This is a genomic window from Ensifer sp. GW821-FHT05G01 (assembly GCF_059419585.1).
Window position 1 is genome coordinate 226,796 of record NZ_JBWKSC010000009.1, and the last position, 56,278, is coordinate 283,073.

The 56,278-nt window shown below is 62.5% G+C and carries 53 protein-coding genes (2 of these 53 cut by a window edge); 30 read left to right on the plus strand and 23 right to left on the minus strand.

What is annotated here, in order from left to right:
- Both AC07UR_RS22095 and AC07UR_RS22100 read left to right on the plus strand, forming a co-directional pair.
- Positions 1-1,130 carry the 3' portion of an aminotransferase-like domain-containing protein gene (locus AC07UR_RS22095; protein WP_209790122.1) on the plus strand. Its footprint begins 268 nt before the window's first position, so the window shows 1,130 of its 1,398 coding nt (coding positions 269-1,398); its start codon lies off the left edge, out of view; the stop codon is at positions 1,128-1,130.
- A 388-nt stretch (positions 1,131-1,518) separates the two neighbouring features.
- A complete protein-coding gene (locus AC07UR_RS22100) occupies positions 1,519-2,562 on the plus strand; it encodes a glutamine synthetase beta-grasp domain-containing protein (RefSeq protein WP_173423221.1) in 1,044 nt (347 codons plus the stop codon).
- A gap of 384 nt (positions 2,563-2,946) precedes the next feature.
- Here AC07UR_RS22100 and AC07UR_RS22105 read toward each other — a convergent pair whose 3' ends face one another.
- From AC07UR_RS22105 to AC07UR_RS22135, 7 genes are all read right to left on the minus strand, one after another.
- Complete coding sequence (locus AC07UR_RS22105) at positions 2,947-3,846, minus strand: ABC transporter ATP-binding protein (protein ID WP_209790287.1); 900 nt, start codon at positions 3,844-3,846, stop codon at positions 2,947-2,949.
- A 5-nt stretch (positions 3,847-3,851) separates the two neighbouring features.
- On the minus strand, positions 3,852-4,655 hold the full coding sequence (locus AC07UR_RS22110; protein ID WP_209790121.1) for an ABC transporter ATP-binding protein: 804 nt from the start codon (positions 4,653-4,655) through the stop codon (positions 3,852-3,854).
- Complete coding sequence (locus AC07UR_RS22115) at positions 4,652-5,542, minus strand: ABC transporter permease (protein WP_209790120.1); 891 nt, start codon at positions 5,540-5,542, stop codon at positions 4,652-4,654. Before AC07UR_RS22115 ends, AC07UR_RS22110 begins: the two co-directional genes overlap by 4 nt.
- A gap of 1 nt (position 5,543) precedes the next feature.
- Positions 5,544-6,521: an ABC transporter permease gene (locus AC07UR_RS22120; protein WP_209790119.1), complete on the minus strand. Its 978-nt coding sequence runs from the start codon at positions 6,519-6,521 to the stop codon at positions 5,544-5,546.
- A 160-nt stretch (positions 6,522-6,681) separates the two neighbouring features.
- Positions 6,682-8,331: an ABC transporter substrate-binding protein gene (locus AC07UR_RS22125; RefSeq protein ID WP_209790118.1), complete on the minus strand. Its 1,650-nt coding sequence runs from the start codon at positions 8,329-8,331 to the stop codon at positions 6,682-6,684.
- Between the two features lie 36 nt (positions 8,332-8,367).
- Positions 8,368-9,390, minus strand: a complete 1,023-nt coding sequence (locus AC07UR_RS22130; RefSeq protein ID WP_209790117.1) for a glycoside hydrolase family 3 protein — start codon at positions 9,388-9,390, stop codon at positions 8,368-8,370.
- Between the two features lie 24 nt (positions 9,391-9,414).
- Positions 9,415-9,894, minus strand: coding sequence for a GNAT family N-acetyltransferase (locus AC07UR_RS22135; RefSeq protein WP_173423201.1), 480 nt, complete (start codon positions 9,892-9,894; stop codon positions 9,415-9,417).
- Positions 9,895-10,098: 204 nt separating this feature from the next.
- On the opposite strand from AC07UR_RS22135, the gene AC07UR_RS22140 reads away from it, so the two are divergent.
- The 7 genes from AC07UR_RS22140 (at position 10,099) to AC07UR_RS22170 (ending at position 15,039) form a co-directional block, all read left to right on the plus strand.
- On the plus strand, positions 10,099-10,248 hold the full coding sequence (locus tag AC07UR_RS22140) for a hypothetical protein (RefSeq protein ID WP_173423200.1): 150 nt from the start codon (positions 10,099-10,101) through the stop codon (positions 10,246-10,248).
- 191 nt (positions 10,249-10,439) lie between these two features.
- Positions 10,440-10,607, plus strand: coding sequence for a periplasmic nitrate reductase, NapE protein (gene napE, locus AC07UR_RS22145; protein ID WP_412728353.1), 168 nt, complete (start codon positions 10,440-10,442; stop codon positions 10,605-10,607).
- A gap of 8 nt (positions 10,608-10,615) precedes the next feature.
- Positions 10,616-11,110: a ferredoxin-type protein NapF gene (locus AC07UR_RS22150; protein ID WP_209790116.1), complete on the plus strand. Its 495-nt coding sequence runs from the start codon at positions 10,616-10,618 to the stop codon at positions 11,108-11,110.
- Positions 11,103-11,390 carry a chaperone NapD gene (locus AC07UR_RS22155; protein WP_173423197.1) on the plus strand — a complete coding sequence of 96 codons (288 nt, stop codon included), beginning with the start codon at positions 11,103-11,105 and terminating at the stop codon, positions 11,388-11,390. Before AC07UR_RS22150 ends, AC07UR_RS22155 begins: the two co-directional genes overlap by 8 nt.
- Complete coding sequence (gene napA / locus AC07UR_RS22160) at positions 11,365-13,869, plus strand: periplasmic nitrate reductase subunit alpha (protein ID WP_209790115.1); 2,505 nt, start codon at positions 11,365-11,367, stop codon at positions 13,867-13,869. Before AC07UR_RS22155 ends, napA begins: the two co-directional genes overlap by 26 nt.
- Entirely contained in the window at positions 13,839-14,339 is a 501-nt protein-coding gene (locus AC07UR_RS22165) for a nitrate reductase cytochrome c-type subunit (protein WP_209790114.1), read from the plus strand. Before napA ends, AC07UR_RS22165 begins: the two co-directional genes overlap by 31 nt.
- Before the next feature lie 4 nt (positions 14,340-14,343).
- On the plus strand, positions 14,344-15,039 hold the full coding sequence (locus AC07UR_RS22170; RefSeq protein ID WP_209790113.1) for a NapC/NirT family cytochrome c: 696 nt from the start codon (positions 14,344-14,346) through the stop codon (positions 15,037-15,039).
- Positions 15,040-15,181: 142 nt separating this feature from the next.
- Here the strand turns inward: AC07UR_RS22170 and AC07UR_RS22175 are convergent, their stop codons facing one another.
- Both AC07UR_RS22175 and AC07UR_RS22180 read right to left on the minus strand, forming a co-directional pair.
- Entirely contained in the window at positions 15,182-15,550 is a 369-nt protein-coding gene (locus tag AC07UR_RS22175; RefSeq protein WP_209790112.1) for a YbaN family protein, read from the minus strand.
- Between the two features lie 19 nt (positions 15,551-15,569).
- Entirely contained in the window at positions 15,570-16,271 is a 702-nt protein-coding gene (locus AC07UR_RS22180; RefSeq protein ID WP_209790111.1) for a DUF2161 domain-containing phosphodiesterase, read from the minus strand.
- 244 nt (positions 16,272-16,515) lie between these two features.
- Between AC07UR_RS22180 and AC07UR_RS22185 the strand changes: the two genes are divergently transcribed.
- Together AC07UR_RS22185 and AC07UR_RS22190 are read left to right on the plus strand one after the other, a co-directional pair.
- Positions 16,516-17,874: an NfeD family protein gene (locus tag AC07UR_RS22185; protein WP_209790110.1), complete on the plus strand. Its 1,359-nt coding sequence runs from the start codon at positions 16,516-16,518 to the stop codon at positions 17,872-17,874.
- Between the two features lie 26 nt (positions 17,875-17,900).
- Positions 17,901-18,665 (plus strand): slipin family protein, encoded by a 765-nt coding sequence (locus AC07UR_RS22190; protein ID WP_173423190.1) that lies wholly within the window; start codon positions 17,901-17,903, stop codon positions 18,663-18,665.
- A gap of 30 nt (positions 18,666-18,695) precedes the next feature.
- Here AC07UR_RS22190 and AC07UR_RS22195 read toward each other — a convergent pair whose 3' ends face one another.
- From AC07UR_RS22195 to AC07UR_RS22210, 4 genes are all read right to left on the minus strand, one after another.
- Positions 18,696-19,508: an inositol monophosphatase family protein gene (locus AC07UR_RS22195; protein ID WP_173423189.1), complete on the minus strand. Its 813-nt coding sequence runs from the start codon at positions 19,506-19,508 to the stop codon at positions 18,696-18,698.
- 32 nt (positions 19,509-19,540) lie between these two features.
- Entirely contained in the window at positions 19,541-20,602 is a 1,062-nt protein-coding gene (locus AC07UR_RS22200) for an ABC transporter ATP-binding protein (RefSeq protein WP_209790109.1), read from the minus strand.
- Entirely contained in the window at positions 20,599-22,836 is a 2,238-nt protein-coding gene (locus AC07UR_RS22205; protein ID WP_209790108.1) for an ABC transporter permease, read from the minus strand. Before AC07UR_RS22205 ends, AC07UR_RS22200 begins: the two co-directional genes overlap by 4 nt.
- 137 nt (positions 22,837-22,973) lie before the next feature.
- The gene (locus AC07UR_RS22210) at positions 22,974-24,002 is read right to left on the minus strand and encodes an ABC transporter substrate-binding protein (protein ID WP_209790107.1); all 1,029 of its coding nucleotides are present in this window, start codon (positions 24,000-24,002) and stop codon (positions 22,974-22,976) included.
- Positions 24,003-24,194: 192 nt separating this feature from the next.
- Here AC07UR_RS22210 and AC07UR_RS22215 point away from each other — a divergent pair, with 192 nt between their 5' ends.
- The gene (locus AC07UR_RS22215; RefSeq protein ID WP_209790106.1) at positions 24,195-25,196 is read left to right on the plus strand and encodes a LacI family DNA-binding transcriptional regulator; all 1,002 of its coding nucleotides are present in this window, start codon (positions 24,195-24,197) and stop codon (positions 25,194-25,196) included.
- 39 nt (positions 25,197-25,235) lie between these two features.
- Here AC07UR_RS22215 and AC07UR_RS22220 read toward each other — a convergent pair whose 3' ends face one another.
- Together AC07UR_RS22220 and fabZ are read right to left on the minus strand one after the other, a co-directional pair.
- Positions 25,236-26,036 carry a phosphatase PAP2 family protein gene (locus tag AC07UR_RS22220; protein ID WP_209790105.1) on the minus strand — a complete coding sequence of 267 codons (801 nt, stop codon included), beginning with the start codon at positions 26,034-26,036 and terminating at the stop codon, positions 25,236-25,238.
- 254 nt (positions 26,037-26,290) lie between these two features.
- A complete protein-coding gene (gene fabZ, locus AC07UR_RS22225; protein WP_209790104.1) occupies positions 26,291-26,779 on the minus strand; it encodes a 3-hydroxyacyl-ACP dehydratase FabZ in 489 nt (162 codons plus the stop codon).
- Between the two features lie 358 nt (positions 26,780-27,137).
- Between fabZ and AC07UR_RS22230 the strand changes: the two genes are divergently transcribed.
- The 4 genes from AC07UR_RS22230 to AC07UR_RS22245 all read left to right on the plus strand — a co-directional run bounded on the left by AC07UR_RS22230 (position 27,138) and on the right by AC07UR_RS22245 (position 30,804).
- On the plus strand, positions 27,138-27,833 hold the full coding sequence (locus tag AC07UR_RS22230; RefSeq protein ID WP_173423182.1) for a response regulator: 696 nt from the start codon (positions 27,138-27,140) through the stop codon (positions 27,831-27,833).
- Positions 27,830-29,002 (plus strand): ATP-binding protein, encoded by a 1,173-nt coding sequence (locus AC07UR_RS22235; RefSeq protein ID WP_234941770.1) that lies wholly within the window; start codon positions 27,830-27,832, stop codon positions 29,000-29,002. Before AC07UR_RS22230 ends, AC07UR_RS22235 begins: the two co-directional genes overlap by 4 nt.
- Before the next feature lie 215 nt (positions 29,003-29,217).
- Positions 29,218-30,222 (plus strand): DUF535 family protein, encoded by a 1,005-nt coding sequence (locus AC07UR_RS22240; protein WP_173423181.1) that lies wholly within the window; start codon positions 29,218-29,220, stop codon positions 30,220-30,222.
- A 165-nt stretch (positions 30,223-30,387) separates the two neighbouring features.
- Positions 30,388-30,804 (plus strand): GFA family protein, encoded by a 417-nt coding sequence (locus AC07UR_RS22245; protein ID WP_209790103.1) that lies wholly within the window; start codon positions 30,388-30,390, stop codon positions 30,802-30,804.
- A 33-nt stretch (positions 30,805-30,837) separates the two neighbouring features.
- Here the strand turns inward: AC07UR_RS22245 and AC07UR_RS22250 are convergent, their stop codons facing one another.
- The 3 genes from AC07UR_RS22250 to AC07UR_RS22260 form a co-directional block, all read right to left on the minus strand.
- Entirely contained in the window at positions 30,838-31,461 is a 624-nt protein-coding gene (locus tag AC07UR_RS22250) for a LysE family translocator (RefSeq protein WP_209790102.1), read from the minus strand.
- Positions 31,462-31,464: 3 nt separating this feature from the next.
- The gene (locus AC07UR_RS22255) at positions 31,465-31,914 is read right to left on the minus strand and encodes an Lrp/AsnC family transcriptional regulator (RefSeq protein WP_209790101.1); all 450 of its coding nucleotides are present in this window, start codon (positions 31,912-31,914) and stop codon (positions 31,465-31,467) included.
- Positions 31,915-32,001: 87 nt separating this feature from the next.
- Positions 32,002-33,060 carry a LacI family DNA-binding transcriptional regulator gene (locus AC07UR_RS22260; RefSeq protein WP_173423177.1) on the minus strand — a complete coding sequence of 353 codons (1,059 nt, stop codon included), beginning with the start codon at positions 33,058-33,060 and terminating at the stop codon, positions 32,002-32,004.
- Between the two features lie 242 nt (positions 33,061-33,302).
- Between AC07UR_RS22260 and AC07UR_RS22265 the strand changes: the two genes are divergently transcribed.
- The 8 genes from AC07UR_RS22265 (at position 33,303) to AC07UR_RS22300 (ending at position 41,809) form a co-directional block, all read left to right on the plus strand.
- Complete coding sequence (locus AC07UR_RS22265; protein WP_209790100.1) at positions 33,303-34,295, plus strand: autoinducer 2 ABC transporter substrate-binding protein; 993 nt, start codon at positions 33,303-33,305, stop codon at positions 34,293-34,295.
- A 181-nt stretch (positions 34,296-34,476) separates the two neighbouring features.
- Positions 34,477-35,991 carry a sugar ABC transporter ATP-binding protein gene (locus AC07UR_RS22270; RefSeq protein ID WP_209790099.1) on the plus strand — a complete coding sequence of 505 codons (1,515 nt, stop codon included), beginning with the start codon at positions 34,477-34,479 and terminating at the stop codon, positions 35,989-35,991.
- Positions 35,984-36,985 carry an ABC transporter permease gene (locus tag AC07UR_RS22275; protein ID WP_173423174.1) on the plus strand — a complete coding sequence of 334 codons (1,002 nt, stop codon included), beginning with the start codon at positions 35,984-35,986 and terminating at the stop codon, positions 36,983-36,985. Before AC07UR_RS22270 ends, AC07UR_RS22275 begins: the two co-directional genes overlap by 8 nt.
- On the plus strand, positions 36,982-37,980 hold the full coding sequence (locus AC07UR_RS22280; RefSeq protein WP_209790098.1) for an ABC transporter permease: 999 nt from the start codon (positions 36,982-36,984) through the stop codon (positions 37,978-37,980). Before AC07UR_RS22275 ends, AC07UR_RS22280 begins: the two co-directional genes overlap by 4 nt.
- A gap of 2 nt (positions 37,981-37,982) precedes the next feature.
- Positions 37,983-38,831, plus strand: coding sequence for a sugar phosphate isomerase/epimerase family protein (locus AC07UR_RS22285; RefSeq protein WP_209790097.1), 849 nt, complete (start codon positions 37,983-37,985; stop codon positions 38,829-38,831).
- Positions 38,832-38,880: 49 nt separating this feature from the next.
- Positions 38,881-40,326 (plus strand): FGGY-family carbohydrate kinase, encoded by a 1,446-nt coding sequence (locus tag AC07UR_RS22290; RefSeq protein ID WP_209790096.1) that lies wholly within the window; start codon positions 38,881-38,883, stop codon positions 40,324-40,326.
- Positions 40,327-40,346: 20 nt separating this feature from the next.
- On the plus strand, positions 40,347-41,042 hold the full coding sequence (locus AC07UR_RS22295; RefSeq protein ID WP_176355482.1) for a class II aldolase/adducin family protein: 696 nt from the start codon (positions 40,347-40,349) through the stop codon (positions 41,040-41,042).
- Between the two features lie 215 nt (positions 41,043-41,257).
- Positions 41,258-41,809 carry a gluconokinase gene (locus AC07UR_RS22300; RefSeq protein WP_209790285.1) on the plus strand — a complete coding sequence of 184 codons (552 nt, stop codon included), beginning with the start codon at positions 41,258-41,260 and terminating at the stop codon, positions 41,807-41,809.
- 32 nt (positions 41,810-41,841) lie between these two features.
- On the opposite strand, the gene AC07UR_RS22305 is transcribed toward AC07UR_RS22300, so the two are convergent.
- From AC07UR_RS22305 to AC07UR_RS22315, 3 genes are read right to left on the minus strand one after another with little or no spacing between them, the layout of a single operon-like run.
- Positions 41,842-42,525: a beta/alpha barrel domain-containing protein gene (locus AC07UR_RS22305; protein ID WP_173423169.1), complete on the minus strand. Its 684-nt coding sequence runs from the start codon at positions 42,523-42,525 to the stop codon at positions 41,842-41,844.
- A gap of 4 nt (positions 42,526-42,529) precedes the next feature.
- A complete protein-coding gene (pdxA, locus tag AC07UR_RS22310; RefSeq protein ID WP_209790095.1) occupies positions 42,530-43,531 on the minus strand; it encodes a 4-hydroxythreonine-4-phosphate dehydrogenase PdxA in 1,002 nt (333 codons plus the stop codon).
- The gene (locus tag AC07UR_RS22315) at positions 43,524-44,702 is read right to left on the minus strand and encodes a four-carbon acid sugar kinase family protein (protein WP_209790094.1); all 1,179 of its coding nucleotides are present in this window, start codon (positions 44,700-44,702) and stop codon (positions 43,524-43,526) included. Before AC07UR_RS22315 ends, pdxA begins: the two co-directional genes overlap by 8 nt.
- Before the next feature lie 75 nt (positions 44,703-44,777).
- On the opposite strand from AC07UR_RS22315, the gene AC07UR_RS22320 reads away from it, so the two are divergent.
- Positions 44,778-45,641, plus strand: a complete 864-nt coding sequence (locus AC07UR_RS22320) for a LysR family transcriptional regulator (protein ID WP_209790093.1) — start codon at positions 44,778-44,780, stop codon at positions 45,639-45,641.
- Positions 45,642-45,714: 73 nt separating this feature from the next.
- Here AC07UR_RS22320 and AC07UR_RS22325 read toward each other — a convergent pair whose 3' ends face one another.
- Both AC07UR_RS22325 and AC07UR_RS22330 read right to left on the minus strand, forming a co-directional pair.
- Positions 45,715-45,837, minus strand: a complete 123-nt coding sequence (locus AC07UR_RS22325; RefSeq protein WP_268833724.1) for a hypothetical protein — start codon at positions 45,835-45,837, stop codon at positions 45,715-45,717.
- Positions 45,838-46,548: 711 nt separating this feature from the next.
- Positions 46,549-47,718 (minus strand): methyltransferase, encoded by a 1,170-nt coding sequence (locus AC07UR_RS22330; protein WP_209790092.1) that lies wholly within the window; start codon positions 47,716-47,718, stop codon positions 46,549-46,551.
- Positions 47,719-48,021: 303 nt separating this feature from the next.
- Here AC07UR_RS22330 and bcsN point away from each other — a divergent pair, with 303 nt between their 5' ends.
- The 5 genes from bcsN to AC07UR_RS22355 form a co-directional block, all read left to right on the plus strand.
- A complete protein-coding gene (gene bcsN / locus AC07UR_RS22335) occupies positions 48,022-48,999 on the plus strand; it encodes a cellulose biosynthesis protein BcsN (protein WP_173423164.1) in 978 nt (325 codons plus the stop codon).
- 112 nt (positions 49,000-49,111) lie between these two features.
- A complete protein-coding gene (gene bcsA, locus AC07UR_RS22340; RefSeq protein ID WP_077502468.1) occupies positions 49,112-51,289 on the plus strand; it encodes a UDP-forming cellulose synthase catalytic subunit in 2,178 nt (725 codons plus the stop codon).
- Positions 51,286-53,631: a cellulose biosynthesis cyclic di-GMP-binding regulatory protein BcsB gene (locus tag AC07UR_RS22345; protein WP_494700200.1), complete on the plus strand. Its 2,346-nt coding sequence runs from the start codon at positions 51,286-51,288 to the stop codon at positions 53,629-53,631. The genes bcsA and AC07UR_RS22345 overlap by 4 nt, the downstream gene beginning before the upstream one ends.
- Before the next feature lie 2 nt (positions 53,632-53,633).
- Positions 53,634-54,683, plus strand: coding sequence for a family 8 glycosyl hydrolase (locus AC07UR_RS22350; protein ID WP_234941804.1), 1,050 nt, complete (start codon positions 53,634-53,636; stop codon positions 54,681-54,683).
- Positions 54,680-56,278, plus strand: partial view of a cellulose synthase gene (locus AC07UR_RS22355; protein ID WP_209790089.1) — the 5' portion only. It continues 612 nt past the right edge of the window; only the first 1,599 of its 2,211 coding nucleotides appear in the window; it begins with the start codon at positions 54,680-54,682; the stop codon falls past the right edge of the window. Before AC07UR_RS22350 ends, AC07UR_RS22355 begins: the two co-directional genes overlap by 4 nt.

Consider the following 56,278-nt stretch of genomic DNA (forward strand, 5'->3'; position numbering starts at 1 on the left):
CGCGGCTCGACCGCGCGGTCGACCCCCTCTGGGTTTCGCGACAAGCCCTTGAAACCGATGCCGAGGTGCTGAAACCCGGCTGCGGCTGGCTGCCGGCGTCGTGGATGCCGGAGGCAGCACTCAGGCGGGCGCTGCGCTCGATCGCACGCGCGGAGACGGCGAGCCTCACGGAATACGGTACGCCGCTCGGCCTGCGGCCCTTGCGGCAGTTGCTAGCGCGACGGCTGGCAGAGCATGGTGTCGAGGCATCGCCCGATCAGATCATCCTGACCGAGTCAGGCACCCAGGCGATCGATCTGCTTTGTCGCTTCCTGCTCGAAGCCGGCGACACCGTCATGGTCGACGATCCCTGCTACTTCAATTTCCAGGCGCTGTTGCGGGCGCACCGCGTCAATGTCGTCAGCGTGCCCTACACGCCCGTCGGTCCCGATCTCGATCGGTTCGCCGAGGTGCTGGAAGCCCATCGCCCCCGCCTCTACATCACCAACTCCGCCGTGCACAATCCGACCGGCGCGACGCTGTCTCCCGTGGTTGCGCATCGCCTGCTGCGGCTGGCCGAGCAGGCGGGCTTGACCATCGTCGAGGACGATATCTTTGCCGATTTCGAGCATGAGCCGGCGCCGCGGTTGGCCGCCTTCGACGGTCTCGACCGTGTCGTGCAGATCGGCAGCTTTTCCAAGACGTTGTCTGCATCGATGCGCTGCGGCTACATCGCCGCTCCCAGGAGTTGGATCGAGGGGCTGATCGACCTCAAGATCGCCACCACATTCGGCGGCCCGAACCTCGCCGCCGAGTTGGTGTTGACCCTGCTTCGCGACGGCAGCTACCGAAAACATATGGAGGCGCTGCGGCTGCGCCTGACCCGAACGATGACCGAAACCACCGCGCGGCTTGCTGCCGTCGGGATTGCACCCTGGATCGAGCCGCGGGCGGGCATGTTCCTCTGGTGCCGGCTGCCGGAGGGGCTCGATGCGTCGGAGCTGGCGCAGAAGGCGCTGGCGCATGATATCGTTCTGGCGCCCGGCAATGCCTTCAGCCATTCCGGCGCGGCTTCGGGATTTCTGCGCTTCAACGTCGCCCAATCGACCGATGAACGGCTCTATCGCGTACTGGCGATGATTACCCGGTAGTCACGCGTCTGGCAGTGTCGTTTCGGGCTGGTGACTGCCTGCATGTTTTTCGAGCAGCCTTTGTGATGGCCCTTGTTGACCGGGCTGCGACGACGCGGCGGCCGCCTTGCCGCTCGACGCCTTCTTTGGCAGCGGATTGCGCGTGGCCGTGCCTCAAAGCGCGGCTGATGGTGCCTATTTTCTGTGCAGTCCGCTTCATCCTTAGTCTTGTGCTACCGCTTGCACTGGACAGCGGATGCCGCGGGCGTTGATTTTTTCGTGTTTTGGCCAGGAAAAGCGAACTGGCACGATTAATGCTTTCTTATGTCTAACGGTCGTCGGGCAACCGATCTGGATTGCCCAACCGCTTCGGAACCAAGCCATTCCTGGCGTCACGTGAGAGAAAGAAATGACAAAGTTTAAGCTCGAATACATCTGGCTCGACGGTTACAAGCCGACCCCCAACCTGCGCGGCAAGACCCTGGTCAAGGAATTCGACGCTTTTCCGCAGCTTGAACAGCTTCCGCTCTGGGGCTTCGACGGTTCCTCCACGATGCAGGCCGAAGGCAGCAGTTCCGACTGCGTGTTGAAGCCGGTTGCCGTCTATCCGGACCCGGAGCGCAAGAACGGCGTGCTCGTTCTCTGCGAAGTCATGATGCCCGATGCCAAGACGCCGCATGCGTCCAACACCCGCGCTTCGATCGCCGACGACGACGGCGCCTGGTTCGGCTTCGAGCAGGAGTATTTCTTCTATCAGAACGGTCGCCCGCTCGGGTTCCCGGAAGCTGGCTTCCCCGCGCCGCAGGGCCCTTACTACTGTGGCGTTGGCTTCGGCAATGTCGGCGACATCGCCCGCAAGATCGTCGAAGAGCATCTGGACATCTGCCTGGCCGCCGGCATCAACCATGAAGGCATCAACGCCGAAGTCGCCAAGGGCCAGTGGGAATTCCAGGTCTTCGGCAAGGGCTCGCGCAAGGCCGCCGATGAAATCTGGCTTGCCCGCTACCTCCTGCAGCGCCTGACCGAAAAATACGGCATCGACGTCGAATACCACTGCAAGCCGCTCGGCGACACCGACTGGAACGGTTCGGGCATGCATGCCAACTTCTCGACCACCTACATGCGCGAAGTCGGCGGCAAGGAATACTTCGAAAACCTGATGGCGGCCTTCGCCGAAGCTCGCGCCGACCACATCGCCGTCTACGGTCCTGACAACCACATGCGCCTGACCGGCAAGCACGAAACCGCCTCGATTCACCAGTTCAGCTACGGCGTTGCTGACCGCGGTGCCTCGATCCGCGTTCCGCACAGCTTCGTCAACAACGACTACAAGGGCTATCTTGAAGACCGCCGCCCGAACTCCAAGGGTGACCCCTACCAGATCGCTGCGCAGATCCTGAAGACGATCTCCACGGTTCCGACCGATGTCGAAAGCCAGATGAAGGCGGCCTGAGCATGGCTTGTGGCGTGCCCTAGCGGCACGCCACAAACGGCTCTGCCTCCAAGGATAGGCGATCGGCGACGGTCGCCAAAACAAAACGCCCCGCTTTCGAGCGGGGCGTTTTGTTTTAGGCTGCCGATAATGCGCGGGTTGGTAGCCGGGAAGGCTCAGCGCTCGTCACAACCACCTTCTTTCCTGTGCTTGTCACAGGAATCTAGCCCACCCAAGTCCCTGGGTGGGAGGGTATTTTGATCTGACGGACGTCAGCTCGCTGGATTCCGGCACAAGGCCGGAATGAGGGAGAATTGAGTAAGGCTGTCGGCAGACATGCATTCTCAGGGTTTGCGCCCGTGCTATGGCTTAGCCAGAGGCTGACCACCGGCCGTCGCTGCCGGCTCAGGCGGCGCGAACGAAGTGATCGCTGTCGACCTCGACGATCCTGTCCTGCGTCATCGCCGATTTGCGCCGGATCTCCTCCACATCCTCCGGCCGCAGCCGCACGCTCGGGTCGTCGAAGCGGATATCCGGGTCGGGAACCGCCGAAAGCAGGAGCTTCGTATAGGGATGGGCGGGATTGTCGATCACCTTGCCGACATTGCCCCATTCGACGATCTGGCCGGAATACATCACGGCAATATCCTCGGCGACATAGCGCGCCGTGGCGATGTCGTGGGTGATGTAGAGCAGCCCGAGCTTCATCTGCTGCTTCATTTCGCTCAAGAGATTGAGCACCCCGAGGCGAACGGAGACGTCGAGCATCGATGTCGGCTCGTCGGCGACGATCACCTCCGGCTTGGCGGCAAGCGCGCGGGCGATGTTGACGCGCTGGCGCTGGCCGCCGGAGAGTTCGTGCGGGTATTTCGGCGCAACAAGGTCGGGATCGAGCTTCACCTGCAGCAGCAGCGCCCGCACCGTTGCGTCGATCTCCGACCGCTTGATGTCAGGGCGATGCAGCAGCAGCGGCCGCTTCAGATGATAGGCGATGGTGTGGGCCGGATTGAGCGAGGCGAACGGATCCTGGAAGATCATCTGCACCGCGCGGCGGTAGTGGGCCGCCTCGGCGGCATTGCTGCCTTCGACCGGTTGACCCTTGAACAGGATCTTGCCTTCCGTCGGCAGATATTCGCGCATCGCCATGCGGGCACAGGTGGTCTTGCCGCTGCCGGATTCGCCGACAAGCGCAAGGGCGCGACCGGCATGCAGCGAAAACGAGATCGATCGGGCAGCGCGAACGGCGCCTGGCCCGTTGCCGAAGGTCTTGGTGACATTGTCGAGAGCGAGGATCGGGGTCTGCATGCCGGTCATAGCAGGACACCTCCATGGAGAGAGGGGAAGGAGGCCCAGAGTTTCTTGGTATAGTCGTGCTCGGGCGATCCGTAGATCGCTTCGGCTGTGTTCTGTTCTACGAGCTTGCCCGCGAGCATGATGCCGATGCGGTCGCAAAATTGTACCATCAGGCCGAGGTCGTGGGTGATGAACAGGACGGCAAAGCCGAGGCTGCGGCGCAGTTCGTTGATCCGTTGCAGGATTTCGCGCTGGACGACGACATCGAGCGCGGTCGTCGGCTCGTCCATGACGACCAGCCGCGGATCGAGCGCCAAGCAGATGGCGATGACGATGCGCTGGCGCATGCCGCCGGAAAACTGATGCGGGTAATCACGCATGCGGTCCGGGGCGATGTCGACGAGCTTCAGCATTTCGGCGGTGCGGTCACGTGCCTGCGCGCGGCTCATGCCCTTGTGCGTCTTCAGGACGTCGTAGAACTGCTGCTCGATGCGCAGCACCGGGTTGAGCGAGTTCATCGCGCTCTGGAACACCATGGCGACCTCGCGCCAGCGGAAATCGCGCAAGCCCTTGTCGTCGAGATCGAGCACGTTGCGGTCGTTGAGCAGGATGGTGCTTTCGCGCCGGATCAGCGCCGGCGGTTTGTGCAGCCGGCTGATGGCAAAGGCGATGGTGCTCTTGCCGCAGCCGGATTCGCCGGCAAGTCCGAAGACTTCGCCCGGTGCGACATCGAAGCTGACGTTGTCGACGGCGCGAAAATCCTTCTCCTCGCCGATATAGTCGATCGTCAGGTTTTTCACCGATAGCAATGGTGCGGTCACAGGCGACCCTCCCCGGAACGAATGAGCGCGGACCAGCGTCCTAGGCGGTTACCGGTGCGCAGCCTGGGATTGGCGATTTCGTCGACGGCGAAATTCAGAAGCGACAGGCCGATGCCGAGGAAGGCAAGCGCAAAGCAGGGCGTGAGAATGTCCCACCACGCGCCGACAGAGAGGGCCGAGGCCTTCTGGGCGGCATAGAGCATAGTGCCCCAGGAGACGACCTTCGGATCGCCAAGGCCGAGAAACTCAAGGGTTGCCTGGGTGATGATCGCGAAGATGACGCTGCCGATGAAGTTGATGCCGACGATCGAGATCAGGTTGGGGAAGATCTCGAAGGTCATGATGCGCCAGCGCGGCTCGCCCATCATCTCTGCCGACTTGACGTAGTCCTTCTGCTTGACGGACAGCGTCTCGGCGCGGGTGACGCGCGCGCCCCATGCCCAGGAGGTTCCGCCGAGGATTAGCGCGATGACCCAGGGGCTCGCCTGACCGATGAAGGCGGCGAGAACAAGCAGCAGCGGCAGGTTGGGAACCACCAGCACCATGTTGGTGAAGAAGCTGATGACCTCGTCGACCTTGCCGCCGCGATAGCCGGCGAGAATGCCGAGCGCGGTGCCGACGATGGTGATGAGCAGGCCTGCGCCGAAACCGACGGCCAGCGAGGTGCGGGCGCCATAGATCAGCCGCGTGAACACGTCCTGGCCGATGCGGGTGGTGCCGAGCCAGTGGGCGAGCGACGGGGCCTGATGCGGCCGGCCGACGCGCGCGCCCGGATCATAGGGGGTCAGCAGCGGTGCTGCGATCGCCACTATGAGAATGAAGGCGATGATGGCGACGCCGACAAGGGCCTTGCGGTTTCGGATCAATCCGAAGGGTTGGGACTTCATCTCACGCCCTCTTCAAGCGGGGGTCGAGCAACACATAGCTGACGTCGACAATGAAATTGGCGACGAGCATGGTCGCGGTCATGATCAGAAGCTGGCCCTGGATGACAGGGTAGTCGCGGGCAAGGATCGCCTGATAGAGAATGTTGCCGAGGCCCGGATAGTTGAACACGACTTCGGTAACCAAAGAGCCGCCGAGGATCGTGCCGATGGCGATGGCCAGGCTCGACACGGTCGGCAACAGCGCATTGCGCGCCGAATACCAGAGCATCACGTGCCCGTCCGACAGCCCCTTCGCCCGGGCCATGACGATATAGTCCTCGCCGAGCAGGTTGATCATGTTGTTGCGCATGGTGACGGCAAAGCCGCCCGTCAGCACTGTGCAGAGCGTGAGCATCGGCAGGATGCCGTGATAGAGCACGCTGCCGAGATATTCGAGCGTGAAGGCCGGGTCGAGCGCCGGGTCGGCGGCGTAGCCTGTCGGGAACCAGTTGAGTGTAAAGCCGAAGAAGAAGACGACGATCAGCGACGTGACGACGGCCGGAACCGAGGTCGCGAAGATCGCGCCGACGGAAACGATGACGTCGAAAAGGCTGCCGCGACGCCAGGCGGCGAGAATGCCAAGAAAGGTGCCAAGCGTGAAGCTGATGATCGTCGCCGTGCCCATCAGGCCCACGGTCCAGACCAGTGCATTGCCGAGAACCGTCGACACCGGCAGCGGGAAATACTTGATCGAGCGGCCGAGATCGCCGCTGAAGATGCTGCCGAGATAGGTCAGATATTGCTGCCACAGTGGGCCGTCGACGAAACCGAAGGTCAGTTTCAGCGCCTGCAGGCTTTCAGGCGGCAGTTCCGCGCCCGCGCTCGAAAACATGATCTGCACGGGATCGCCCGGCATCAGTCGCGGCAGGAAGAAATTGATCGTCGCCGCCGCGACGAAGGCTGCCAGATAGAAGCATAGGCGGCGAAGCAGGAAAGCCATGGGGACTCCATCGACTGCGCCTGATCCCGTTACCGGCAGAAGAGGCGGCAGAAACCTTTAGAAACGGCGCGAGCCTTCGCTGAGCAGGTCTGCTCTCAAAGAGCCCACGCGGAGACGGGAGCGGCCCGATCGTGAGCCGCTCCCGCCAGTCCTGGGATGTTTAGTTGACTGGCTCAAGAGCCAACAGGTGCAGCAGGCGCGCCGGGTTGGTCCGCGAGATCGACGGATTGACGAACGGGGTTTCAGCCGTCACCCAGCCTTTGAAGCGCTTGGTGTTGTACTGGTACCAGTTCGGGTTGTTGAACACAGGCATGACAGGCATGTTTTCAGCAACGATGCGCTGCGCCTTGTTCATGGCTTCCTTCTGCTTGGCGAGGTCGGCCGTGTGGGTGAACTCGGTCAGGAGCTTTTCCACGTCGGCGTTGAACCAGCGCTGTGCGGTGAAGCGTGTCTTGCCCTTGTCCGAAGCGCTGAAAGCACGCTTGTAGGGATAATAGGGCGAGGCGGATGCCGGCAGGCTGTTGATCGCCGCGTCGAACGTGCCGTTGATGAGGTTGCCGGTCCAGACGGCTTCCTCAGGTGTTTCGATCTTTGCATCGAGGCCGACGGCCTGCAGGCCTTCGACGGCGATCGTCACCGTGTCGATCCAATCGGTCCAGGAGCTCGGCACGATGATCGAGAAGGAGATCTTGCTGCCATCCGGATTGTCGCGGAAGCCGTCGCCGTCCTTGTCGACATAGCCTGCCTCGTCGAGCAGTGCCTTGGAGGCATCGGCATCATACTTGCCGTAGGTGCCGAAGTCGGTCGCAACCGACGGGTCAGCCCAGCTCTTGTAGAGTTCGCCCATGCCGGCCGGATCTTCGTTGAGCGTCGGATAGCCGTAGCCGGCAACGTCGACCATGGTGCCCCGGTCGAGCGCCATCGAGGCCGCCCGGCGGAATTTTACGTCGTTGAAGGCCTTGCGGTTGTTCTCGTTGGCGGTTTCCTGGTTGAACAGGAAAGCCACCATGCTGCTCGGCGAATACCAGAAATGGAAGTGCTCCGGGTCCTTGGCGACATAGACATTCTCGATATCCGGGATGAAGGAAACGCCCCAGTCGAGCGTGCCTGAGGCGGTCGCGGTCAGGATCTGGTTGTTGTCGGCCAACTGCGGGAAGCGCATGCAATCGACCTTCAGGGTCGCTGCATCCCAGTAGTGCGGGTTGCGGCACTGGTCATAGGTCTGACCGGTGAAGCGGGGGATTTCTGTCATCGGGCCGCTGCCGACAGGTGTCTCGTTGGCGAAGGTCACCGGCTCAGCGATATCCTTCCAGACATGTTCAGGCACGATCGGCAGCTGCGCCAGTTGCTCGGCGGCAAGCGAACTCGGATTGGCGAGCGTGAAGCGCACGGTCTGGCCGTCGACGGCTTCGACGCCGGTGATGAAGGTCCAGATGCTGACGAAATCGAGCGCCGGGAATTTCTTCAGGTAGTCGTAGGTGAACTTGACGTCGGCGGCGGTCAGTGGCTTGCCATCGGACCATTTCAGGTTCGGGCGCAGCTTGAACTCGATCGACTTCAGGTCGTCGGCAAGCTTGAAGCTTTCCGCGAGGCGGAACGTCGGCTTGTTGTCGTCGAAGCGATTGAAGACGATCAGCGGCTCATAGATGAAGTCGAGCGTGCTCTGGCGCGCCGATGTCTGGTTGAACGGGTTGAAGTTGCGAACCCAGGTGGTGGCTGGCTCGATGTTGACGGTCAGGACCGACTGCGCCATCGCCGGTGCGGCAAAAAGGGTCAGCGCGGTCGCTGCCCAGAGAACGGATCTTTTCATGGTTTCTCCCCCCCTTGATTGGTGAATGGCGTCTCGTCAGGCGACGAGAACGCTCTTGAACATCTCTTCGACTTCGGCGTGCGCCGCGCGAACGTCGACCTTGAGCTTGCCGATCCGGCTCTGGCCGGCGGCGATGCGCTTCTGCGCCGCCTCCGTCAGCGGACGCGCGGCCTTGGCCGCGGCCTCGCTCTCGGCCAGGTCGCCGTGGCTGTGGAGTGCTATATCGGAACCGGCGTCGAGCACCTGCTTCACACGCTCGGGCAGGGTGCCGCGCAGCGATTCCATGAAGATGCAGTCGGAGACCAGCACGCCCTCGTAGCCCATGTCCTTGCGGATGACGTCGTGCATGGTCGGCGAGATCGAGGCCGGCAGCTCGCTGTCATAGGCCGAATAGACGACGTGGGCGACCATCGCCCAGGGTGTATCCTTGAGGGCAACGAAGGGCTTGAAATCGGTCGCTTCAAGCGTTTCGCGCGACGCGTCGACGACAGGGCGTTCCTTGTGGGAATCACGTGTCGCGCGGCCATGGCCGGGGATGTGCTTCATCACGGGCATGTTGCCGGTCTCGAGCAGGCCGTCGACGACTTCGCGGCCAAGTGCTGCGATGAAATCGGGATCCGAACCGAAGGAACGCGCGCCGATGACGGAGCTGGTCGTTTCGAAGACGAGATCGAGAACCGGCGAGCAGCCGCTGGTCAGTCCGAGTTCGGTCATCATGGTGCCCATGGCCTGCGACGACAGGCGAAGCGCCTTCCGGCCGAGGTCAAGGTCATGGCGTGCCAGTTCGGCAAACTGGCCGAAGCTGCGGAAAAGCGGCCAGGGACCGGCGTCGAGATGCTGGACGCGACCGCCTTCCTGATCGGTGAAGACAGGTGCGTCCTCGCGGCCGACGGCCTCGCGAAATCGCTCGATCAGGATCTTGACCTGGCCAGGCTCGCGCAGATTGCGGCGGCCGACGAAGAGACCGAGCGGATTGGTTTCGCGAAACAGCGCGAACTCGTCGTCCGAGAGTGTGGGATGGGGAAGCCCGACGAAAAGGGCAAGCGGCGTCGATGCCATGGGAAAGCTCCGATGTTCAGGTGATTATTTGGATGGGCTACGAAGCATGCCTTCGTAGATGCCCTTGTCGGTGGCGGGGATGGCGACCGCGCCGATGGTCTTGGCGTAGAAGTCGACCGGACCGGCATCGCCGATGAAGGCATAGGCGTGTCCGAGTGTCTTCATGGTCTCGAGCGACGCGGTGAGCAGATCGACGCCGATGCCGCGGCCGCGACTTTCGGGCGACACTCCGGTCGGGCCAAAGAAGCCGCGCGCGGTCGTGTCGTAGCAGGCAAAGCCGAGCAGCTTTCCATCGTCCACCGCAATCAGGCAGGCAATCGGTTGGCGGGAAAAGGCGACGGAAACCTCGCTCGCCCAATTCTCACTGAAGTTCTGCCTTACCCATTCGACGACGACATGCATTTCCGGCGGAAGCGCCGGGCGAATGCGAATGCCCGTCGTGTCGGTTTTCCGCTTGAGATTGGCGAGCGTCGGCGAATACAAGCTCACAAGCAAGTCCGGCACCCCAAGTCCTCCGTTTATTCCCTTATTAAGGAATTGATCCCTTTGTAATGCAATATGTGTCCTGATCTCATGCGGGTTGTCAACCGGCAATCGCGGGGAAGGTAGTACGGTTGGCCTGTCGTTCAGGGAGAGGGCGAGACCGCTGAGCGGCGCATAGTATTGTCGTGCGAAAACCTGTTCGCTTCGGCAAATCTGCAATCGGCGATGCAGCGAATCGCCAAGTTCTCTTCAAAATCCAATGTCTTCGACGTCACCAAGCTGCGGGCGGCTGGCGCTTTCACCGACGCGCTGGAGCGGGCCATCGTTCTTTCATTGTTCTCTTCATATGGTGATTTACGAAAATACGAAGTGTGACTCTTGGTCCCGATTTGCAAAGAACCACTGCAATTGTTGGGGTAAATATCCCTTTGAATTGACAGATGTTATTTTTATACTTGATTGTAATTGTATAGTTTGTTCCGCTTTATTTTCTGTCACGGGTTGTTACTATGCTTCCGGATCAACGAGCCCGGGAGCCTGACGTGTCAGAGGTACCTTCACAGCACTTGACCGATCAGGAGCCGCGCTCGCGCCGGCGGCAGGAGCTTCTGACTTTTCTTGTTCTTGCCTTCGGCATCTGGCCGATTGTCGCCGTTGGGACGGTTGCCAGTTACGGCTTCCTGGTCTGGTTCTATCAAATGATCTTTGGCCCTCCGGGCCCGCTCGGGCATTGAGGTGATCGATGGGGGCGGTGACAACCAGACGTGGATTGTTGCTGGGCCGGCGGGCAGAGCGGAAGCGCGTCCTGCCGCCTGGCGTCACGCTTGAGAGCCTGGCGGCGTGCACCGGTTGCGGTCGTTGCGTGGAACACTGTCCCACCCACATCATTTCATTGCTGAACGAACGCCCGTCGCTCGATTTTTCCGGCGGCGAATGCACGTTTTGCGGCGACTGCGCCAGGGTCTGTCCGGAGCCGGTGTTTGCCGCCCCGGGTTCGACGCGGCTTGCCCATGTGGTTGCCATCGGCGACGGCTGTCTCGCGCAAAACTATGTCGCCTGCCAATCCTGCCGCGATGCCTGCCCTGAGCAGGCGATCCGGTTCCGACCGCGCGCGGGCGGCCCATTTCTGCCGGAGGTGGACGTCGACAGCTGCAGCGGGTGCGGCGCCTGTATCGGCATCTGTCCGGTCGGCGCCATCGGCATTGCCGAGCGACACGAGGAGGGCGTCCATGCCTGATCACTCCCGGCAATATCACGTCTCAAGCGCCGTCGTCGTCGCTCTTCCGGCGATGGCGGGCTCAGTGCTTGCCGCGCTGGCGCGCATGGAGAATGTCGAGGTTTACGGACACGAGGGCGGCAAGATTGTCGTCGTCATCGAGGGGACGACTACCGGCATGCTTGGCGAAGCCTTGTCGACGATCTCCACGCTTGAGGGCGTGGTGGCGGCCAACATGGTTTTCGAACATGTCGAAACGGAAGGAGTGACGGACGATGACCACCGAACTGACGCGGCGTGACATTCTGAAGGCACACGCGGCGGGCATCGCCGCCGCCACCGCCGGTATTGCACTGCCGGCAGCCGCACAACCCGTGCCGGGCGGCATCAGTGCGCTCGAAATCAAGTGGTCGAAGGCGCCCTGTCGCTTCTGCGGAACCGGCTGCGGCGTGATGGTCGGCGTCAAGGAGGGGCAGGTCGTCGCCACCCATGGCGACATGCAGGCCGAGGTCAACCGCGGCCTCAACTGCATCAAGGGCTATTTCCTCTCCAAGATCATGTATGGCACCGACCGGCTGAAGACGCCGATGCTGCGCAAGCGGAACGGCGCCTACAGCAAGGAGGGCGAGTTCGAGCCGGTGAGCTGGGACGAAGCCTTCGACGTCATGGCCGAGCAGTGCAAGAAGGTGCTGAAGGAAAAGGGCCCGACCGCCGTCGGCATGTTCGGCTCCGGCCAGTGGACGATCTTCGAGGGCTATGCGGCGACGAAGCTGATGCGTGCCGGTTTCCGCTCCAACAATCTCGACCCCAATGCCCGCCATTGCATGGCGTCAGCTGCCTACGCGTTCATGCGCACCTTCGGCATGGACGAGCCGATGGGCTGCTATGACGACTTCGAGCACGCGGACGCCTTCGTGCTCTGGGGCTCGAACATGGCCGAGATGCATCCGATTCTGTGGACAAGGCTTGCCGATCGGCGGCTTGGCCAGCCGCATGTGAAGGTCGCCGTGCTGTCGACCTTCACGCACCGCAGCATGGACCTTGCCGACATCCCGATGGTGTTCAAGCCCGGCACCGATCTGGCGATCCTCAACTACATCGCCAACTACATCATCGAAAAGGGCAGGGTGAACGAGGACTTCGTCCAGAAGCACACCACCTTCATGCGCGGCGTCACCGACATCGGGTACGGCCTGCGGCCGGACAACCCCCTCGAGGTCAAGGCGGCGAATTCGTCCGATCCCGGCAAGATGGAGCCGATGGACTACGAGGCGTTCAAGGCCTTCGTGTCGGAATACACCCTGAAGAAGACGGCCGAACTGACCGGCGTCGATCCGGCTTTCCTTGAAGAACTGGCCGAGCTTTATGCAGATCCGCAGCGCAAGGTGATGTCGCTGTGGACCATGGGCTTCAACCAGCATGTGCGCGGCGTCTGGGCCAACCAGATGGTCTACAACATCCACCTTCTGACCGGAAAAATCTCGGAGCCCGGTAACAGCCCGTTCTCGCTGACCGGTCAGCCTTCCGCCTGCGGCACGGCGCGCGAGGTCGGCACATTTGCCCATCGCTTGCCGGCCGACATGACCGTGACCAATCCGGAACACCGCAAGCATGCCGAGGAAATCTGGCGCATTCCGCACGGGATCATTCCGGAAAAGCCTGGATATCACGCCGTCGAGCAGGACCGGATGCTGAAGGACGGCAAGCTCAGCTTCTACTGGGTCCAGGTCAACAACAACATCCAGGCCGCTCCCAACACCAGCAACGAAACCTGGCAAGGCTACAGAAACCCGGAGAATTTCATCGTCGTTTCCGATGCCTATCCGACGATCACCGCGATGAGCGCCGACCTGATCCTGCCGGCGGCCATGTGGGTGGAGAAGGAAGGCGCCTACGGCAATGCGGAGCGGCGCACCCATGTCTGGCACCAGCTGGTGCAGGCGCCGGGCGAGGCGCGTTCGGATCTCTGGCAGCTCGTCGAGTTCTCCAAGCGTTTCATCACCGACGAAGTCTGGCCGGCAGAGATTCTCGCGGCCAATCCCGAGTTCAAGGGCAAGAGCCTGCACGACGTCCTGTTCCAGAACGGCGAGGTCAACCGCTTCCCCTTGAGCGAAATCAGCGGCGACTATGCCAACAACGAGGCCGAAGCCTTTGGCTTCTATATTCAGAAGGGGCTGTTCGAGGAATATGCCACCTTCGGTCGCGGCCATGGTCACGATCTGGCGCCTTACGACCGCTACCACGAGGAGCGCGGGTTACGCTGGCCGGTGGTCGACGGCAAGGAGACACGCTGGCGCTATCGCGAGGGTTATGACCCCTATGTCAAAGCCGGCGAGGGCGTCAAATTCTACGGTCGCCCTGATGGTAAGGCGGTCATTCTCGCCGTGCCTTACGAACCGCCGGCGGAATCGCCCGACGAGGAGTTCGACCTCTGGCTGGTGACGGGCCGCGTGCTCGAACACTGGCACTCTGGCTCGATGACCATGCGCGTGCCGGAGCTTTACCGCGCGTTTCCCGGTGCCCGCTGCTTCATGAACGCGGACGACGCCCGCAAACGCGGCATCAATCAGGGCGCGGAAGTGCGGATCCTGTCGCGGCGCGGCGAGATCCGCTCGCGCATCGACACGCGCGGCCGCAATCGCATGCCACCGGGCGTGATCTTCGTGCCCTGGTTCGATGCGAGCCAGCTGATCAACAAGGTGACACTCGACGCAACGGATCCCATCTCCAAACAGACGGATTTCAAAAAATGCGCAGTCAAGATCATCTCCGTCGCTTGAGGCGGCCAGAATGGGTGGTTGTTGCGATCGGGCTCGCCCTGTTTGTGACGACCACGGCGATTGCCCAGGTCGTTCAGAAAATGGTGCCGCAGCTTGAGGGCCCGACACCGCAGATGGAAACAGGGGCGGCAGCGACCTTGCCGAAATGGGTGGTCGATGACGAACGCAAGATGCGCGCCTATCCGGACCAGCCGCCGATCATCCCGCACTCGATCGAGGGCTACCAGCTCTCGGTCAATACCAATCGCTGCCTTTCCTGCCACAAGCGCGAGTTCACCCAGGACAGCGGCGCGCCGATGATCAGCGTGACCCATTACATGACGCGCGACGGGCAGATGATCGCCGATGTTTCGCCGCGGCGCTACTTCTGCACGGCGTGTCATGTGCCGCAGGCGGATGTTCGCCCATTGGTCGACAATGGCTTCAAGGACATGAGCGAACTCGGCGTCAAGCCGGCCGGAAGCGAGTGAGCCCATGGAGCGGATTAAGAGACTTATCCTGTGGGCGTGGCGGCTGGTCAGCACGCCGGCGGGAACGCTGAGCCTCGGCTTTCTGACGCTCGGCGGCTTCATCGGCGGTGTGATGTTCTGGGGCGCCTTCAATACGGCACTCGAGATCACCAATACCGAAAAATTCTGCACCTCCTGTCACGAGATGAAGGACAACGTCTATGACGAGCTGACGCGCACGATCCACTTCTCCAACCGGTCCGGCGTTCGCGCGTCCTGTCCGGATTGCCACGTGCCGCACCAGTGGACCGACAAGATCGCCCGCAAGATGCAAGCGTCGAAGGAGGTTTGGGGCAAGATCTTCGGCACCATCAACACCCGCCCGAAATTTCTTGAAAAACGCCTCGAGCTCGCTCAGCACGAATGGGCGCGGCTGAAGGCCAATGACAGCCTGGAATGCCGCAATTGCCACTCCTCCGTGGCCATGGACCTGCAGAAGCAGACGGAGCGCGCCGCCACTATCCACACGCGCTATCTGCTGTCCGGCAAGGCGACCTGCATCGACTGCCACAAGGGCATCGCCCATGAGCTGCCGAACATGCAGGGCATCGATCCCGGTTGGAAGATGCCTAGGGAGTTGGAAGGCACAACCACCTCGGGCATGACGCCGATCGACGATCTTCGCCGTGCGATGATGGAGCTTCACGCCAGCAATTTTTGATCGCCGCTTCCGGCAATGCCACGGCGAAGGGATTGATCTTTTAGAGCGTTTCCGGCTTGGACAGAGTCGCAGAAACGCTCTAGCACCTTGTTTTTATGCATTTCCTGACGGAAAACCGCTTCGCACTTTTCCTGGAAATGCTCTAGGCGTTCGGCCGGGTAATGATGAAAAGGGCCGGGAGCAGCATTGCCCCGCCGACGATCGCCGCGAGCAGCAGGCTCGGTTTGCTGGCGAGGCAGAAGAAGACGAAGCTCACGAGCATCAGCGCGAGGGCGATGGTCTTTGCCCGGGCCGGTATCGCGCCTTTTTCCCGCCAGAGCCGCAAGGAGGGGCCGAATGTCGGATGCTCCAGCAGCCAGCGCTCAAGCCGTGGTGAGGCGCGTGCAAACAGGCCCGCCGCCAGCAACAGAAACGGCGTGGTTGGCAGGATAGGCAGAAAAATGCCGGCGATGGCGAAGCCGACCATCAGCCAGCCGAGGCCAAGACAGAGCAGCCGAAGGGGAAGGTTCATCTGTGCTCTCCGCGCCAGCTCAGTCTTCGGACACTGTTGCCATCGTTTCGATCTCTGACGCGCCCGAAACCGCAGCTTGCGGCCAGCGCCGAAGCGCTTCCGTCCCCGCTTCGGTCAGCGCATAGATGCCGCGGTCGACCCGTTCGAACCAGCCATAGACATTGCCCTGCAGGATCTTGGCGGCGTCGGGCGCGGCTTCGCGCAGGTCACGCGGGCGCAGCTGTCCGCTTTGCAAGGCGGCGGCGCAGGCAAGCGCCTGCTGGCGGTAGGCCGTCATGATCGGCGAACGCGTGCTGCCGCCGAGCGTCGGGTCGCCCTTGCGACGGTGGTGCTCCTTGATGAGACGCGCCCGCTTCTTCAGGTTCTTGCGCGGCATGGCGGCGGACGCAGCGACGATAACGTCGACCGTGCCGTTGTCGGCAACCGCGAGCATGCCGAACCCGATCCGGCGGCACAGATCGCGAAAGCGCCGGTCGCTCTCGCGCCCTTTGCCTTTTGCCGAAACGCGTGCTGCGATCCAGACCTCGTCACCGGCATTGGCCCGATCCACCGCCTGCAAGACCAGCTCCAGATTGAACGTCAGCTTCAATTCGCAGATCACGACGAGCGGTGGCTCGTCGTCGCTGAGCGCAAGGATATCGCAGCCGCCGATCTCGCCCTTGACGGAGTATCCGGCCTCTTCGAGGAAGCGCTTGATTGGCAGATAGAGTGTTGTCTCCAAGCGCGCGGGTTTCCTCTAGAGGTCGAAGGCGGCTCGCCTCGGCAAGCACGGCAAGTCGTTCATTTCTGCGAAGCAGTGCGGTTGTCCTGACATGCAGATAGCCCCGATGCGGGACTTTGTCATCCCGCTCACCGTCCGGACTGCGGTGGTGTGTTGTGCTTCGTCTTAACTTTATGGTGTGCTAATATTGTTGGCGCGGGACGTCTTCGCCGAAGGCGCCCGCATTCCGAGGCTTTGACGACGGATGTTGCGAATCCTCAGCCTGTTGCTTGCCCTGATATCGACATGCGTGTTTCCAGCAGCGTCCGCGCCAGAAACCGAGCGGGTTGCCTTGGTGCTCAATCTGAAGGGGGCAATCGGTCCGGCAACGGCTGAATACGTCAAACGCGGTTTGCAGCGGGCAAACGACCGGCACCTGCCGCTTGTCGTGCTGCAAATCGACACGCCCGGCGGTCTCGATACATCGATGCGCGAGATCATCCAGGCGATCCTCGCCTCGTCGGTCCCCGTTGCGAGTTTCGTCGCGCCGAGCGGGGCGCGGGCTGCCAGCGCCGGCACCTATATCCTCTACGCGAGCCATATCGCGGCCATGGCGCCGGGAACCAATCTCGGGGCGGCAACGCCGATCGCCATTGGCGGAGACATGTTTGGCGGAGAGAAGGATGAGAGCCCCGACGGAAGAGGCAAAGACACTGCCGCCAAGCCGGCGCAGACGGCGAGCGATGCAAAGCTGGTGAACGATGCCGTCGCCTATATCCGCGGATTGGCCGAGTTGCGCGGACGCAACGCCGACTGGGCGGAGCGGGCGGTGCGTGAGGCGGCCAGCCTGTCGGCCGCGGCGGCCGTGCAGCAGAAAGTCGTCGATTTCACTGCCGTTTCCATCGACGACCTGTTGAAGCAGACGCAGGGGCGGAGTGTTCGCGTCGAGCAGACGGACGTGACGCTTGAAACGGCTGGGCTTGGCGTGGAGACTTTCGTACCCGACTGGCGCACGCGCCTGCTTGCGGTCATCACCGATCCGAACATCGCGATCATTCTGACGATGATCGGCATTTATGGACTGATCTTCGAGTTCCTGACGCCCGGATCCGTCGTGCCGGGCACTGTCGGCGGGATCAGTCTGCTGCTCGGCCTCTACGCATTGGCCGTTCTGCCGGTCAGCTATGCCGGCGTCGGCCTGATCCTGCTCGGCATCGGCCTGCTGGTTGCAGAGGCGCACTCGCCTTCGTTCGGCGTGCTCGGGACGGGCGGTGCCCTGGCGATTGTTCTCGGCGCTGCGATCCTTTTCGATACGGACACGCCGGGGCTGCGGGTGTCCTGGGCGTTGCTCGCCGGTGTCGGCATCGCCAGCCTCGGCTTCAGTCTGCTCGTCGGGCGCCTCGCCTTCGGTTCCCGCCGCCGTGCCGTGGTCACCGGAAGCGAGCAGATGATCGGCATCGCCGGCAAGGTCGACAGTTGGGCTGGTGCCAAGGGCTATGTCATTGCCCACGGCGAGCGCTGGCAGGCCGTCAGCAGCGAGACGCTCACAACCGGTGAAAACGTGAAAGTGGTTGGGCGGAACGGGCTGACGCTCGAGGTCGCGCGCGACGAGGCGAAGGCCTGACGCCTGCGGTAGAAGGAGTAGAGATCATGGACATGCTTGGGAGCCTCGCTCCCTATCTCGCGATCCTGTTTTTTGTCCTGCTCGTGATCGCCTACGCGATCAGGATCCTGCGCGAATATGAACGCGGCGTCATCTTCACCCTCGGTCGCTTCACCGGCGTGAAAGGGCCGGGGCTCATCCTGCTCTTGCCCTATGTCCAGCAGATGGTACGGGTCGATCTGAGAACGCGGGTGCTGGATGTTCCAAGCCAGGACGTCATCTCGCACGATAACGTGTCGGTCCGCGTCAGCGCCGTCATCTACTTCCGGGTGATCGATGCCGAAAAGTCGACGATCCAGGTCGAGGATTTCATGATGGCGACGAGCCAGCTCGCCCAGACGACATTGCGCTCGGTGCTGGGCAAGCACGATCTCGACGAAATGCTGGCGGAGCGCGACCGGCTGAACGACGACATCCAGAAGATCCTCGACAGCCAGACCGATGCCTGGGGCATCAAGGTTGCGACCGTCGAGATCAAGCATGTCGACATCAACGAAAGCATGGTCCGCGCCATCGCCCGCCAGGCGGAAGCGGAGCGAGAGCGCCGCGCCAAGGTCATCAATGCCGAGGGCGAGCAGCAGGCGGCCGCCAAGCTGCTCGAGGCCGCCGAGATCCTTGCCCGGCAGCCGCAGGCCATGCAGTTGCGCTATCTGAGCACCTTGAACGTCATCGCCGGCGAAAAGAACTCGACGATCGTCTTTCCGTTCCCGATGGAGCTCGTCAACCTGCTGACGGCCAAGGCCGACAAGTAGGCGAGCTGATCGCGTTCGGGGTCGTTGTGTTCAGGCCGCCTTGCGTTCCAGCTGCGCCACCTTTAGCAGGTCATCGATCGCACCGGGTGCTGCGACCAGAACCGCACTTCCCCGCGTCAAGGCTTCACCCTGTGTCGGGAACGGCAGCGACCAGCCGCCCGCCTCGTTGACGAGGCAATAGCCCGCCAGGCAATCCCAGGCATGCATGTAGGGCTCGTAGTAGCCGACGAGCCGACCGGCGGCCACATAGGCGATCATCAGCGCGCCCGAACCGTTGCGCATGAAATTGCCGCCGGCTTCAAGGAGCCGCTCGACGATCCCGGCGACTTCGGCCGGCGTCACGTGATTGTTGGCGCCAAGACCGGTCACCGCATCGCGGATCGTTCGCGTGCCGTCAAGACGCAGGGTCTTGCCATTGAGCGTTGCTCCCTGACCGGACGCGGCCGCATAGAGTTCGTCGTGGCATGGAGACTGGATCACGCCGATCACCGGCTTGTCGGCATAAAGCACGGCGATCGAGATGCACCAGTTGGGCATGCCGTTGACGAAAGGCGTCGTGCCGTCGATCGGGTCGATCACCCAGGTGAAGCCCGACGTGCTGCTGACAAGTCCATGTTCTTCGCCAAGGGCTCCATCGCTCGGGAATGCAGCGCTGATACGATCGCGGATGAGCGTCTCGACGTTGCGATCGGCGATCGAGACGACGTCATGGGCGTCGGCCTTGGTCTCGATCACCAGCGTCTCGCGCCGCAGGAAGTAGTCGTGGGCGAGCTTTCCGGCTTCTATGGCGACGGTCTTGGCGAGCGCGAAACGGGCATCAAGGCCCGCGATTGGCGAAGTCATGCAAAAAGTCCTTCCTGTGTCGATTTCGAAAATTATGCCGTAATCAAAGCAAGGCCGCGATTGCGGAACCCGATGGCGACTTCGGTCGCAGGAGATAACATCCGTTCGATCGTGTCATCAACCACAAATAGCAATCCAGTTTCTGTTTCAACTTCATACTCGATGTGGCCACCGAGATAGGATGCCGTGCTGATGACGCCGGGCAGGGCAGCGGCACTTGCCGGCGTCAGCGTCACGGCATTGGGACGCACGGCGAGCTTTGACGGACCGGGCCGGGCATCGCGCGACGGCAGCTGATGTTCGAGCCCGCCAATGCGGATGGTGGCAAGGCCGGCATCGGACCCGGTGACTTCGCAGGGCAGCACATTGGCCTCGCCCATGAAATCGGCGATGAAGGCGGATGCCGGGGACTCGTAGAGGTCGCGTGGTGCGCCTTCCTGGGCGATCGCGCCGTCCTTCATCACGATAATCCGGTCGGAAACGGCAAGCGCCTCGTCCTGGTCATGCGTGACGTAGACGGCCGTAAAGCCGAGCCGCTGCTGCAATTCGCGGATTTCCGTGCGAACACGCCGGCGCAGCCGCGCGTCGAGGTTGGAGAGCGGCTCGTCGAGCAAAAGCACCTGCGGTTCGAGCACCAGAGCGCGGGCGACGGCGACACGCTGTTGCTGGCCGCCCGAAAGCTCAGCGGGAAGCCGCTGGCCAAGTCCGCCGAGGCCGACGAGCTTCAGGCCTTCCTCTGCCCGGTCCCGCGCCTCCTTCTTCTTCATGCCGGAGGATTCGAGGCCGTAGGCGACGTTGTCGAGCGACGTCATATGCGGAAACAGCGCGTAGGACTGGAACACCATCGAAACGTCGCGCTCATTGGCAGGAAGCATGGTGACATCCTTGCCGCCGATGAGGATCCGGCCGGAAGACGGATGCTCAAGGCCTGCAAGCATGCGCAACGTCGTGGTCTTGCCGCAGCCCGACGGCCCGAGCAGGGTGACGAGGGTGCCGGGTTCGATGGTCAGCGACAGGTCGTGGATCGCGGTGAACGCGCCGAACTGTTTGCGCAGATTCTGGAAGACGACCGAGCCGGTGCGGGGAGTGCTCATGCGGGGTTCTCCTGGGAAAGGGTCTTGGTGGCGGTGCGGACTGGGGCCGCGCCAAGGACGCGGTTCTCCCGCCGAAGCTTGCGCTCGCCGACAAGCAGTTGCAGGCCGGTGATGACGGTGATCATCACCACGATGAGGGCCGACGAATAGGCGATCGCCACGCCGAACTCGCCGTTTTCGACAAGGCCGACGATGTAGGACGTCGCCATGTTGTATTCGGCGCTGACGAGGAAGACGACGGCGCTGATCGACGTGATCGCCCGCACGAACGAATAGACGAGGGCAGCGACAATCGCTGGACGCAACAACGGCAGGATCACCTTGCGCAGCGTGCGGAAGCTGGTTGCCCGAAGCGTCAGCGAGGCTTCATCGAGGCTCTTGTCGAGCTGGCTCATCGCCGCAATGCCGCCGCGCACGCCGACCGGCATGTTGCGAAAGACGAAGCAGGCAACGAGGATCAGCGCGGTACCGGTCATTTCGAGCGGCGGCAGATTGAAGGCGATGATGTAGCTGATGCCGATGACCGTGCCGGGAATGGCAAAGCTCAGCATCAGCGCGAATTCGAACACATCCCGCCCGGCAAAACGCTGCCGAACGATCAGGTAGGCGGTCAACAGGCCGACGATCGCCGTCAAGGGTGCCGAGATCAGCGCGATCTCCATCGTCGTCCAGAACGAATTCCAGGCAACGCCGGTCCAGGCGATGGCGCCGTCGGTCAGCGAGATCGAGAAGGCCTTGATGTAGTGCTCGAACGTCAGCGAATTGTCGAGGCCCCAGGTCTTCACGAAGCCGCCGAACAGGATCATGCCGTAGACGACGACGGTGAAGATCATCCACGGGATCACCACGGCATGGAGGCCGATCGACAGCGGCCGTGGCAGCGCGATATGCGAGCCGCTGTCGCCCTTGCCGGTTACGGTCGAATAGTTCTTGCCCGCCAGCCAATAGCGCTGGGCGAGGAAAGCCGACAGGGTGAAGCACAACAGGATGATCGCGAGCACGGCGGCGCGGGATGGATCGTTCTGTGCGCCGACGACAGCAAAGAAGATTTCCGTCGAAAGCACGCCGTGGCTGCCGCCGAGAACCAGCGGATTGCCGAAATCGGCCATGCTTTCGATGAAGCCGATCAGGAAGGCGTTGGCCAGACCCGGCTTCATCAGCGGCAGCGAAACGTGCCAGAATGTGCGCCACCGATCGGCGCGCAACGTCTGCGACGCCTCTTCCATCGACGGACTGACGCCCTCGACGACGCCGATCAACACGAGGAACGAGATCGGGGTGAAGGACAGGACCTGCGCGATCCAGATGCCGGTGAGGCCATAAAGCCAGCGCCCCGGCTCGATGCCAAAGGCGTCGGACAGGAACTCGGTAATGACGCCGGCGCGCCCGAAGAGCAGCGTCAGTGCCAGGCCGATGACGAAGGGCGGCGTGATGATCGGCAGCACCGTCAACAGGCGCATGCCCTTCTTGAAGGGGAAGCGGGTGCGGGTTGCGACCAGCGCAAAGGCAAGGCCGAGCAGGGTCGAGCCGGAGGCGGTCATCAGCGCCAGCCAGAGCGTGCGCCAGGCGACGCCGCAGCGCTCGCCGCCCGTGACGCAGCCAAGGCTCCAGATCGAACCGTCCTGAATGTTGCGCAGGAAGCCATCCGGCTTGAACGAGCCGTCGAAATCCTGGACGGACGCCGCAAACATGCTGCCGACGGGATAGAACACGAAGACGACCACGAGGCAGACGAGCAGCGAGATCGACGCGACGATGAAGGCATCGCCCTTCATGGCGCCACGTTCAGCCAGCCCGAATGCGAAGATGAGAATGAAGGCGAGGGATGCGAGAACGGCGCCGGCACCCATGGAAGGCTGGCCGTCGGCAAGTGGGCCGAAGAGGGTTTCGCTGATCGTCCAGGTCCAGCCGGTAAAGCCGATCGCCAGGCCCTGGAGAGCAATGAACAGGAGGCCGGCTGCACCGGCCACCGCCAGCACTAGGCCGCGGCGATCCGGGTCCCGGATGAACCGGGCGGCGGCACAGGCGCCGAGAAGCAGGAGCGCGACCACAAGCCATGGACGACCGTGGGCAAAGATTTGCGCAAGGCCCGGTGCCACGGCAGCGTCGGAGGGAAAGCTCGAAAGCCAGCCAAGGCCGAAGAAGCCTCCCTCGATGCGGTACCAGGGCGCGACCAGAAATGCGGCCAGCCCAAGCCCGAGCGTGAGGTCGAGCCTACGGTTGCGATGTTCCATCACGGTCCTCGCGTCTTTTCGCTATTGGAATGTCGATCATGGTGCAGGGCCGGCTGGCGAGAGCCGGAGACACCTGCGGTCTTTCGAGGTGCGGTCGGCCGGATCTTTCGATCCGGCCGACCGCAAACCGAATGGCGTCAGTTGGCGTTGGCACCAACCTCGCGGTCCCAGCGCTCGAGCAGAGCTTTGCGCTTTTCGGAGTCGCCATAGGTGGCGAAGTCGTAGTCGATCAGCTTGATGTCCTCGAACTTCGGTGCTTCCTTCGGCACTTCCGCGCTCTTGTTGGACGGCAGCTGGAAGGACTTGGCGTCCTTCATGCGCGACTGGACCTCAGGTTTCAGTGCCCAGTCGTACCAGATCTTGGCATTGTCCAGGTTCTTGGCGCCGCGGATGATCGACATCGAGCCGATTTCGTAGCCGGTGCCCTCGCAAGGGGCGATCGCCTTGATCGGGAAGCCTTCGGCTGTCTGCGCGACCGCGTCGTGCATGAAGACGATGCCGAGGCCGGCTTCGCCGCGCGCGGCCGATTTGACCGGTGCCGAACCCGACTTGGTGTATTGCGCAACGTTGGCATTGAGTTTCTTCAGGTAGTCGAAGGCCTGATCTTCACCCATGATCTGCACCAGCGATGCGAGTGCCGTATAGGCAGTGCCCGACGAGTTCGGGTTGGCCATCTGGATCTCGCCCTTCAGCGACGCGTCCAGCAGGTCGGCCCAGCATTTCGGCTCCTTGAAGCCTTTCTTCTGGAAGATCTCGGTGTTGTAGCCCCAGCCGAGCGCGCCGGCATAGACACCCACGGTGCGGTAGCCCGAGCCTTCGGCCTGTTTCTTGGCCCAATCCTGCAACTGATCAAGCATCGGCGACTTGTATTCGAGCGTCAGCCCGTCGGATGCGGCCTGCAGGTGCGGGTCGCCGGTGCCTGCCCACCAGATATCGGTCTTGGGGTTGCGCGCTTCGGCGCGCACCTTGGCATAGGTCTCGCCGGAAGACAGGCGAACCATGTTGACCTTGATGCCGCTTTCCTTCTCGAAATCGGCGGTCATCTGCTCGCATATGACGACGTCCGCCGAGCAAATCAGATTGAGACTGCCTGCCGCCTGCGCCTGAGACGCCGCGAATGTCAGGCCGGTTGCGGCAAGCGCGACCGAAATGGATACAGCTTTCATAACTTCCTCCCAATGGTGCGATGCCTCCACATCGCAGTAATGCAAGCGCGTGCAAGGTGTCACATGGATCGGAATGTTGTCAATCCAAGTTCGGCCGAAAGTGGAAAGTTTAATCGATTGGGTTTGTGCAAGCTTGCACAGGCTTGATATTTGTTGCAAGAAGTTTGCAAAGCCGTGCAAGGGTGGGTCACGATGAGCGACAAGATATTCGTCAGTGCAGAGGAAGTGGCAAGGAAGGCCGGCGTATCCCGCTCCGCGGTTTCGCGCGCGTTCACAGCGGGTGCGAGCATCGCGCCGGATACACGCCGCAAGGTCATGGAGGCGGCGGAAGCACTCGGCTATCACGTCAACCATCTGGCCCGCGGATTGATGCGCAATGAAAGCGGCATTGTCTGCCTCGTCGTTTCCGACATGGGCACGCCTTACCGTTCGGCGCTGATCAAGGCGCTGACGCAGCAACTGCAGAATGCCGGCAAGATCGCGATGATCGTCAATACCGATCGATCCGATGAACGCGTCGACATGGCTTTGCGCCAGGCGATTCGGTACCGCGCCGATGCCTCGATCGTGCTGTCGGGCATGCCGGACAAGTCGCTCGTCGATCTCTGCGTCCGGAACGGTCAGCGGCTGGTTCTGATCAATCGCGACGACGAGCATCAAGGCCCGCTCAGAATTAACCTCGACGACGATGATACGGCGCAAAGCGTGGTGACGGCGTTCCTGCGGGCCGGCTGTCGCCGTCTCGCTTTTGCCAATTCAGAAGCCGGGACACCGAGCCTCATGACGCGCGAAGTGGGTTTTGTCGCAGCGGCGCGGGAGCAGGGGCTGGATGTGACCGTCGAACGCTTCGGCCCGACGGGTTATGAAAGCGGCAAGGTCCTGGCGCAGCGGTTGATGACCCGTCGCGAGCGTCCGGATGCGGTCTTTTGCGTGACCGATCTCGTTGCGCTCGGTTTCATGGATGCGGCCCGGCATCAGTTTTCGCTTTCGATCCCCAACGATCTCTGCGTCGTCGGTTTTGACGACATTCCGCAGGCCGCCTGGAGTTCCTACGAGCTGACCACTTTCGCCCAGCCCATCGAGGAGATTGCTGCGGCGGCGGTTGCGTGGCTGATGAGCGAGGACGTCGGACAATCGCAATCGTTGCGGCTCAACGCCCCCTTCGTCTGGCGCCGATCCGTCCGTAGCGCCTGATCAAACGCAGAGCGGTCGGTGGCCAGGCTGCCGCCGACGTCAGGCGGCGATGGACTGTCCGCCACGCGTCAGCGCGGCATCGATGCGTGCGCCATGGGCTGCAAACACGGACCACCAGAGCCACAGCATGATCCAGAGCATCAGCAGCCAGGCGAGCACGACATCCGAGAGGAAGTGCGCGCCGAATGCGATGCGGTTGAGCGAGAAGACGAGCACGACAGGCACGAGCGCAACGATCGCCTTCCAACGCCAAGCCAGGGGCAGGAAGAATGCCAAGCCGAACAAGGCAATCGCCGTCGCCGATTCGCCAGACGCGAACGAACAACTGCGCGAGCACGCGCCGGAAACCTGCCAGGCGGGTGTAAACGGCAGGGTTCCTCCGAACTCGACGATCTCGGAAGGGCGGGCGCGGCCGACCAGCCGTTTCAGCAACTGGATGGCAAGGCCGGGGCCGAGCGCATAGAAAGTCAGGAAAAACAATATTTTATGCGGACGTGGCAGCCATGCGCGCGGCCGGCGCATCTGCCCGGCAAGCATGACTGCGAGGGCGGGCAGGAGCAAAATCGGGATCAGGCGGTTGAAATCACGCAGCAGACGCAGTGCGTGCTCCCGCGACAACGGAAAGTCTGCATTGCCTGCCGCCGCCCAGCGTGACACGGCCAGATCGATGCCGGGAAAAGCCATAAACACGAAGCCCGCAAATATCGTTGCCGAAGCGGCCGTCTGAACCGGGTGTTGGCAGATCTGGGCCTGCAATCGGGCAGGCCATGTCAGGGGATTGGCAACCCGCCGCCAATGGCCGGCAGCTGGTGTTGTGATGGATTGCAGGATGCTGGACATTCCGAACGCTCGCGATGGGAAAACAGAAGGAGGCGAGCGCGAGAATTGCTGGTGACTGTCAAGGATGGGCGGGCAACTGGAGAAGGCTCGGAGCGGAAAACGCATCGGTCTTCCGCGTACGGCGCCAAGCTGTCGGGCAGAGTTTTCCGCCCGCCCATCGTTGCGGACCCGGAGGCGGAGGAGGTGCTACGCGGCACCTTCGCATAGGAGAGGGTGGCGACGGTTCGGATCGCCGCCCGCCGCGGGGAACGGGTTCAAGCGGCGGCGTCGGGCCGCTGTTGCTCTGTCTCCAGGTAAGCCGCAATCTCGGCCTCGGCAACGCATGCGCCATCGACGCGTGCCTCGCCGCGATAGCGCCAGACATTGCGGCGATAGGCCAGCTTCGTCATGTGATACTCGATGACGTCACCCGGGCGAACGGGCTTGCGAAATCGGGCCTTGTCCACCGTCAGCATGTAGATGATCTTTGGCGTCAAACCCACGGCAAGCTTGGCGGCCGCACACATGACACCGGCAGTTTGCGCCATGCCCTCGATGATCAGCGCTCCGGGAAAGACCGGATTGCTAGGGAAGTGCCCCTGGAACTGCGGTTCGTTCATCGAAACGTTCTTGATCCCGATGCCGCTTTCTTCGCCGCGGATCGAAACGAGCCTGTCGATCAGCAGAAAGGGGTAACGATGCGGGATACATTGCAAGATCTTGCCGATATCGGCTGACGTCAGTTCGCTCGTTTCAACAGGCATGAGAATTCCCCTCTTGGGTTGCTTGCGGCCCTGCGCGAGCCATCGTACGGAAAGCGTCAGCGCCGCTTGCTTGGCCGGGATCGCGAAGGCGTTCCGGGACGTTTGTTATGTGGGTCGGTGGAATCTGGGGTGAAGCCGCAAAATCGGCATTCGAGGGCACATACACCGTGCGTTCGACACTCGATCAGACGGTGGCAGGCGGACACTCGACGCGATTTGTCAAGAAATGGCGGAGAAACGAAGAACGCTTGATGCGGAACGGCCGGCGATGGTGTCCAGCGCTGCCCGGATGAATTGCAACCCGAATTTTTTCATCCCATAAGCTCGTTGCCACAACACATGCGCGAGGAGTTTGCAGATGGTCGACAAGGGTCTCATCCTTTTGGTCGAGGACGAGCCGGAGATCGCGCAGATCCTCGATGCCTACCTCGTGCGTGACGGCTTCAGGACGGTACGGGCGGCGGACGGCGAAACCGCGCTCACCCATCATTCCGTGCTTTCGCCTGATCTCGTTCTCCTCGACGTGCGCATCCCGCGGCTCGACGGTTTCGAGGTGCTGGCGCGCATCCGCCGCGAGAGCAACACGCCGACGATCATGGTGACGGCATTGGCCGAGGATCTCGATCGGCTGGCGGGGCTGAGGCTCGGTGCGGACGACTACGTCGTCAAGCCGTTCAACCCGCAGGAGGTCGTGGCCCGCGTCAATGCAGTTCTGCGGCGGACGCGAAACGGCGCCGGCGCCACGGTGCTGCGCTTCGAAAATGTCGAGGTCGATCTCGATGCGCATGCGGCCTTTGTCGAAACCACCGGCAAGCGCCAGTCCCTGCCGCTGACACTCAGCGAGTTTCGTATCCTGGCCCATATGATCCGACGCCCGACGCATGCCTTCGAGCGAGCCGACATTCTCGATGCCTGCCTTCCCGACAGTGACGCGCTGGCGCGAACGGTCGACACCCATGTCGCCAACCTTCGCCGCAAACTCGAGGATCTCGGCGCCTGCGGTTTCTTCTCCGCGGTTCGCGGTGTCGGCTACCGTTTCGTGGAGCCGAGATGAAGATCAGAATATCGCGTCTCCCACTTGGCGTTCTCACCGCCATGCTGCAGGCTGTCCTGCTCGTGGTCAGTGTCTGCATCGTCTATTTCGGCGTGATGTGGATGGAGGCGGACCTCGAGGAGCGGATGCTCAAGATGATGTCGCACGGGGCGGCGCAAGCCTATACCGATATCAATGCCGGCCGGATGCCGACGGAGGAAAACCTTCGCGCGTTTGTCACCAGCGTTCCCGCGATCGAGGAATGGGGCAACAACGAGATCGACCTGTCGATCATTACCTTCGGTGCGATCGCTGCGGCAACCTGCAGCCTGATCGGCTATTGGCTCGCCCGTAAGATCAGCCGTCCTTTGGAACTGCTCGCTCAGGCAACCGAAGACCTGCGTGCCGGCGATTTCGCGGTTCGTGTCGGCTCCGTTGGGAAGGGGGCGAAAGAAGTGGCAACGTTGATCAAGACTTTCGATGAGCTGGCGGCCGAACTCGAAAGCATGGAAAGCCGCCTGCGTTTCAACACGATGGCGGTGGCCCACGAATTGCGCACGCCGTTGACGATCCTGCAAGGCAATCTGCAGGGCATGGCCGATGGCGTCTTTCCGTTGGAGCAGGAGCGCGTGCGGCAGCTGCTCGTCCAGGTGGAGGGGCTATCCGCCCTGGTCGAGGATCTGCGCACCCTTTCGCTTGCCGCAGGCCAAAAGCTCGTCACCCAACGCGGTGCGGTCGATCTGGCGGCCGAGGCGACGCAGGTGCTCGGCGCCTCCCGCACGATCCTCGCATCTGCCGGTCTCTCGCTCGAGATGGCACTTGTCCCAGCTGTGGTGTCCGGCGATTCCCAGCGCCTGCGGCAGGCGTTGCTTGCGCTCGTTGAAAACGCCTGTCGCTATGCGTCATCAGGCGGCGTGCTTCGGTGCGAAACCGGCGCGCGTGGCGCGGACGAAGCCTTCATCCGGGTGCTTGATCGCGGGCCGGGGCTTCCGGACGATGTATCGACCCACTCGATCGACCTGTTCTGGCGCGGGGACGCGTCCCGTTCGCGGGCAACCGGCGGAACGGGGCTTGGCCTCTCCGTCGTGCAGGCGATTGCCAAGGCCCATGGCGGCCGACTGGAATTCGCAGCGCGCCCCGGCGGCGGAGCGATGATCACCATCATGCTGCCGCGCGAAAGCGCCGCCTGAGCGCCATCGTTATCGTCTTGAAGGCCTGATCGGAGCCGTTCGGCGTTCGGTGAAGGCCGCACGCCGGCTCTGTCCATTCGGGCGGATCGCTCCGCCAACAGACGCTCGATTCCGGATCACTTCTCCGCATTCCCTTGACAAACAGAATGCAAACCCAGCGGTGCCGGATATCCCGGCGATGCTTGGACAAGCATTTGCTTTCAAGGAATTACGCCATGTCCCTGGAAGGTCGTTTGCCGCAATACAGCGCTCGATCGGACTTGCCATCGCTGCCCAACGGCGGTGGTGAGAGAGTTGAAACCCAGCCGGCATCTGTCGGTTTCGTCGCCGCTGCCAACATGCCGGAGCGTGGCCGGTCGGGCCGTCAGATCCTGTGGCAGGTTCTCAAGCTTGGCGGGCGGCTGACCTTGAAGCGCGCGGTCGTGTTCTCGATGCGGCTCGCCCGACATCCGGTATTGACGACGCGCTGGCTCGCCTTTCTCAGCGCGTTCGGCGACCGCTACAAATTGGGTCTTCCGCACGACGATCTTATTCGCAAGTCGGTACCGACATTTCTGTTGCACGGAGCTCGCTCAAGCCAACGGCTTGAACTGCTGATGAACCATTTCGATGTCGCGAGCGAAGTCCTGTCACGCCGGTCGCTGATGGCGCTTTGGCGCGGTACGTCGATGGAGATGGGAACGGTCGCCGGGCGCGGTGAAAATTACCGTGTCCAGTTGCTGTTGGCCGACCATTGCGGTGGGCGCCACGAGGGCGCCTTTGCGATCAGGCTTAGCCGCCAAAGCGATCGTTATGCGCTTTGCACGGTCAGTTTCGCCTTCGTGCGTTGCGATGATGACGCCTATAGCCTCGTGATCGGCGGCATGCAGGGGCCGCGTGGAGGCGACGGAAAACGGGCGCTGATTACCGCGACCCGCGATCTCGGGGGCTTGCGGCCAAAGGATGCGGTTCTGCTCACGCTGCAGGGGCTCGCCTCCGAGGGCAACGCAACGCACCTCTATGCCGTCTCCAACGACAGGCACGTGATCAACCGCCGACGGCGCAAACGTCGGCGGATGATGGTGGCCGATCTCGATGCCTATTGGGCGGACAGGGGCGGCGAACCGTCCGATCCCTTCGGTTTCAGCCTGCCGATCGGCGAGGGCACGTCTGCGCGGGATGGAAACAGGCGCGACCAGAGCAAACGCGCGTTTCGCGACATTGGCGCGTGGTTTTACTGAGCGCCGGCTGCGCTTTTCGGATCTTTGCGAGGTCGATACTGAGACCGCTGCCGCCAAGATCAAACGCACGGATGCCCTCATGGGGTGTATCATCGCGGCGCTACACTAATCCGCCCGTCGCAAGTTATGCTGCTGATGATTCGAGACTGCAACTGGAGGTAACGCGTGACAAGAGCCGCGACCAAAAAGAACAAGCCGCACACAGGCGGATGCATTTGCGGAGCAATTCGGTTCGAGGCGAAAGGGCCGGCCGGAAAGCCGCACACCTGCTCGTGCAAACTGTGCCAAAAGCATTCCGGCGCGCTGACCGTCGCCTGGGTCGAATTCCCAAGCGACGCCGTGGCTTGGACCGGGCCCGGGGGAGCGCCCGCAACCTATCGCTCCTCCGATTACTCCAGCCGGGCCTTCTGCGGCACCTGCGGCAGCACGCTCGGCGCGATCGACGATGCGCCCGTCGTCGCGTTGATGCTCGGGTGCTTCGACAAGACCAACGCCGCCGATCTCATCCCGGTCTCGCACAGCTACCGTGGCGGACGCCCGAAATGGTGGCATGTCGAATGCGTCAGACCGGCGGCTGAATAGACTGCGGCAGCGCCGCCTTCTTCGGCTGTAGCCTTAGATGAGGTTCACCACGACCGAGCCGATTGCCACTGCGCCGAAGGCAATCAGGACCAGGCCCGAAAGGCGTGAGACCCACGTGACGAAACTGTCGGGCAGGCGTGTTCGGGCAAGGGTAATCCCGCCGCTTAAAAGCATCCACCAGGCGAGCGAGCCGAGGAAGACGCCGGCAACGACGACGGTGGCGTTTGCAAGTCCACCGGCTTTCGCCAGACCAAGGACCGCAAAGAACGCGGCAAAGGACAGGATCGTCAGCGGATTGGCGATCGTTAGCAGGAAGGTCGCTGCGGTCGTCTGGATGAGATCGCGCGCTCCGACCTTGGCCGCGGCTGCGACCGGGCTCGGTTGCAGCCCGCGCCAGCCGAGCCAGATCATGAAGGCGCCACCGGCAAGGCTGAGCGGCGTCGACACCGTGGCGAGAAGGGTCGCGAATGCGGCAAAGCCGGCGGCTGCCAGCAGCGCGTAGCTGGCATCGGCAAGTGCCGTTCCCAAGCCACCGGCGACACCGGCCCAGAAGCCGCGTTCGAGCGTGCGGTTGATGCACAGGACGCCAATCGGGCCGAGGGGAGCGGCAATGGCGAGGCCGAGCAGCAGACCTTTTGCGAACAACAATGCAGACATCGCTCAGCGCTCCGGGCCGGTGAACTGGGTTTCTCTGACGGTCGAAAGGGCAATCACGGTCTCGCTGCGAGCGAGAAACCGGCGACGCTTGAGTTCGGCCAGGAAAGGCTCGATATCGCCAAGCGACGGCATGCGAACTTTGACGCAATAGGACCAGGCGCCGGTGACGTGGTGACATTCCGTAACGGAAGGGTGGCCGGCCATGAAGGCGCGAAACGCTTCCTCATCCGCATCCGGGGACAGCCCGACCCAGACGAAGGCGAGCACGTCAAGCCCGAGCGCGCGATGGTCGGCGTCGATCGTGAAACGGCGGATCACTCCGCTTGCGACGAGCCGGCGGATGCGTTCGTTGACCGAGGAGGGCGACAACTCCACCGCAGCACCGATATCGGTCAGCGACCTGCGAGAGTCCTGCGCGAGAATTCCAATGATTTTTCTGTCAATCTCATCCATCGCCAATGAATACGTGGAAAGTATTCGCATGTACAGAAAAATCGATGGGCATTATGCCGTGCAGCCGAAGATTCAGCGATGTGCCATTCAACCGATATCCTTGAGCGCGTCGAGCGGTCCGGTCAGCGCGGTGCGCGGCTGGACGAGCTCTGGACTGATCAGGTGAATACGCGGCTGTGGCCGCCCCTCCTCGATCACCTCGAATGCCTTGGTGATCATGCCTTCGACATCCTGGCGGATCATGATGACGGGGAAGGGCAGGAACGAGGCGAAGGGGTCGTAGTCGTAGCAGCCGACGGTGAGGTCTGCGAAGTTTTCATGCGGGTGGCCAGCCATGAAGCGCAACAGGCCCTCGAAGTTGATCGAGGAGTTGATGAAGACGCCGCGCGGCAGCTTGCCGTGCTTTTCGTAGAAGGCTTCGAAAGCGAGCCTTGCATTGTTGGGCGCGTAGCCGGTCGGCTGGATGCAGCCGTCCGGGTCTTCGCCCAGAAGCTCGCGCTTCACCGCACGGAACCCGCGGATACGCTCGCGGCTTGCGTGGTCGTCGCGACCGCCGAAGAGGTAGAGTTCATCCGGGCGGAGCGGCTGATCCGCGGGGAAGTGTCGGATGATCGCCTCCGTCAGCATCCGGCCGCCTTGGTAGTTGTCGCTGATGACGGACGGAACCTTGGTGCCGGGCAGGTCGATGTTGATGTGCTTCAGGCCGACGGTCTCGCAGACCTCGTGCACGCCGTCCGGGTCGGTCGCGCCGCAGATGAACAGCTCATCGATCGAGTATGAGATCAGCGTTTCGGCCGTCTTTCTTTCCTCTTCCGGGTCACGGCTGGCGCTGACGACGATTGGGCATTGACCCTTGCTTCTGACATGCGCTTCGAAGGTCTGCGCCATCGAGGAGAAGTAGCGATTGTCATGGACCGGCAACAGCAGGCCGATGAGGCCGGAGCGGGAGCTGCGCAATCCGCGGGCCTGACGGTTGGCGGTATATTGGTGGGTCTCCGCCAGATCCCGGATCAGGGCCGCGGTGCTCTCCTTGATCCGCCGCTTCTGCCAGGTGCCGTTCAAAACCGCACTCACGGTTGAAGGCGAGCTGCCTGACAGCACCGATAAGTCGTAGATGGTCGCCTTCTTCTTGCTCGTCTTCGTCATCGTTGGCCTCCCTCATCGTCTTAGTGCCGATTTCCCCTTGACGAAAGATTAAGTCTGCACAATAGTCTTTGCACCATCGATTGTGCAAACAAGAAATATCGATTGTGCAAATTGATGGGTCGTCTGAGGAGGCGGCGATCAGGGAGGCGGGAATTCGTTCCCAGCCAGTTGCGATTTGAAACTGGAGGCCGGCGCTTCTGCAGCCGGGCGTGTTCCCTATGGGGAACGAGTGGAGGAGAGACATGATCAAGAAAATTCTGGTCGCTGCCCTAGCGACATCGCTTTCGCTTGCCGGTGCGGCTGCCGCATTCGCTCAGGATGCCGGAAAGGTCGGCGTCGTGGTCAAGATCGGCGGCATTCCGTGGTTCAACGCCATGGAGGCAGGCATCAAGGAACGGGGCCAAAAGCTCGGCATCGACGCCTTCATGGTCGGCCCGACGAGCGCCGATCCGGCGCTGCAGGTGCGTGCCATCGAGGATCTGATCGCCCAGGGCGTCAAGGTCATCGGCGTCGTGCCCAATGATGCCAAGGTTTTGGAGCCGGTTCTGACCAAGGCCAAGGAAAAGGGCATCATCGTCATCACCCATGAATCGCCGAGCCAGAAGGGCGCCGATTGGGACTTCGAGCTTGCGTCATCGACCGGCTTCGGCGAAGCGCACGGCAAGCTGCTTGCCGAAAAAATGGGCGGCAAGGGCGAATATGCCGTGTTCGTCGGCTCGCTGACCGTGCCGCTGCACAACGCCTGGGCTGATGCTGCCATCGCCTATATCAAGAAGAACCATCCTGACATGACGCTGGTCGGCGAACGCTACGGGGTCGCCGAAGACGTCGACAAGAGCCGGTCGACAGCGCTCGACCTGATCTCCGCCCACCCCAACCTCAAGGGTTTCCTCGCGTTCGGCAGCCAGGGACCGATCGGGGCAGGTCGTGCCGTCGAAGAGCGCCGCAAGGTTGGCGAGATCTTTGTGCTCGGCCCGTTCTCGCCGGGGCAGGGCCAGAAGCTCGTCAAGTCGGACGCGATCTCCGGCGGCTTCATGTGGAATCCGAAACAGGCAGGCGAGGTGTTCGTGACGCTTGCCGACAAACTGATGAAGGGTGAAGAGGTGAAGGACGGCGACGAGATCGAAGGTCTCGGCAAGGTCAAGCCGGACTTTGAAAACCGCAACATCATCGTTGATCAGCTCGTGCCGATCAACAAGGACACGGTCGCCGATCTCGCGGCGATGGGGCTCTGATCTGCCGCAGCGGCCCGCACGCCTCAGACGCGCCACCGCCGCTGCCGCATTTTGAATAGTTGCATGCCCTATCCCCGGATCGACGCGATCCCGGGCGGCATGCACCGGGTTCTCCCGGCTGCTGGGCCGGCTTCGGCCGGCCTGGCACGTCCTTCAAAAACGGTCCTTAGGACACACGTTCATGCAACAGCTTGCGATCACAGGAGGCAGCGAAAAGCCGCTTCTGTCCCTGCACGACATCAACATGACCTTCGGTGGCGTCAAGGCGCTCAAGAATGTGAGCTTCGACGTCCGCCCGGGTGAGGTGCACTGCCTCGCCGGTGAGAACGGTTGTGGCAAGAGCACCCTGATCAAGATCATCACCGGCGTTTACCGTCCCGCCGATGGCGCCTCGATCGAGTATGACGGCGAGACCTATTCCCACATGTCGCCGGTGACCGCCCAGGATCGCGGCATCCAGGTCATCTGGCAGGATCTGGCGCTTTTCCCCGAAATGAGCGTGGCGGAAAACATCGCCTTCCAGACCGTCCTCGGCCGCTGGCCGAAGCTGGTCGACTATGGCCGCATGCGCAAGATTGCGACGGACGCGCTTAAGCGTCTCGGCATCACGCTCGACGTCGACCTGCCTCTCAAGGAATACGCCATTGCCCAGCGCCAGATCGTGGCGATTGCCCGCGCGCTCGTCGGCGAAGCGAAGCTCGTCTTCATGGACGAGCCGACCGCATCGCTGACGCAATCGGAAACCGACCATCTGCTCGACATCGTGCGCGGTCTTTCGGCCGCAGGCGTCGCCGTCGTCTTCGTCAGCCACCGCCTGGCGGAAGTGCTGGAAATTTCCAGCCGTATCACCGTGTTGCGCGATGGCGCGCTGGTCGGCGTTTATCCCGCAGCCGGCATGACGCAATCGCGCATCACCGAACTGATGACCGGCAAGACTTTTGACCAGCAGGTCCGCGCAAAATCGCGCGACGATCAACCTGTTGTCCTTGAGGTAAAGGGGCTGAGCCGACCCGGCCAGTTCGACGATATTTCACTCACCGTCCGACGCGGCGAGACGCTCGGGATTACCGGCCTTCTCGGGGCCGGCCGGACCGAGCTTGCGCAAACGCTCTTCGGCATGCTGCAGCCGGCCGCCGGCACGATCACGCTCGAGGGCAAGCCGGTGCATTTTTCCTCCAACCGCGATGCGATCAAGGCGGGCGTCGCCTATCTCTCGGAGGATCGCCTGTCGCTTGGCCTCATCCAGCCGCAGTCGATCGCCGACAATCTCGTCATCAGTTCGCTCGGCAAGATCGTTTCCGGCGGCTTTCTGTCGGACGAGCGCAAGCGTAAGCTCGTCGCCGGCTGGATTGCCGATCTCGGCGTCAAGATCGGCCTGCAGGGCGATGCGATCTCGACGCTGTCAGGCGGCAACCAGCAGCGCATCGCCATTGCCAAATGGCTGGCGACCGACCCGAAGCTGTTGATCCTCGACGCCCCCACTGTCGGTGTCGATGTCGGCGCGCGTGCCGGCATCTTCGACATCGTCGCCAAGCTCGCCGAGACGGGCCTTGCGATCATCCTGATTTCCGACGAGGTGCCGGAAGTCTATTTCAACGCCGACCGCGTCCTGCATATGGCGCAGGGCCGCATCGTCGGCAGCTACGATCCCCGCAGCGTTCCGCTCGCCGAAATCGAGGGAGCGGTCTATGCATAGTTTCGCCCGCACCCATGCGACCGAGGTCGCGCTCCTCGCCGTCATTGCCGTCATCTGCACGGTTCTGTCGTTCGCGACCGCCAACTTCTTCTCGATCGGCAACGCCTTCGATCTGTTGAACACCAGTTCGGTCAACATCATCTTCGCCGTCGGCCTGCTGGTCGTGCTGATTGCCGGCGGCATCGACATCTCCTTCGCCGTCGCCGCCTCGGTCGTGCAGTATGGCACGGCGATCGCGCTCGGCTGGATCGGCGGCGGTGGCTGGATCTCCGGCCTCGTCATTGCCGGATCGATCGGCATCTGCCTCGGCGCGGTAAATGCGCTCCTGATCCATCGCTTCCGCATCATTTCGATCGTCGCGACGATATCGACCTTCAACATCTACTTCGGGCTGCTGATGTTCTTCACCAAGGGCGTGTCGATCTACGACCTGCCGGAATGGCTGACCGATCGTGTCGTTCTGTTCGAACATGAAATGGCAGACGGCAGCTGGATCGAGATCACGCTTCCGGTGCTGGTCATGGTGCTGTGCGTCATCGCCACCTGGGTGCTGATCACCCGCACGACCACCGGACGGCAACTCTATGCCTTCGGCGATAATCCGGAAGGCGCACGCCGCTTCGGCATCAACATCGGCGCCATGCAGTTCATCGCCTTCGGCTGGCTCGGCCTTATGGCCGGGATCGGCGGGCTGGTGCAGGCGCACTACGCGCAGGAAGTGGTGCCGAACGCACTTTATGGGCGCGAACTCGACGTGCTGGCCGCCGTCGTTCTCGGTGGCGCAAGACTCGGCGGTGGCAAGGGCTCGGTGCTCGGCTGCGTGCTCGGCGTGCTCCTGATCGCGATCACCCAGAACGGCCTGAACCTGATGGGCGTTTCCCCCTTCGCCTTCAAGATGATCGTTGGCGCCATCATCCTGATCGCCATCACCCTTTCCAACACCAGCATCGAACGGCTTCTGCCCTTCGCCACCCAGAAAGGTGCACGCCGATGACAGGTTTTTCGGAACGCCTGAAGGCATGGTTCGGCCCCGAAATGGCGGGTCCCGGCCTGGCGCTGGTCGCCGTGATCCTGGTGTTCGGTCTCGTCTCGCCGCAGTTCCTGAGCGCTGCGACCTTCGGTTCGGTCGCGTTTCAGCTTCCCGAACTCGGGCTACTGACGCTGGCGATGCTGCTGCCGATCCTGACCGGTGGCCTGAACCTTGCCGTCACCTTCACCGCCAATATTGCCGGGCTGACGCTTGCCTGGGTGCTGCAGGCGAATGGCGGTGCGGATGCCGGCGCCGGTGCCTTTGCACTCGGCTGCATCCTTGCCATCATGGTCGGTGCCGCAAGCGGCGTGGTCATGGGCCTGGTTATCGCCTTCACCCGCGCGCACCCGATCCTCGTCTCGCTATCGATGATGATCTTCCTGCGCGGCCTCGGCGAGTTTTTAACGCGCGGCGGCGATGTCTCCGGCTTTCCCGCCTTCATCGGGCCGCTCGGCCATGGCTCGATCGCGGGCATACCGGTGCCGCTGATCGTCTTCATCATCTGCGTGCTCGCCTGGCATCTGCTTTTGACCCGCACCAAGCTCGGCTTCAACACCTACATGATCGGCTCCAATCTCGAGGCGACGCGCTATTCCGGTATCAATACGCGCAAGGTGATCGTGCTCGTCTACACGCTCTCGGGCGCAATGTGCGCCATTGCCGGCATCATCATGCTGGCTCGGTTCAACTCGGTGCGCATCGGTCACGGCGAGTCCTATCTGCTGATCACGGTGCTTGCCTGCTTCCTCGGCGGTGTCAATCCGTTCGGCGGCTTCGGCCGGGTGATCCCGGTGTTCGTGGCGCTCGTCGTGCTGCAGCTGCTGTCGTCGGGGCTCAACCTGATCGGTGCCAATCAACATCTCGCGACCGCCGTCTGGGGCTTGCTTCTCGTCGGCGTCATGGTGCTGCGGTTTGCCGCCTCCAAATTCAAGATTTCATTTGTCAGAAAAGGAACGTGATCATGCAGGGTTTTGGCGTCCATACGAGCATGTGGACCATGAATTGGGATCGGCCCGGCGCCGAGCGGGCCGTCGCGGCGGCGGTCAAGTACAAGGTGGATTTCATAGAGATCCCCATGCTTAATCCGCCGGCGGTCGACACCGCCCACACCAAGGCGCTTCTGGAGAAGAACAAGCTGCGCGCGGTCTGCTCGCTCGGCCTTCCCGAGCGCGCCTGGGCTTCCGTCCGGCCCGATGCGGCGATCGAGCACCTCAAGGTCGCGATCGACAAGACGGCCGACCTCGGCGGCGAAGCGCTGTCCGGCGTCATCTATGGCGGCATCGGCGAGCGCACCGGCGTACCTCCGACCGAGGCCGAATACGACAACATCGCCCGCGTGCTGCAGGCGGCGGCAAAACATGCGAAGTCGCGTGGTATCGAACTCGGCGTCGAGGCAGTCAACCGCTATGAAAACCATCTCATCAACACTGGCTGGCAGGCCGTCGACATGATCAAGCGCGTCGGCGCCGACAATGTCTTCGTGCATCTCGACACCTACCACATGAACATCGAAGAAAAGGGCATCGGCACCGGCATCCTCGATGCGCGCGAGCACATCAAATACATCCACCTCTCCGAGAGTGATCGCGGCACGCCCGGCTACGGCAACTGCGCCTGGGACGAGATCTTCGCGACACTTGCAGCGATCGGCTTCAAGGGCGGTCTTGCGATGGAAAGCTTCATCAACATGCCGCCGGAAGTCGCCTATGGCCTCGCCGTCTGGCGACCCGTCGCCAAGGACGAGGAGGAAGTGATGGGCAACGGCCTACCGTTCCTGCGCAACAAGGCCAAACAATACGGCCTGATCTAGAAGGCAGGCCAGTCTTTGGCGGTTCGGAAGGTGAGGGAGGTGCGGCGTCATGCCAACGTCATCACGCGACGATGAAGGCACGATCGCGGTGCTCGATGTCGGCAAGACCAACGTCAAGCTCAATGCCGTCACGGCCGATGGCGCCGTGCTCGAGACCCTCAGCATCGCCAACCCGGTGCTGCCAGGCCCGCCCTGGTCTCATCATGATCTCGGCGCTATCGGCGAGTGGGTCTTTTCCGGCCTCGCACAGCTCGCCCGGCGCCACCGGCTTTCGACCTTCGTCGCCTCCGGGCATGGTTCCGGCGGCGTGCTGGTCGGGGCCGATCCGGAGCAAGGCGACGGCGCGGCGCTGCCGATGATCGACTACGAACAGGCGCCGCCCGAGGCCATCCGGGCGGGCTATGCTCCGCTCTCCGGTTCATTCTTCGACCGCGGCAGCGCGACGATGCACGCCGCGACCCATCAGGCCCGACAACTCTTCTGGATGCAGGAGTGTGAACCGCAAGCTTTTGCCCGGGCGCAGTGGTATCTCGGTCTGCCCCAATACTGGGCGTGGCGTCTCTCCGGCGTCGTGGCATCCGAAGCGAGCCTGCTCGGCGCGCAGTCCCATCTCTGGAACGTGGCGGAGCGGCATTTCGCCCCGATCGTCGATCAGCGCGGCTGGGGCCGGCTGATGCCGCCCTTTGCCGATGCCTGGCAGGATCTCGGGCCGGTGCGGGTGGAATTGGCACGCCGTCATGGCTTGCCGCAGGATCTTCGTATCCTTACCGGCGCGCACGACAGCAGCCTCAATCACTACCGCTACCATGCTGCGGGACTGCGCGATTTCACCGTCATTTCCACCGGCACCTGGATTGTCGGCTTCTGCGGGCAGACTCCCCTCGACCGGCTCGACGAAGACAGGGGCATGACGCTCAACAGCGATGTTTTCGGCAAGCCGCTCGGCGGCGTGCTGACCATGGGCGGGCGTGAATTCTCGCATGTTGCGGGTCACGGGCAGCCGGGCGGACCTGTGCCTGAACAAATCGTTCGGCAACTGATCGCGTTGGAGACCATGGCGCTGCCATCCTTCGGTGACGATAACGGTCTGTTTCCCGGCAGCGCCGGTCAAGGACATATCACCGGGCCCAAGCCGGAGACGCCGATGGAGCGCAAGGCGCTGGCCCTCTTCTATTGTGCGCTGTTGACGGCCGAATGCGTCGAGGCGCTGGGGGCGGGACCGCTCGTCGTTCTCGACGGCAGCTTCCTGCGCGACCCGCTTTATGCCCGCCTTGTCGCAGCCTTGTTGCCGGGCCGGCAGGTCCGGTTCAATCTCGATACCTACGGCGTCGCCTCAGGGGCCGCTCTGCTTGCCGGTCAACGCACGCGGAAACGGCCGGCACCGCTTTCCCTGGCCGAAGCCAAAGATGTCCCGCCCCTCACGACCGCAATTTCCAACTACGCAGCAGAATGGCGCGCCAGCGCGCGCCGGCAAGCCGAACCTGTTTTTCAATGACACTTCGAAAGGAAACTCCGATGAGCCAGCCCGATATTCTCTCCCTCCGCCGCGAGATGGTGGACATTTGCCGCCGAATGAATTCAAGCGGCATCAACCAGGGGACGGCCGGTAATCTTTCGGTACGCACCCCCGACGGCTTCCTCGTCACGCCGTCCTCGCTTGCCTATGACACGATGCAGCCGGACGATCTGGTCGAAATGGATTTCCAAGGCAACTACACCGGTCCGCGACCGTCATCCGAGTGGCGCTTTCACCGCGACATCCTGCGCGAGCGCACGGATATCAACGTGGTTCTTCATTGCCATTCGATCTATGCGACCACGCTGGCCTGCCACCACAGGACCATTCCGAGCTTCCACTACATGACGGGCATTGCCGGCGGGACGACGATCCGCTGTGCCGAATATGCGACCTTCGGCACCCAGGCGCTTTCCAACAATGCGCTCGTGGCGCTCAAGGATCGCACCGCCTGCCTGCTCGGTCAGCACGGGCAGATCTCGCTCGGCAAGACGCTGGAATCGGCGCTGTGGATGGCGATCGAGATCGAGACCCTTTCGCGCATGTACGTGCAGGCGCTGACGCTCGGTGAACCGCCGGTTCTGCCGGATGACGAGATGGAGCGGGTGATCGCACAGATGCGCCGCATGAGTTACGGCCAGGCGCCGGACGACGAGGGCGTCAACGACATCGCACGCCCACGTGTCGCCAGCTAGAGCTTCCCGCTTTCATGTGAAATCGATGAAGGCGGATGAGCTGCCCTAGGATCTCCGAGGGCAGCTGCGAACTGGTCTCGCTCAGGCAGGGCACGACGCCCGAGGGCAACCGTCAGAGGCGGACGTCGTTTCGCAGCAAGTCGGCTTGTCTCGGCGCCGGTGCGGCGCTATCAGCAAACGGCGTCGCAATCATGAGCCGAAGAGACGAACGATCCATGGCGAGCCCCGACACATCCCCCCTTGACCAGGTGAGCAAATTCCCCGGCTCGATCGTCGTCATGGGCGTCTCCGGCTGCGGCAAGACCTCCGTCGGCGAGGCGGTGGCGCGGGCTTTTGGTTATGCCTTCATCGAGGGCGATGGCCTGCATCCGCAAACCAATATCGCCAAGATGTCGGCCGGCGTCCCGCTCACCGATGAGGACCGATGGCCCTGGCTTGGCGAGATCGGCCGGCAGCTTTCCGCAAGTGCCGAGCCACTCGTTGTTTCCTGTTCCGCGTTGAAGCGGAGCTATCGCGCCTTGTTGCGCGAGCGTGCCGGTGGCGATCTGATCTTTGTCTATCTTCAAGGCAGCCGTGATGTCCTCGCCGGCCGGATGCAGCACCGCGAAGGACATTTCATGCCGGCGTCGCTGCTCGATACGCAGTTGGCGACGCTGGAAGAGCCGATCGGCGAGCCCCGAACCGTCGTCGTCGATGTCGATCAATCCGCGGCCGATGTGATCAAGGCAACGCTTGCAGCACTCCGTGATCCGGGTTTGTCGAGCTAGGCGGCGTTGCTGGATGCCGGCTGCGGCGCGCGTTAGGGCGCTTTTGCCATTGCGGCCCTGATCGCCGACAGTTGCTGGGTCAGCCCCGGCCGCGATGCCGGAAAGACGCCGTCGAGTGCAGCGGTGCCGACCGTAAAGCCGGCAGCCTCGCTGTCGAGAACGGCCTGGATGCGGGCGGCTCTGTCGATCGATCCGGCGACGATCACCGGTTTGTTCACGGCGGCGCAAACGGTTTTGATCAGCGCCGGCACATCTGTTTGAGAGCGATAGGCAAGCAGGTCCAGCCCGTGGACGCCATCGTGGTTTGCCAGATCGATGGCGCTGGCTGTGATGTCGCAGATCGAGCCTTCCAAGGTGCTTGGATGCCCGGTGATCCCGCCGGCGAAGGGATAATATTTGATGCCCGTTCCTGCAAGCAGCGGAAGCACGTCGGCAACACGGGTACCACCCAACAGATAATCGACGCCCAATTTGACCGCTGCCCGGACGGAGACGATTTCGCTGTCGCCATCAAACGACACCACTTCGAGGTAACTGCGCGCGCCATTGTCCCGGATCGTCCGGTTGAGGGCGGAAAGCTCGGCGAGAGGCAGCCCGATATCCTTGAAGCCGATATCTCGCACGCCTGCGGCAAGCGCCGTGCGCACGTGAACGGCAGCGTCCGCCACAGTGCGATCATTGCGCGTCAGCATGAAGATGAAGTCCGGTTCGGACATGTTATTACTCCTGTGCGTGCGCCGCGTCTGCAAGGCGGAGGGCATAGTCGATTGCGGTTTTGAGGCTTGCCGGGTCTGCGATGCCGCGCCCGGCAATGTCGAACGCGGTTCCATGGTCGGGGCTGGTGCGGACGAATGGGAGACCGAGCGTAATATTCACGCCTTTCTCCAGCCCCAGGTACTTCACGGGGATAAGCCCCTGATCGTGGTATTGCGCCACCACCACGTCGAAACGGCCGTGTCGCGCCTGCATGAAAACGGTATCGCCCGGCCATGGGCCGCTGGCATCGATGCCTTCTCGCCGCGCCGCTTCGATCGCCGGTGCGATGATGGCCATCTCCTCATCGCCGAACAGGCCACCTTCTCCGGCATGCGGGTTGAGGCCCGCGACCGCGATCCGCGGCGCTTCTATGCCGAGCGCGCGACCACCTGCATTTGCGAGCCGGATGGCCGATAGCTCGGCATCGAAATCCACACGCCGTATCGCTTCCAGCAGAGAGCAATGGATAGTGACGAGAACCGTTCGAATATCCTCGTTGGCCAGCATCATCGCGACACGCGACGCTCCGGCCCGCTCCGAGAGGATTTCCGTATGCCCGGGATGGCAGACGCCGGCGGCGGCAAGGGCCTCCTTGTGGATCGGCGCCGTGACGATGCCAGCCACTGCACCCGCAAGGGCAAGATCAATTGCCGTCGTGATCGCGTCAAAGCCGGCCTTGCCGCTGGCCGGATCGACGGTCCCGGCCGGTGGCAGAACGTCGAGTGAAGACGATGCGATCAGGTTTACGGATCCGTCCGCCAATCGGGATGCTTTGGTGTTCCGGATCGTATGGACGCGGACCGCGGCGTCGATCTGCGCGAAGGCATGCTGGACGACGAGCGGGTCGCCGATGACGACGCATCGTCGACGAATCTGCCTGTCGAGCATTGCCTTGGCAACGATTTCCGGGCCGATGCCTGCAGGGTCGCCCATGGTGATGGCGATCGGGCGCTCTGGGTCAATCATGGGTGCTGTGTCCGTTCTGTGCCGAAACAAGGTGCCGTGCCGCGTTCAAGAGTGTCGTTGGTGTGCCAAAGCCTCCGGCCTTCAAGGCGATGACGAGCGGTTGCCCCGTTTCGCGCGTGGCGTATCCCATGGGAAATCCGGGTTCGAGTTCCCCGATCAGAGCGAAGCTTTTGACAGACAGCCGCTGCAGAAGAGCGTCCATGGTCTCGCCGCCAGTCGCAATGACCGCGCCGAAGCGGTGTTGTTGGAGCACCGCATAGGCCTCATCGACAAGCGTAGAAAGCACATTCCTGGCATCCGCCTCGCGTGACGCCGGCGCTCTGAGGCAGGCGATCTGCGTTTCACCGGTTATGTCGGAGGCTCGTGTGGCGATGGCGTCGCCAGCGGCGTGAAGCGCAGGCGTTTGCCCGCGGCTGACCCTGTTGGCGCTGCCGACGACGACAAGAACGCGTCGAACCGAAGGCATCGGCGTTGCGGGTGCGGTGGATGCGGCGGCCGCCGTCAGGACGGCGAGCGCCTGGGCCATGCCGGGTGAGCCGACCCACAGCGCCGGCCCCATCTGCGCAAGACATGCCACTCTCCCGTTCAGCTTTTCCTGGCTGTCCGCATCGACAATGACGATACGGTTGCTGGAGGCAACCTTGCGAACCTCCGCGTCGCTCATCTCCACTGTGACGAGGGCAGGGACGCCTAGGCTCGGGTCGACGAGGTCGCGGATGTTGGAGGTGCGTGTGGGATGAGCCGGATCCTGCGCGTAGATAGTGTCGGCAACAGGCCTTCCATCAAGCCACTGGATGGCGTTGATCGTCGTGCGCCCTGCGGCCGGAAAGGCCGGTGCGATCACCAGGCGCTGCCTTCGGCTCGCGTGGAAGGCCGCCAGGATCTCCGCCCTGATATGGCCGCGCAAGGTCGAGTCCATGGTCTTGTAGAGGGTACGATCTCTGGCGAATGCCGAGACGGCCGCTCTCGTTGCGCCGGCCGCGTTGGTCACCGACATGCCGCGGCTGCCGGTATCGACCGACAAGATGGCCGTTTCGACGGTCGCCAGAGTTCGGCGATGGATGCAGGGTCGGTGGCCCCGTTCCAGGAAGGGGCCAGCCCCGTCCGCCGCACTTGTAAGGTCGTCGGCAATGATGCCGATGCGATCGAATATGTCACCAAAGTTTTCCATGCGGCGAAAATACCGCCCGGATAAGTCGATAAAAAGCGATATGATCTGACTTGTATTGGTGATAGATCATCACCAATGAAACGCTCGGATATTCCCTCTCTTGACGACCTGCGCGCCTTCGAAGTCGTGGCGAGGCTGGGCTCGGTGCGCGCGGCCGCCATAGAGCTGAACCTCACCCACGGCGCCGTCAGTCGCCGTGTGTCCAAGCTTGCCGGTGACATCGGTCTTGAGCTTCTCGAACCTCACGGCCGAGGTTTGCGCCTGACCGCAGATGGCGAGAAGCTGGCCCAGGCAACGACCAGAGCGTTGGCCGTCGTTTCCACGACCCTTGATGAACTGCGCAGTGCAGCGTCGGCGCAGCCGGTTCTGGTCTCCTGCGAACGATCGCTGGCGATGCGCTGGTTGATCCCGCGGCTGGCCGAGTTTCAGGACCGGTATCCGGACGTCGATCTGCACCTCGCTGTGGGAGGCGGAGCATTCGACTTCACCCGTGACCGCGTGACCCTGGCCATCCGGCGGCTGGATTTTGCCATCGACTCGCGGTGCGCGATCACGACCCTGGCGAGGGAGGAGATGGGCCCCGTAATGCAGGCAGGCATGGTCGAGCGGTTTTGGGCCGGTGATTATGTCGCATTGGCGTCAAAGACGAGGCCCGATGCCTGGGATAACTGGGAGCGGGCAAACCCGGGCGCGCCGAAGCCGCGCGCCACGCGCCACATGGATCATCATTTCCTCATGGCTGAAGCCGCTGCCGCTGGCCTCGGTGTGGCCATGTGCCCAAGGATCATCGCTTTGGACGACATTCGCAACCAACGGCTGGTCGCCCCGATGGGGTTCACTCCCGACGGCTCCGAATATGGTCTCATCCAATCGGCGCTGAAACCCGAGACGCCGCATGCATCGCTGTTCAAGACCTGGCTGCGGACGCAGGTCACATAGGCAAAGCACCTGCTTGGGAAAGCTCACGGACGTCGCGGCCAACGCTGGAGCGTGCTTCTGAACGGACCGCGATCTAAAGAATGCGGCCGAACAACGAGCCGTAGGCGATGATGGCGATCGCAAGCGTGAATCCGGCACCCACGAAAATGGGGCTGAAATCGTAATCCTGGAAACGGGCAGGAAGTAGGCTTCTCATGACGAACTCCAATTTCACTCTGCTTGCGACGGCCGCCAGCCAGGGCTGACAGCACGCTGCGATGACGAGACGGTCTCAAAGGAACCCGCTGGCAGAGGCTTTGGCTCGTTCAAGAATTCGATCAGGCAGATCGAATCTATCTCCAACCTAATCTCGATGCGGCCCGTTCTTCTGCGAAGAAGGCCGAAAAAATTCTTTGGCTGGAAAGTTTTTCTATTCTGCGCGCCGGTTTTTGAGAAGTAAATGCGCAGATAAGATAAATCTCTCTTGGTGAGAACATTTAACGGTTAATCACGAAACCGGCATGAAGTATTAACAAATCGTAGCCGTATGGGGCAGACATATTTCCTGTGCCCGAACTTGTTCTCTATTTGATCGAGCCGCGGTTTCCGTTGGTGTTCGGTGGTGGCCGCAGCAGAACTGCCTCGCATCCAACGACGAAAGCGCCAGCGGGTGCCAGGACGGGCAGGAATTCTTCCAATGGGCTGTGACGCTTTCCGGCGCTTTCGTCGCTGCGCCAGATGGTCTATCCGGTGCGCTGTATGAACCGCGATAGGCAGCAGGTGGGGGCCGAGGCGTGATTGCAACGCCTGCGTTCTCGATGTGCCATGGGAACGCGGGTGGTCGGACGTGGCGGTATCCCAGCCAGACCGGCCCTGGCGTTGTCGTGTTCGTGCCGGCCAAATCCTGTCGGACGATGACCGCAACCGGTCAAAGCAGGGCAGCCGCCGGCACGTTTTGCAGCTTGTTGAAAATTGCCGTCGTCACCGAGCCACCCAAGGGCCGGTGGTCGTCATCCAAGGTATTGAGCACTGCCGTGGAAGGGCCGGCGGGTGCCTTGCCGGGATCGGTACCCATCAACGACTTCACCAATGATGCGCCAAACCGAGGCCCGAGAGATGTCGCCCAGGTGTCGTAAGCAGAGGCTGTCTCTGCATGTCGCGCCACGCCGTTTCTTTCGGCAATAAGCAGGCCGCGCCGAATGTGAAGCAATCGCCCATATTGGCGCGGCAGCACAAAGGGGGCAATCCATCTGCGAACCTTGAACTTGAGGCCTCTTTCGACGCGCCATAACTCGATGAAGAGGCTTTGAAAGTCCTTTTGGTTTTCTCCAAGCCACGCGCGCAGGTTCGTGGCGAAGCTCGCCCTGCTCCATTCCTTCACGCACACGTTCATGTGAAGCATGCCGCCGCTCTTGAGGTGCTTGCTCAGCGCGCTGAAGAACCGGATCAAGATCTGCTCCCCGGACTCCAGCGCGTTGCGCGGCAGGAGTTCCATGCCGACGGGCGCATTGAAAACGATCCGATCGAAGGTCGCTCCCTCCACGGCAGAGAAAAGATCGGACTCCAGGACTTCGACATTGTCGACACCGTTCAGCGCCATGTTGAAGCGTGCGAGCATGAGCGCCCGCGGGTTCATGTCCAGCGCCACGACCCTCCTGCAATAGGTAGACATCGCCAGGGCGATGACGCCGCAGCCACATCCCATGTCCAGACCACTTTCGGCGGGTTCCCTCACGAGCAGATTGGAGAGGGTTGGCCCCTCCCACATCGGATCGACGTAGGCGTTTCGCTCTTCCGTTTTGCGCACCACGCGCATGGACTGGCGCAGGTCCGAAAAGACGAGGTGTGGGCCGATAAGTTGCGCCTGGAATCGTGGGCGTAAGAGGTCCTCTGTCTGTTCGGCAATGCCGAAGCGCAGGAGGTCATCGACCGCCGCCGGTTCAAGGTCGCGCTCGATCGCCCGGCGAGACTGCGGATCTCCATTCAGAAACGCTCTCACTGGGCCTTTCTCGTCTGCGAGCGCGGTCTTCAAGGCTTGACCCAGGTGCGCAATCGCGACGCGATCCTCCGGTTTCGATGTGACAGCAGGCAGCCCCATTTTGTCCCTCTTCCACTCGACTGGTGCAGACGAGAAAGTCTAAGTGGCGGCTTCATCGTCCGTCGATCTGCAAAAATGGCGTACATGAAGGAGCAAAGGGAGTAGCGATACCTCTGGTGGCCTGTTTTCGATCGAGGCGCCGCTGGCGGTCCGACGACCATTGACCGGATGCGCAATGGCGATCCGGCTCCGCCGCTTGCGATAGCGTCCGGCATCAGGTCTGTCCCTCGGGGCGAACGTCGAAATGTTATCCCCTATCCTTCACGGGTTTGCGAATTTGCCTGAATCAACTAATGCTCCGGTATGGCAGGACGATTTTTCAGCAAGCGATTCGGCGCACGGAGCGAGCGTTCTGCAGCCGCTGTCTGGCTGCGAGGCACGGTCGCGTTTGCGGCTGTGTTCGCTGCGGGCGCCCTGGTTTCCGGCTGCGCGACGCATAACGATGTCGGCACGCCGACGAATGCGGTCATCGTTCCCGCAGAGAATGCGCTGATCCTGCCGCCGCCGGGCGGTCCGGCGGTCCTCAACGTGGTCGAGCGTCGAAAGACCAACGCGATCGAGCAGGATATTTACCTTTTCACCTCGGCTTCGACGCCTGGGCAGAACGTCCTGCGCGCACAGTTCTTCGGTCCGATGGAGGCCAGGTTCGACCAGCAGAGGACGAGCGGCTACGTGGCGGTCAGAAGCTCCGAGATGATGCGGCAGGCGCGGCGTGCGCTCCCCGGGGTGTCGTTGGCGCAGTCGTCGGATTTTCTGCAGAACAACTACGGGCCGTTCGGCTATGCTTATGGCCGTGGCCGTGGCGATGACGCCTGCATTTTCGCCTGGCAGCAGATCCGTGGCGCAGAGAACCATCGCTCGCCGCTCCGGGGCTACGGCACCATTCAGATCCGCTTTCGCTATTGCGCTGCCGGTGCGAGCGAGAACGAGCTTCTGGCGCCCGTCTACGGATACACGATTACCGGTACGTTCGGCGATCCCGCCTGGAATCCTTACGGCGCGCCGCCGCCGCTGGAGGCGGGCATTGGCAGGGTTGGAAACCCGATCTACCGCAGGGAGCCGGCGCCCGCCGACATTCGACCGGTAAGCGTGATGACGGCACCCGCGCCGGTCAGGCGTGCGGTCCGCGTTGAGCAACCGGTGCGTCAGCAGCCAGTTGCCGTGCCGGCGACGGCGAATTCTGTCCCGTTACCTGAGCCAGGTGGAGTGGCAAAGGCTGGAGCGACTGTCATTGTTCCCCCGCCCGCTTGCGATGCGCCGGCGGGAGGCAATTGCCCTTAATCAGCTCCTAACCATCATTTGGTATGGGCTGGTATCGGGCTTGGAAAAGCCCAGGTGAAATCAGGTCAAGCGATACCAGTGGCATGATGCCGAATGCTGGAAGGCAGAATGAATGAGCAAGATCGGTCCCGTTGCGGCATGGGCGTTTTTCTCCCTTTGCGTCATTGCAGTCATCACGTTGCCGGTCAATCTTCAGACCCAGCTGATCGTGAGCGTTTTGGTCGTCACATTCATGGCGATCCTGAAGCTCATCAAGGCCGAAGGTCGCTGGCGCCTGATCGCGCTCGCCTTCGGTACGGCCATCGTGCTTCGCTATGTGTATTGGCGCACCACCAGCACGCTGCCTCCGCTGAACCAGCTTGAGAACTTCATCCCAGGCTTCCTGCTCTATCTCGCCGAAATGTACAGCGTCATGATGCTGTCGCTGAGCTTGTTCGTCGTCGCGATGCCGCTGCCGCCGCGCAAGGCAAAGGCCGTCTCGCCTGGCGCGTTTCCGAAGGTCGACGTCTTCGTGCCGTCCTACAACGAGGATGCGGGGCTGCTGGCCAATACGCTTGCCGCGGCCAAGGGCATGGACTACCCGGCCGACAAGCTGACGGTCTGGTTGCTCGATGATGGCGGCACGCAGCAAAAGCGCTACTCGATGAACCTGGTTGAGGCGCAGCGTGCCTCTGCCCGGCATGTCGAGCTGCAGGCGCTCTGCGACGATCTTGGCGTGCGCTATCTGACCCGAGAGCGCAACGAACACGCCAAGGCCGGCAACCTCAACAACGGCATGCTGCATTCGGACGGCGAGTTGATCGCGGTCTTCGACGCCGACCACGCGCCAGCGCGCGATTTCCTGCTGGAAACGGTCGGCTATTTCGAAAGCGACCCGAAGCTTTTCCTGGTGCAGACACCGCACTTCTTCCTCAACCCCGACCCGCTTGAGCGCAACCTGCGGACCTTCGAGAAGATGCCGAGCGAGAACGAGATGTTCTACGGCATCATCCAGCGCGGCCTCGACAAGTGGAACGCGGCCTTCTTCTGTGGTTCGGCAGCGGTGCTTCGACGCAAGGCGCTTGAGGATACCGAAGGCTTCAGCGGCATGAGCATCACCGAGGACTGTGAAACGGCACTTGCGCTGCATGGCCGAGGCTGGAACAGCATCTACGTCGACCGGCCATTGATTGCCGGACTGCAGCCGGCAACCTTTGCCAGCTTCATCGGCCAGCGCAGTCGCTGGGCCCAGGGCATGATGCAGATCCTTCTGTTCCGGTTTCCGCTGTTCAAGCGCGGACTATCGATCCCGCAGCGGCTTTGCTACATGTCATCGACGCTGTTCTGGCTCTTTCCGGTGTCGCGCACGATCTTTCTGTTCGCACCGCTTTTCTACCTGTTTTTCGATCTGGAGATCTTCACCGCATCCGGCGGCGAGTTCCTCGCCTATACGCTCGCCTATATGATGGTGAACCTGATGATGCAGAACTATCTCTACGGTGCCTTCCGCTGGCCGTGGATATCGGAGCTGTACGAATATGCCCAGACCGTGCATCTGCTGCCGGCGGTGATATCGGTGCTGATGCGCCCGAGCAGGCCTACCTTCAAGGTGACTGCCAAGGACGAGTCGATCCAGGAAAGCCGGCTGTCGGAAATCAGCCGGCCGTTCTTCGTCATCTTCGCGGTGCTTTTCGTCGCGCTTCTGATGACGGTCTACCGGGTCTATACCGAACCCTACAAGGCCGACGTCACCCTGGTCGTGGGCGGGTGGAACCTGCTCAACCTGATCATGGCAGGCTGCGCGCTCGGCGTTGTTTCTGAGCGTGGGGAAAAGGCGGCCTCACGGCGCGTCAAGGTCAGCCGGCGCTGCGAATTCGGCGTCGCGGACCAATGGTACCCGGCGACCATCGAAGACGTATCGGCCAACGGCGCCCGCGTTCAGGTCTATGGCGTCGATGCGGCGACGCTTCCCGTCGACACGGACGGTCTCATCCGCTTCGAGCCTTATAGCGGCGACGGCACCTCCGAGACCTTGCCGGTTGCGGTCAAAAACAAGGAAATCGCCGGCGACATCACCACGCTCGGTTGCCGTTACCTGCCGGAGGTGGCGCGCCACCACAGCCTGGTGGCGGATCTGATCTTTGCGAACTCCCAGCAATGGAGCGAATTCCAGAAGGCGCGGCGCGGAAATCCTGGTCTGGTCGGCGGCACGGTCTGGTTCCTGTGGCTGGCTCTCTACCAGATGAGCCGCGGCCTGATCTATTTCGCCCGCAGCCTGCGTTCGTCCGACCAAGCGGAGGCGACGCGATGAACCGGACGCTTGCCGCCCTTCTTGTCGTGCTTCTTGCCGCGACCACGCAAACCTTTGCTCAATCGAACCCGTTCGACATGTCGGGCGAACGTCCGGCGGCCGAGCCGCCGGTCGAAATGCCAAGGCAAGAGGAGGGCGGGGGCCCGAAGGCAAGCGAGCCAGACGCCGGCGCGGACACACTCGGTGGCGACGAGCGCGACGATTTCAGGCGGTTTATTGTGCCCTTCGACGCGCTGTCGCTCAGCGGCGAGGTCGATGAACGCACCTGGTCGATGTATTTGACGCCGGCCCAGGCGCAATCGCCCGCAACGCTGAATTTCGGTTATCAGAATGCGATCGTGATTGCACCGGAGGTCTCGTCCCTTTCGGTTTTCGTCAATGGAGAGCTGGTTGGCGAAGGGCCGATCAAGGCCTCGGATACCCCTGAGGAACGTAGCTACGAGCTGCGTGCCGGTTTGCTGCGCCCCGGTTCCAATGACATCCGGTTCCGGGTGCAACAACGCCACCGCACCGACTGCACGATCGAATCCACCTATGAACTGTGGACCGAAATTGCGCCGGACACGGCTTTCATCAGCTTTGCAGATGCCGAGAGCGCCGTCTTTGCGAGCGTTGACGACATCCGTGCCGTTGGCGTCGACGGCAAAGGCCGCACGCAGTTCAATCTCGTCGTTCCGGGAATGGCACAGCCGAGCCGCGCTGCCGATTTGATGCGTCTTGCCCAGGGCTTGGCGCTGCGCGGTCACATGCCGGCGCAGAGGGTCATTCTCAGCCAGGACCTGCCGGAGTTGGGAAAGCCCGGCGAATTGACCGTGGTTGTCGGTACCGTCGACGAGGTTTCACCGCTTATTGCCGCGCTGCCAGATGGCGCCGCCGGCGGATCGGTCGCCGCTTTTGTGCGCGACGACAAGACAAATGCACCGGTTCTGGTTTTGAGCGGTCCTGACTGGTCGGCCGTGCGGGCCGCCATCGAGGCTGTCGCCGAACCGATGGACCGACCGAGCGATGTTCCCCGCGACGTCATCAATACGGAGCGCTGGCTCTTGCCCGAAACGCCGGTGGTCGCGGGCAACAAGCGCCTGCGTTTCTCGGAACTGGGTGTTTCGACAAGCGAATTTACCGGGCGCCGTTTCCGGTCGAGGTTTTCGGTGGCTGTGCCGTCGGACTTCTACGCGGACGCCTATGGCGAGGCGACGATCCTGCTGGACGCCGCCTATACGGAGACGGTTCGCCCAGGCAGCCGGATCGACATCTACGTCAACGGCAACATCGCGTCGACTGTACCGTTCGATTCGGCGACCGGCGGCATTCTGCGCCATCTGCCGATCAACGTGACGATGCGCCATTTCCGGCCCGGACCGAACCTGATCGAGCTCGAGGCCGTGCTCTTGACGGATCAGGACAAGGTTTGCGCGCCGGGGGCACCGGCGTCGACGGATTCGCGTTTTGCACTGTTCGATACGTCAGAGCTCCATATGCCCAACTTTGCCCGGATCGGTCTTCGGCCCAATCTCGCGGCGTTGTCCGGCGCGGCGGCACCCTATCGCAACAGTGCCGGAACGATCCCGCTCTTCATCGACCGGGCGGACGCCGACACACTGTCGGCCGCAGCGACGTTCCTTGCACGGCTTGCGGTTGCCGGCGGACGGCCGATTGCCGTGGAGATGATCGCTTCGCCGTTGGCCGCGGGCACGCGCAACGCACTCTTCGTTGGTACGTTGCCTGAATTGCCGAAGACGGTACTCACCCAGGTCGGCATCGATCCCGGCCGCCAGATGTCCTGGGGCAGTGCACAGGCCACCGGTCGCGGCGAGGATACGCAGAAGGCGATCGATGAATGGCAGACGCGCTTGAGTGGTGGCGCCTGGCGCACCCAGATGACGGCGCTTCAGAACTGGGTGAAGCAGGAGTTCGACATCTCCCTGAGTTCGCTGCGTATCCTGCCACAGGAACAGGCCGAGTTCGCGCCGCCGGAAACGGCAACGTTGCTTGTCGCCCAAGGGGCAAATCCGACGGATGACGCCACATGGACATTGGTCGCGGCACCGACCGCCAAGCTTTTGAACGACGGCGTGTCAGCCATTTCCGACATCCGTCAATGGCAACGGATCGCCGGACACATAGCGACCTACGAGCCGGCCAGTAGCGCCATCAACGTGGTGCCGGTGACCAATTTCACGTTTGTGCAGACAAGGCCGGCATCGATCGGCAACTACCGTCTGATCATTGCCAACTGGCTTTCGAGCAACATCCTCTTTTATGCCGTGGCGCTGGTTGTGTTGTCGGTGCTGCTCGGGCTTGCCACGTCATCCATGCTCAGCCGGCTCGGGCGCCGGCCATGAGCTTGCGCGCGGTTCTCATCCTCGCCCTTGCTCTTGTCGCTGCTTTACCGCAGGCGCCCGCGACAGCTCAGGGACAGAGCGGAACCGTGAGTGCTGAGGATTGGCAGACATACAAGGCCAAGTTCGTCGACGCCGGCGGGCGCATCATCGACGACGGTAACGGCGGCATCAGCCATAGCGAGGGTCAAGGCTACGGCCTGTTGCTGGCGGTGCTCGCGGACAACGCTGCCGATTTCGAGCTGATCTGGTCCTTCACGCTACGTGAACTGCTTCTGCGCGACGACGGACTTGCCGCCTGGAAATGGAGCCCGGCTGAAAAACCCCATGTCATCGACGTCAACAATGCGACCGATGGCGATATCCTGATCGCCTATGCGCTGACACTGGCCGGCGAACAATGGAAACGGGAGGACTATCTCGCGGCGGCGGCCAAGATCGCCCAGGCAATCCTCGACAGGGCCGTGATCGACTATGGCGGCCGGACGTTGTTGCTGCCCGGCGTTGCCGGGTTTTCTGCCACCGATCGAAACGATGGCCCTGTCATAAACCCTTCCTATTGGATCTTCGAGGCTTTCCCCGTCCTCAACCGTGTGGCACCTTCGCCGAAATGGGAATCCCTGCGAGTCGATGGTGAGAGCATGCTCGACGCATTGCAGCTCGGGCCGCGCAAGATGCCGGCCGATTGGGTCAGTGCCAGGACGCGCCTCAAGGCGGCCGAGGGCTTTCCGGCGGAGTTCGGTTACAACGCCCTGCGCATCCCCCTCTATCTCGTTCGCGCAGGCAGCGATGATGCCGAACTGCTTTCAAGATTGCGGCAGGGCATGCTTGGCAGCAATGGCGATTTGCTCATCAGTGACGTCGCGACGGGGGCTGTCCGGTCGGCCTTGACGGACCCCGGTTATCGATTTGTTAACCATATTCTGGCCTGTGTCTTGGAGCGGGTACCGTTGCCCGACAGCGTCAAGGTGTTCAGCCCGACGCAATACTATCCTTCGACACTGCACCTTCTCGGGTTGTCTTATGCGAAGGAGAAGCGTCCGGAGTGTCTATGAAGTCCTCAACCGTTGTCATCGCCGGCATTATGCTCACGGCGGCCGGGATTGCCGGATTTGCCGACGACGGGCTTCTGCGCAAGAATTTGAGCGGCGTCGCCGGTACGCCCAACGGCGAGCAGGGAAGCGGGCTTCCCGGCGAGGCGTCGTTCGGCATAGTTGACAAGGCATCGAGACAGGCCGCACCTGAGTTTCGCCAGGTCGCGCAGAACACGCAACCTGCCGCCGAGGCAACGCGGCCGCAGGCAACGGCGCCGGTGGTCGACGAATCGGCACTGCGCTATTTCGCAAGCAAGGGCGATACGGCCCGGCTGCAGGCCGAGATATCGCGGCTGAGGGCGCTCTATCCCGATTGGACGCCTCCCGAGGATCCCCTGGCCGTTCCGCGCAACAAGGATACCCAGCTCGAAACGATGTGGCAGCTCTATTCGGAGGGGCGCTACGCGGAAGTTCGAAAAGCGATCGCCGAGCGCCAGGCAGCCGAGGCCGCCTGGAAGCCGCCGGCAGATCTGCTCGAGCGGCTGAATGTTGCCGAAGCCCGAGCGCGGTTGGTGAATGCCTCCGATCTCAAGCAGTACGAGACGGTCATCGAAGTGGCGGCGAGTACGCCGAGCCTGCTGACGTGTTCTGAAGTGGACGTGCTCTGGCGGGTGGCTGATGCGTTCGCGCAGACCAAGCGGCCGGATCGCGCTCGAGATGCCTATCTCTATGTCCTGAAGAATTGCGACAGTGCCCCGGAACGGCTGGCGACCGTGCAGAAGGCGGTATCCGGATTGCCCTATGACATTGCCCAGGAACTGCTGGCCTTTGAACGCACGGCGCCCGGCGGCGGCGGCGAGTTCGAGATCATTGGCGACGATCTGGCCCGACGCTTCGTCGCCGAAGGCGATGGGGATGGCAAGCTGGCCGTCGACCCGAAATACATCCTGCGCCTCGAACGCCTGGTAGAAACCGATGGCTTGGCGAGCGATGCCCTTCTTCTGGGCTGGTACCAGCTGCGCCGCGACAACATGAGCGCGGCCGAGCAATGGTTCCGGCGCGCCCATGACAAAGAGGATTCCGCGTCTGCCTCGCAAGGATTGGCGCTGACGTTGATCGCGCGCAAGGCGCATGAGGACGCCGAGAAGGTGCTGTATCCCTGGCGCGACGCGTCGGAGGATGCCAAGGCCACCTATTTTGCCGCGACGGCAAACCTGCTGGCGATCGAGCCGCCCGTGGCGCTCAGCGAGGAAGTGCTGAGCCGCATCGCGCAGGAGACGACAAAGGGGCGTGATCCGGCCACCGCGCAGCAGTTCGGCTGGTATGCCCGTGCCATGGAACAGCCGGCGACGGCTGCACAATGGTTCACAACGGCCCTACGCTGGAAGCCGGATGATGAGCCTTCGGCCTATGGTCTGGCGCTGAGCCGCAACCAACTCGGTGATGCCGCCGGCGTCGCGGAAATCCAGAGGCTTTGGGCGGGACGCTCCGAGCGCATTGCGCGCCTGGGCGAGACCGAGGAGGAACGGCGCGACGCCATTGCCCGGCAACAACAGCCGCTGGCGCGCGAGCAGGCACCCATATCCGGTGGGCAACAAAGGGCACCTGCGGTCGTG

What these genes read in the sequence shown, in the direction of transcription:
- AC07UR_RS22100 (WP_173423221.1), top strand. Translation starts at nt 1,519, where the DNA reads ATGACAAAGTTTAAGCTCGAATACATCTGGCTCGACGGTTACAAGCCG.
- AC07UR_RS22105 (WP_209790287.1), bottom strand. Translation starts at nt 3,846, where the DNA reads ATGCAGACCCCGATCCTCGCTCTCGACAATGTCACCAAGACCTTCGGC.
- AC07UR_RS22115 (WP_209790120.1), bottom strand. Translation starts at nt 5,542, where the DNA reads ATGAAGTCCCAACCCTTCGGATTGATCCGAAACCGCAAGGCCCTTGTC.
- AC07UR_RS22120 (WP_209790119.1), bottom strand. Translation starts at nt 6,521, where the DNA reads ATGGCTTTCCTGCTTCGCCGCCTATGCTTCTATCTGGCAGCCTTCGTC.
- AC07UR_RS22125 (WP_209790118.1), bottom strand. Translation starts at nt 8,331, where the DNA reads ATGAAAAGATCCGTTCTCTGGGCAGCGACCGCGCTGACCCTTTTTGCC.
- AC07UR_RS22130 (WP_209790117.1), bottom strand. Translation starts at nt 9,390, where the DNA reads ATGGCATCGACGCCGCTTGCCCTTTTCGTCGGGCTTCCCCATCCCACA.
- AC07UR_RS22140 (WP_173423200.1), top strand. Translation starts at nt 10,099, where the DNA reads ATGCAGCGAATCGCCAAGTTCTCTTCAAAATCCAATGTCTTCGACGTC.
- AC07UR_RS22150 (WP_209790116.1), top strand. Translation starts at nt 10,616, where the DNA reads ATGGGGGCGGTGACAACCAGACGTGGATTGTTGCTGGGCCGGCGGGCA.
- AC07UR_RS22155 (WP_173423197.1), top strand. Translation starts at nt 11,103, where the DNA reads ATGCCTGATCACTCCCGGCAATATCACGTCTCAAGCGCCGTCGTCGTC.
- napA (WP_209790115.1), top strand. Translation starts at nt 11,365, where the DNA reads ATGACCACCGAACTGACGCGGCGTGACATTCTGAAGGCACACGCGGCG.
- AC07UR_RS22165 (WP_209790114.1), top strand. Translation starts at nt 13,839, where the DNA reads ATGCGCAGTCAAGATCATCTCCGTCGCTTGAGGCGGCCAGAATGGGTG.
- AC07UR_RS22170 (WP_209790113.1), top strand. Translation starts at nt 14,344, where the DNA reads ATGGAGCGGATTAAGAGACTTATCCTGTGGGCGTGGCGGCTGGTCAGC.
- AC07UR_RS22175 (WP_209790112.1), bottom strand. Translation starts at nt 15,550, where the DNA reads ATGAACCTTCCCCTTCGGCTGCTCTGTCTTGGCCTCGGCTGGCTGATG.
- AC07UR_RS22185 (WP_209790110.1), top strand. Translation starts at nt 16,516, where the DNA reads ATGTTGCGAATCCTCAGCCTGTTGCTTGCCCTGATATCGACATGCGTG.
- AC07UR_RS22190 (WP_173423190.1), top strand. Translation starts at nt 17,901, where the DNA reads ATGGACATGCTTGGGAGCCTCGCTCCCTATCTCGCGATCCTGTTTTTT.
- AC07UR_RS22195 (WP_173423189.1), bottom strand. Translation starts at nt 19,508, where the DNA reads ATGACTTCGCCAATCGCGGGCCTTGATGCCCGTTTCGCGCTCGCCAAG.
- AC07UR_RS22200 (WP_209790109.1), bottom strand. Translation starts at nt 20,602, where the DNA reads ATGAGCACTCCCCGCACCGGCTCGGTCGTCTTCCAGAATCTGCGCAAA.
- AC07UR_RS22205 (WP_209790108.1), bottom strand. Translation starts at nt 22,836, where the DNA reads ATGGAACATCGCAACCGTAGGCTCGACCTCACGCTCGGGCTTGGGCTG.
- AC07UR_RS22210 (WP_209790107.1), bottom strand. Translation starts at nt 24,002, where the DNA reads ATGAAAGCTGTATCCATTTCGGTCGCGCTTGCCGCAACCGGCCTGACA.
- AC07UR_RS22215 (WP_209790106.1), top strand. Translation starts at nt 24,195, where the DNA reads ATGAGCGACAAGATATTCGTCAGTGCAGAGGAAGTGGCAAGGAAGGCC.
- AC07UR_RS22220 (WP_209790105.1), bottom strand. Translation starts at nt 26,036, where the DNA reads ATGTCCAGCATCCTGCAATCCATCACAACACCAGCTGCCGGCCATTGG.
- fabZ (WP_209790104.1), bottom strand. Translation starts at nt 26,779, where the DNA reads ATGCCTGTTGAAACGAGCGAACTGACGTCAGCCGATATCGGCAAGATC.
- AC07UR_RS22230 (WP_173423182.1), top strand. Translation starts at nt 27,138, where the DNA reads ATGGTCGACAAGGGTCTCATCCTTTTGGTCGAGGACGAGCCGGAGATC.
- AC07UR_RS22235 (WP_234941770.1), top strand. Translation starts at nt 27,830, where the DNA reads ATGAAGATCAGAATATCGCGTCTCCCACTTGGCGTTCTCACCGCCATG.
- AC07UR_RS22240 (WP_173423181.1), top strand. Translation starts at nt 29,218, where the DNA reads ATGTCCCTGGAAGGTCGTTTGCCGCAATACAGCGCTCGATCGGACTTG.
- AC07UR_RS22250 (WP_209790102.1), bottom strand. Translation starts at nt 31,461, where the DNA reads ATGTCTGCATTGTTGTTCGCAAAAGGTCTGCTGCTCGGCCTCGCCATT.
- AC07UR_RS22255 (WP_209790101.1), bottom strand. Translation starts at nt 31,914, where the DNA reads ATGGATGAGATTGACAGAAAAATCATTGGAATTCTCGCGCAGGACTCT.
- AC07UR_RS22260 (WP_173423177.1), bottom strand. Translation starts at nt 33,060, where the DNA reads ATGACGAAGACGAGCAAGAAGAAGGCGACCATCTACGACTTATCGGTG.
- AC07UR_RS22265 (WP_209790100.1), top strand. Translation starts at nt 33,303, where the DNA reads ATGATCAAGAAAATTCTGGTCGCTGCCCTAGCGACATCGCTTTCGCTT.
- AC07UR_RS22270 (WP_209790099.1), top strand. Translation starts at nt 34,477, where the DNA reads ATGCAACAGCTTGCGATCACAGGAGGCAGCGAAAAGCCGCTTCTGTCC.
- AC07UR_RS22275 (WP_173423174.1), top strand. Translation starts at nt 35,984, where the DNA reads ATGCATAGTTTCGCCCGCACCCATGCGACCGAGGTCGCGCTCCTCGCC.
- AC07UR_RS22280 (WP_209790098.1), top strand. Translation starts at nt 36,982, where the DNA reads ATGACAGGTTTTTCGGAACGCCTGAAGGCATGGTTCGGCCCCGAAATG.
- AC07UR_RS22285 (WP_209790097.1), top strand. Translation starts at nt 37,983, where the DNA reads ATGCAGGGTTTTGGCGTCCATACGAGCATGTGGACCATGAATTGGGAT.
- AC07UR_RS22290 (WP_209790096.1), top strand. Translation starts at nt 38,881, where the DNA reads ATGCCAACGTCATCACGCGACGATGAAGGCACGATCGCGGTGCTCGAT.
- AC07UR_RS22295 (WP_176355482.1), top strand. Translation starts at nt 40,347, where the DNA reads ATGAGCCAGCCCGATATTCTCTCCCTCCGCCGCGAGATGGTGGACATT.
- AC07UR_RS22300 (WP_209790285.1), top strand. Translation starts at nt 41,258, where the DNA reads ATGGCGAGCCCCGACACATCCCCCCTTGACCAGGTGAGCAAATTCCCC.
- AC07UR_RS22305 (WP_173423169.1), bottom strand. Translation starts at nt 42,525, where the DNA reads ATGTCCGAACCGGACTTCATCTTCATGCTGACGCGCAATGATCGCACT.
- pdxA (WP_209790095.1), bottom strand. Translation starts at nt 43,531, where the DNA reads ATGATTGACCCAGAGCGCCCGATCGCCATCACCATGGGCGACCCTGCA.
- AC07UR_RS22315 (WP_209790094.1), bottom strand. Translation starts at nt 44,702, where the DNA reads ATGGAAAACTTTGGTGACATATTCGATCGCATCGGCATCATTGCCGAC.
- AC07UR_RS22320 (WP_209790093.1), top strand. Translation starts at nt 44,778, where the DNA reads ATGAAACGCTCGGATATTCCCTCTCTTGACGACCTGCGCGCCTTCGAA.
- AC07UR_RS22325 (WP_268833724.1), bottom strand. Translation starts at nt 45,837, where the DNA reads ATGAGAAGCCTACTTCCTGCCCGTTTCCAGGATTACGATTTCAGCCCC.
- AC07UR_RS22330 (WP_209790092.1), bottom strand. Translation starts at nt 47,718, where the DNA reads ATGGGGCTGCCTGCTGTCACATCGAAACCGGAGGATCGCGTCGCGATT.
- bcsN (WP_173423164.1), top strand. Translation starts at nt 48,022, where the DNA reads ATGGCAGGACGATTTTTCAGCAAGCGATTCGGCGCACGGAGCGAGCGT.
- bcsA (WP_077502468.1), top strand. Translation starts at nt 49,112, where the DNA reads ATGAGCAAGATCGGTCCCGTTGCGGCATGGGCGTTTTTCTCCCTTTGC.
- AC07UR_RS22345 (WP_494700200.1), top strand. Translation starts at nt 51,286, where the DNA reads ATGAACCGGACGCTTGCCGCCCTTCTTGTCGTGCTTCTTGCCGCGACC.